51 protein-coding genes and 1 riboswitch (1 of these 52 running past the window's edge) are annotated in these 56393 nt (G+C 69.3%); of the genes, 19 read left to right on the top strand and 32 right to left on the bottom strand.

The features are described from left to right. The 5 genes from nadD to FMQ63_RS18150 form a co-directional block, all read right to left on the bottom strand. A protein-coding gene (gene nadD / locus FMQ63_RS18170) for a nicotinate (nicotinamide) nucleotide adenylyltransferase (protein WP_011554188.1) crosses the window boundary here: on the bottom strand, positions 1-134 show its beginning. Its footprint begins 439 nt before the window's first position; the window shows 134 of its 573 coding nt (coding positions 1-134); it begins with the start codon at positions 132-134; the stop codon falls past the left edge of the window. Position 135: 1 nt separating this feature from the next. After that, the gene (locus tag FMQ63_RS18165; RefSeq protein WP_011554189.1) at positions 136-807 is read right to left on the bottom strand and encodes a hypothetical protein; all 672 of its coding nucleotides are present in this window, start codon (positions 805-807) and stop codon (positions 136-138) included. 3 nt (positions 808-810) lie between these two features. Then, the gene (locus FMQ63_RS18160; RefSeq protein ID WP_011554190.1) at positions 811-2031 is read right to left on the bottom strand and encodes an exo-beta-N-acetylmuramidase NamZ domain-containing protein; all 1221 of its coding nucleotides are present in this window, start codon (positions 2029-2031) and stop codon (positions 811-813) included. Next, the gene (locus FMQ63_RS18155; RefSeq protein ID WP_026113895.1) at positions 2031-3347 is read right to left on the bottom strand and encodes an adenylate/guanylate cyclase domain-containing protein; all 1317 of its coding nucleotides are present in this window, start codon (positions 3345-3347) and stop codon (positions 2031-2033) included. The genes FMQ63_RS18160 and FMQ63_RS18155 overlap by 1 nt, the downstream gene beginning before the upstream one ends. Positions 3348-3415: 68 nt before the next feature. Further along, positions 3416-4144 carry a tetratricopeptide repeat protein gene (locus FMQ63_RS18150; protein WP_011554192.1) on the bottom strand — a complete coding sequence of 243 codons (729 nt, stop codon included), beginning with the start codon at positions 4142-4144 and terminating at the stop codon, positions 3416-3418. Positions 4145-4219: 75 nt separating this feature from the next. On the opposite strand from FMQ63_RS18150, the gene FMQ63_RS18145 reads away from it, so the two are divergent. Next, on the top strand, positions 4220-6625 hold the full coding sequence (locus FMQ63_RS18145) for an endonuclease MutS2 (RefSeq protein WP_011554193.1): 2406 nt from the start codon (positions 4220-4222) through the stop codon (positions 6623-6625). Positions 6626-6813: 188 nt separating this feature from the next. Here FMQ63_RS18145 and FMQ63_RS18140 read toward each other — a convergent pair whose 3' ends face one another. Further along, positions 6814-7614 (bottom strand): 4'-phosphopantetheinyl transferase superfamily protein, encoded by an 801-nt coding sequence (locus FMQ63_RS18140; RefSeq protein ID WP_011554195.1) that lies wholly within the window; start codon positions 7612-7614, stop codon positions 6814-6816. A 158-nt stretch (positions 7615-7772) separates the two neighbouring features. Here FMQ63_RS18140 and FMQ63_RS18135 point away from each other — a divergent pair, with 158 nt between their 5' ends. After that, the gene (locus tag FMQ63_RS18135; RefSeq protein WP_225909313.1) at positions 7773-8540 is read left to right on the top strand and encodes an ATP-grasp domain-containing protein; all 768 of its coding nucleotides are present in this window, start codon (positions 7773-7775) and stop codon (positions 8538-8540) included. 34 nt (positions 8541-8574) lie between these two features. Here the strand turns inward: FMQ63_RS18135 and FMQ63_RS18130 are convergent, their stop codons facing one another. After that, positions 8575-9111 (bottom strand): M48 family metallopeptidase, encoded by a 537-nt coding sequence (locus FMQ63_RS18130; protein ID WP_011554197.1) that lies wholly within the window; start codon positions 9109-9111, stop codon positions 8575-8577. Positions 9112-9143: 32 nt separating this feature from the next. Here FMQ63_RS18130 and FMQ63_RS18125 point away from each other — a divergent pair, with 32 nt between their 5' ends. Further along, positions 9144-9737 (top strand): hypothetical protein, encoded by a 594-nt coding sequence (locus FMQ63_RS18125; protein ID WP_011554198.1) that lies wholly within the window; start codon positions 9144-9146, stop codon positions 9735-9737. Between the two features lie 61 nt (positions 9738-9798). Here the strand turns inward: FMQ63_RS18125 and FMQ63_RS18120 are convergent, their stop codons facing one another. Both FMQ63_RS18120 and FMQ63_RS18115 read right to left on the bottom strand, forming a co-directional pair. After that, positions 9799-11151, bottom strand: coding sequence for a sigma-54 dependent transcriptional regulator (locus FMQ63_RS18120; RefSeq protein ID WP_011554199.1), 1353 nt, complete (start codon positions 11149-11151; stop codon positions 9799-9801). Between the two features lie 3 nt (positions 11152-11154). Then, the gene (locus FMQ63_RS18115; RefSeq protein ID WP_011554200.1) at positions 11155-12444 is read right to left on the bottom strand and encodes a sensor histidine kinase KdpD; all 1290 of its coding nucleotides are present in this window, start codon (positions 12442-12444) and stop codon (positions 11155-11157) included. Positions 12445-12934: 490 nt separating this feature from the next. Between FMQ63_RS18115 and FMQ63_RS18110 the strand changes: the two genes are divergently transcribed. The 4 genes from FMQ63_RS18110 to FMQ63_RS18095 are packed head-to-tail and all read left to right on the top strand — an operon-like array spanning position 12935 to position 17699. Further along, positions 12935-14230: a TolC family protein gene (locus tag FMQ63_RS18110; protein WP_011554201.1), complete on the top strand. Its 1296-nt coding sequence runs from the start codon at positions 12935-12937 to the stop codon at positions 14228-14230. Next, complete coding sequence (locus FMQ63_RS18105; RefSeq protein ID WP_020478849.1) at positions 14227-14973, top strand: ABC transporter ATP-binding protein; 747 nt, start codon at positions 14227-14229, stop codon at positions 14971-14973. Before FMQ63_RS18110 ends, FMQ63_RS18105 begins: the two co-directional genes overlap by 4 nt. 45 nt (positions 14974-15018) lie before the next feature. Beyond that, positions 15019-16467, top strand: a complete 1449-nt coding sequence (locus FMQ63_RS18100; RefSeq protein WP_011554203.1) for an efflux RND transporter periplasmic adaptor subunit — start codon at positions 15019-15021, stop codon at positions 16465-16467. A gap of 26 nt (positions 16468-16493) precedes the next feature. After that, complete coding sequence (locus FMQ63_RS18095) at positions 16494-17699, top strand: ABC transporter permease (protein ID WP_011554204.1); 1206 nt, start codon at positions 16494-16496, stop codon at positions 17697-17699. 103 nt (positions 17700-17802) lie between these two features. Here FMQ63_RS18095 and FMQ63_RS18090 read toward each other — a convergent pair whose 3' ends face one another. Beyond that, the gene (locus tag FMQ63_RS18090) at positions 17803-18357 is read right to left on the bottom strand and encodes a response regulator (protein ID WP_225909315.1); all 555 of its coding nucleotides are present in this window, start codon (positions 18355-18357) and stop codon (positions 17803-17805) included. Positions 18358-18376: 19 nt separating this feature from the next. On the opposite strand from FMQ63_RS18090, the gene FMQ63_RS18085 reads away from it, so the two are divergent. Further along, entirely contained in the window at positions 18377-19711 is a 1335-nt protein-coding gene (locus FMQ63_RS18085) for a sensor histidine kinase KdpD (protein WP_011554206.1), read from the top strand. Here FMQ63_RS18085 and FMQ63_RS18080 read toward each other — a convergent pair. Beyond that, on the bottom strand, positions 19689-20996 hold the full coding sequence (locus FMQ63_RS18080; protein ID WP_011554207.1) for a DUF4105 domain-containing protein: 1308 nt from the start codon (positions 20994-20996) through the stop codon (positions 19689-19691). The genes FMQ63_RS18085 and FMQ63_RS18080 overlap by 23 nt on opposite strands. A 161-nt stretch (positions 20997-21157) precedes the next feature. On the opposite strand from FMQ63_RS18080, the gene FMQ63_RS18075 reads away from it, so the two are divergent. Further along, complete coding sequence (locus FMQ63_RS18075; RefSeq protein ID WP_216608821.1) at positions 21158-21679, top strand: hypothetical protein; 522 nt, start codon at positions 21158-21160, stop codon at positions 21677-21679. 27 nt (positions 21680-21706) lie between these two features. On the opposite strand, the gene FMQ63_RS18070 is transcribed toward FMQ63_RS18075, so the two are convergent. Further along, positions 21707-22468 carry an SDR family oxidoreductase gene (locus FMQ63_RS18070; RefSeq protein ID WP_011554209.1) on the bottom strand — a complete coding sequence of 254 codons (762 nt, stop codon included), beginning with the start codon at positions 22466-22468 and terminating at the stop codon, positions 21707-21709. A gap of 154 nt (positions 22469-22622) precedes the next feature. Between FMQ63_RS18070 and FMQ63_RS18065 the strand changes: the two genes are divergently transcribed. Beyond that, positions 22623-23822 carry a metallophosphoesterase gene (locus FMQ63_RS18065; RefSeq protein WP_011554210.1) on the top strand — a complete coding sequence of 400 codons (1200 nt, stop codon included), beginning with the start codon at positions 22623-22625 and terminating at the stop codon, positions 23820-23822. A 147-nt stretch (positions 23823-23969) separates the two neighbouring features. Next, positions 23970-24755 carry a tetratricopeptide repeat protein gene (locus FMQ63_RS18060; protein WP_011554211.1) on the top strand — a complete coding sequence of 262 codons (786 nt, stop codon included), beginning with the start codon at positions 23970-23972 and terminating at the stop codon, positions 24753-24755. 106 nt (positions 24756-24861) lie between these two features. Here the strand turns inward: FMQ63_RS18060 and FMQ63_RS18055 are convergent, their stop codons facing one another. The 3 genes from FMQ63_RS18055 to FMQ63_RS18045 all read right to left on the bottom strand — a co-directional run bounded on the left by FMQ63_RS18055 (position 24862) and on the right by FMQ63_RS18045 (position 30168). Continuing rightward, the gene (locus FMQ63_RS18055; RefSeq protein ID WP_020478851.1) at positions 24862-25080 is read right to left on the bottom strand and encodes a DUF3185 family protein; all 219 of its coding nucleotides are present in this window, start codon (positions 25078-25080) and stop codon (positions 24862-24864) included. 52 nt (positions 25081-25132) lie between these two features. Further along, positions 25133-28681, bottom strand: coding sequence for a ribonuclease R (gene rnr, locus FMQ63_RS18050; protein ID WP_011554213.1), 3549 nt, complete (start codon positions 28679-28681; stop codon positions 25133-25135). Between the two features lie 107 nt (positions 28682-28788). Beyond that, positions 28789-30168, bottom strand: a complete 1380-nt coding sequence (locus FMQ63_RS18045; protein ID WP_011554214.1) for a protease inhibitor I42 family protein — start codon at positions 30166-30168, stop codon at positions 28789-28791. Between the two features lie 195 nt (positions 30169-30363). Here FMQ63_RS18045 and glp point away from each other — a divergent pair, with 195 nt between their 5' ends. The 3 genes from glp (at position 30364) to FMQ63_RS18030 (ending at position 33270) form a co-directional block, all read left to right on the top strand. Beyond that, positions 30364-31596 (top strand): gephyrin-like molybdotransferase Glp, encoded by a 1233-nt coding sequence (gene glp, locus FMQ63_RS18040; RefSeq protein WP_011554215.1) that lies wholly within the window; start codon positions 30364-30366, stop codon positions 31594-31596. A 116-nt stretch (positions 31597-31712) separates the two neighbouring features. Next, entirely contained in the window at positions 31713-32387 is a 675-nt protein-coding gene (gene ribA / locus FMQ63_RS18035; protein ID WP_011554216.1) for a GTP cyclohydrolase II, read from the top strand. 49 nt (positions 32388-32436) lie between these two features. Next, positions 32437-33270 (top strand): MBL fold metallo-hydrolase, encoded by an 834-nt coding sequence (locus FMQ63_RS18030; protein ID WP_011554217.1) that lies wholly within the window; start codon positions 32437-32439, stop codon positions 33268-33270. Here the strand turns inward: FMQ63_RS18030 and lipB are convergent. The 5 genes from lipB to lpdA form a co-directional block, all read right to left on the bottom strand. After that, complete coding sequence (gene lipB, locus FMQ63_RS18025; RefSeq protein WP_011554218.1) at positions 33260-34333, bottom strand: lipoyl(octanoyl) transferase LipB; 1074 nt, start codon at positions 34331-34333, stop codon at positions 33260-33262. The two genes, FMQ63_RS18030 and lipB, sit on opposite strands and share 11 nt — an antisense overlap. Next, positions 34330-35922 (bottom strand): ClpX C4-type zinc finger protein, encoded by a 1593-nt coding sequence (locus FMQ63_RS18020; protein WP_225909316.1) that lies wholly within the window; start codon positions 35920-35922, stop codon positions 34330-34332. The genes lipB and FMQ63_RS18020 overlap by 4 nt, the downstream gene beginning before the upstream one ends. A gap of 137 nt (positions 35923-36059) precedes the next feature. Then, entirely contained in the window at positions 36060-37310 is a 1251-nt protein-coding gene (locus FMQ63_RS18015) for a dihydrolipoamide acetyltransferase family protein (protein ID WP_011554220.1), read from the bottom strand. Between the two features lie 60 nt (positions 37311-37370). Continuing rightward, positions 37371-38300: a lipoyl synthase gene (lipA, locus tag FMQ63_RS18010; RefSeq protein WP_011554221.1), complete on the bottom strand. Its 930-nt coding sequence runs from the start codon at positions 38298-38300 to the stop codon at positions 37371-37373. A 257-nt stretch (positions 38301-38557) separates the two neighbouring features. Beyond that, positions 38558-39955 (bottom strand): dihydrolipoyl dehydrogenase, encoded by a 1398-nt coding sequence (lpdA, locus tag FMQ63_RS18005; protein WP_011554222.1) that lies wholly within the window; start codon positions 39953-39955, stop codon positions 38558-38560. 113 nt (positions 39956-40068) lie between these two features. Between lpdA and FMQ63_RS18000 the strand changes: the two genes are divergently transcribed. Further along, complete coding sequence (locus FMQ63_RS18000) at positions 40069-41172, top strand: hypothetical protein (RefSeq protein WP_043612029.1); 1104 nt, start codon at positions 40069-40071, stop codon at positions 41170-41172. 18 nt (positions 41173-41190) lie between these two features. Here FMQ63_RS18000 and FMQ63_RS17995 read toward each other — a convergent pair whose 3' ends face one another. From FMQ63_RS17995 to hisG, 10 genes are all read right to left on the bottom strand, one after another. Next, positions 41191-41640, bottom strand: coding sequence for a hypothetical protein (locus tag FMQ63_RS17995; protein ID WP_011554224.1), 450 nt, complete (start codon positions 41638-41640; stop codon positions 41191-41193). Between the two features lie 267 nt (positions 41641-41907). Continuing rightward, positions 41908-42516, bottom strand: coding sequence for a bifunctional phosphoribosyl-AMP cyclohydrolase/phosphoribosyl-ATP diphosphatase HisIE (gene hisIE, locus FMQ63_RS17990; protein ID WP_011554225.1), 609 nt, complete (start codon positions 42514-42516; stop codon positions 41908-41910). Beyond that, positions 42516-43295 (bottom strand): histidinol-phosphatase, encoded by a 780-nt coding sequence (hisN, locus tag FMQ63_RS17985; RefSeq protein WP_011554226.1) that lies wholly within the window; start codon positions 43293-43295, stop codon positions 42516-42518. The genes hisIE and hisN overlap by 1 nt, the downstream gene beginning before the upstream one ends. Then, the gene (gene hisF / locus FMQ63_RS17980) at positions 43292-44056 is read right to left on the bottom strand and encodes an imidazole glycerol phosphate synthase subunit HisF (protein WP_198512985.1); all 765 of its coding nucleotides are present in this window, start codon (positions 44054-44056) and stop codon (positions 43292-43294) included. The genes hisN and hisF overlap by 4 nt, the downstream gene beginning before the upstream one ends. Continuing rightward, complete coding sequence (locus FMQ63_RS17975) at positions 44053-44589, bottom strand: imidazoleglycerol-phosphate dehydratase (protein WP_011554228.1); 537 nt, start codon at positions 44587-44589, stop codon at positions 44053-44055. The genes hisF and FMQ63_RS17975 overlap by 4 nt, the downstream gene beginning before the upstream one ends. After that, on the bottom strand, positions 44586-45302 hold the full coding sequence (locus FMQ63_RS17970) for a HisA/HisF-related TIM barrel protein (protein ID WP_011554229.1): 717 nt from the start codon (positions 45300-45302) through the stop codon (positions 44586-44588). The genes FMQ63_RS17975 and FMQ63_RS17970 overlap by 4 nt, the downstream gene beginning before the upstream one ends. Further along, positions 45299-45892: an imidazole glycerol phosphate synthase subunit HisH gene (hisH, locus tag FMQ63_RS17965; protein WP_011554230.1), complete on the bottom strand. Its 594-nt coding sequence runs from the start codon at positions 45890-45892 to the stop codon at positions 45299-45301. Before hisH ends, FMQ63_RS17970 begins: the two co-directional genes overlap by 4 nt. Next, positions 45889-46926: a histidinol-phosphate transaminase gene (locus tag FMQ63_RS17960; RefSeq protein WP_011554231.1), complete on the bottom strand. Its 1038-nt coding sequence runs from the start codon at positions 46924-46926 to the stop codon at positions 45889-45891. Before FMQ63_RS17960 ends, hisH begins: the two co-directional genes overlap by 4 nt. After that, complete coding sequence (hisD, locus tag FMQ63_RS17955) at positions 46923-48236, bottom strand: histidinol dehydrogenase (protein WP_011554232.1); 1314 nt, start codon at positions 48234-48236, stop codon at positions 46923-46925. The genes FMQ63_RS17960 and hisD overlap by 4 nt, the downstream gene beginning before the upstream one ends. After that, positions 48233-49093, bottom strand: a complete 861-nt coding sequence (gene hisG, locus FMQ63_RS17950) for an ATP phosphoribosyltransferase (protein WP_011554233.1) — start codon at positions 49091-49093, stop codon at positions 48233-48235. The genes hisD and hisG overlap by 4 nt, the downstream gene beginning before the upstream one ends. A gap of 298 nt (positions 49094-49391) precedes the next feature. On the opposite strand from hisG, the gene thiO reads away from it, so the two are divergent. The 3 genes from thiO to moaA all read left to right on the top strand — a co-directional run bounded on the left by thiO (position 49392) and on the right by moaA (position 53053). Next, entirely contained in the window at positions 49392-50510 is a 1119-nt protein-coding gene (gene thiO, locus FMQ63_RS17945; RefSeq protein WP_011554234.1) for a glycine oxidase ThiO, read from the top strand. Positions 50511-50756: 246 nt separating this feature from the next. Then, on the top strand, positions 50757-51992 hold the full coding sequence (locus tag FMQ63_RS17940) for an HD-GYP domain-containing protein (protein ID WP_011554235.1): 1236 nt from the start codon (positions 50757-50759) through the stop codon (positions 51990-51992). A gap of 56 nt (positions 51993-52048) precedes the next feature. Next, the gene (gene moaA / locus FMQ63_RS17935; RefSeq protein WP_011554236.1) at positions 52049-53053 is read left to right on the top strand and encodes a GTP 3',8-cyclase MoaA; all 1005 of its coding nucleotides are present in this window, start codon (positions 52049-52051) and stop codon (positions 53051-53053) included. 82 nt (positions 53054-53135) lie between these two features. Here the strand turns inward: moaA and FMQ63_RS17930 are convergent, their stop codons facing one another. Further along, entirely contained in the window at positions 53136-53525 is a 390-nt protein-coding gene (locus tag FMQ63_RS17930) for a DUF4870 domain-containing protein (protein WP_020478852.1), read from the bottom strand. 116 nt (positions 53526-53641) lie between these two features. Continuing rightward, entirely contained in the window at positions 53642-55516 is a 1875-nt protein-coding gene (gene thiC / locus FMQ63_RS17925; protein ID WP_011554238.1) for a phosphomethylpyrimidine synthase ThiC, read from the bottom strand. A 49-nt stretch (positions 55517-55565) separates the two neighbouring features. Then, positions 55566-55673, bottom strand: a riboswitch (TPP riboswitch). 210 nt (positions 55674-55883) lie between these two features. On the opposite strand from thiC, the gene FMQ63_RS17920 reads away from it, so the two are divergent. Continuing rightward, positions 55884-56315 carry a CBS domain-containing protein gene (locus FMQ63_RS17920; protein ID WP_011554239.1) on the top strand — a complete coding sequence of 144 codons (432 nt, stop codon included), beginning with the start codon at positions 55884-55886 and terminating at the stop codon, positions 56313-56315. Positions 56316-56393: the final 78 nt, after the last annotated feature.

Raw genomic sequence — 56393 nt, 5'->3', positions numbered from 1 at the left:
TGCTGCCAGGACGGCATCAGCCACACCTCGTCCACGTCCTGGGTAGCATGGACGTACGTGGCGGCCATGAGGTGCCCCACATGGGGCGGGTTGAACGAGCCTCCGAGGAGCGCGACCTGCACGGCGGGCCTCACGTCACTTGAGGGACAACTTCGGGGACTTCTTCTCCAGGACGATGACCTGGGGCTCCACTATCGAGTGCCCATCCAGGCGGAACGCGGAGAAGCGCAGGTTCCGGTCCACCTTCTCCAGGAGCGCGCACGTCTGTTCGGCGGCGCCCACCAGTCGCCCCGGCGTCAGGAAGTAGCGCGGGCCAATCTGAACCACCTTGGGCTCCGGCTCCTTGCCGTGGACGAAGAGCAGCGCGTTGAGCAGGTCATCCCGCGTCAAATCGTTCTTGTCGTGCACCACGCAGCACAGCGTGTCCCCCATCAGGTCCATGACCTTGTTGTTGATGGAGGGGTCTCTGTACTGGAGCGATTCGCGCTCGGGCACGCGGATGAAGCGCTCCATGACGAGCCGGCGGTCGTCCTCCGACGCCACGTCCGCCGGAGCCTCCGCGCGTGACGGCGTGCGAGGCAGCGCGTCCTGGCTGCCCAGCCAGTTCGTCACGTCCGCCAGGAAGTCCGCGTCCGAGTACTCACGCCCGCCCCGGCTCTTCTGCCGCCGCCACAGCACCCATTCATCCAGGTCCGTGTAGCGCGCGCCCACGAAGAGAAAACGCCGCGCCCCCTTGGAGCGCAGCAGCTCGTAGGCCGCGTCGAAGGCTTCGAGGTCCCCATGGCTGTCGGAGAAGACGCCGATCACGCCTCAAGCGTATAGCAGGTAGGACGTCCTGTGACGTGCGAACGTTTCCGTCTGAGCGGAGAACCCCTCCAGCAACCGCTCCAGCGGCCACCCCGCTTCGATGCCTCGGCGCACCTGGTCCGTCCCGCAGAGCAGGTCGAAGGCCGGCACGTCCTCGACGAACTCGTAGGCATCCGCGCGCCAATCGAACGAGCCCGGGCCAATGTCATGCAGCGTCTGGAAGATGGCGACGCCGGTGCGCAGGGGCTGGAAGGCCTCCCGGTCCGTCACGTGGATGAAGGCGCCGTTGCAGGACTGCCCCGTGTACTTGTCGAACGTCGGCGTGAAGCCCACGGCCCGGAAGGCGACCCCGGGCAGCTCCTCCTTCGCCAGCCGCGCCAGCAACTGGTCCGTGTCCACCCACGGCGCCCCGAACTGCTCGAAGGGGCGGCAGGTGCCACGGCCCTCCGAGACGTTGGTGCCCTCGCCCAGACACATGCCCGGGTACACCAGCGCGGTGTCGGCGGTGGGCATGTTGGGCGACGGCGAGATGAAGGGCAGCCCCGTCTCCGACCAGAACTGGCCGCGGCGCCAGCCTTCGCACGGCACCACCGTCAGCTCGCAGCCGAAGCCCTCCTGGACGTTGAAGAGGCGGGCCAATTCCCCCGCCGTCATGCCGTGGCGGTTGGGCAGCGCGTACAGGCCCACGAAGGAGCGGAAGCCCTCCCCCACCAGGTTGCCTTCCATCGCCACGCCGTTGAGCGGGTTCGGCCGGTCCAGCACGTAGAAGGGCACACGGGCCTTCGCCGCGGCCTTCATGGCCAGCGCCATGGTGTAGACGTAGGTGTAGTAGCGGCTGCCCACGTCCTGGATGTCGAAGACGAGCGCGTCCAGCCCCTGGAGTGACTCCTGCCGGGGCGACAGCGATTCGAAGGTGGAGCCGTAGAGGCTGTACACCGGCACGCCGGTGCGGCGGTCCTTCGCCTCGTCCACGGCGACCATGTACTGCGCCTCACCCCGGATGCCGTGCTCCGGACCGAAGAGCGCAGCCAGCGTGACGCCGTCCGCGCCCGACAGCAGGTCCGCCAGGTGGCGGAAGCGAGCATCCACGCTGGTGGGATTCACGATGGCGCCCACGCGCTTGCCCTTCAACGCGGAGAAGCCCTGCTCCACCCACACGTCCAGTCCCGTCTTCACCTTCGTCACGGCGTTCCCTTCCTCAGCCAGCCTCGAGGGCCGGCACATCAACGCTCCTTGAAGCCCTTGAGCGCGCTTTCCGCGGCCACCTTCGAGTCGCACTTGGAAATGCCGAACAGGCCCGTCCGCACCCCGTCATCGGGCCCACCGTCGGACTTCAGGTCCTCCAGGGCGCTCACCGCCCGCTTCAACTGGAGCCGGCCTACCGTGGACGCGGCATCCGAGCGCACGTCGCATCGCGCATGCGACAGCATCTCGATGAGGCGGTCCTCCGCGGCGCGGCTGCCGGCCTTCACGGCCGTGGCGTAGACCTTCAGCGCGTCATCGGGCTTGCCCGTCGCTTCCGTCAGACGGCCCAGCAGGAAGTTGCGCCGCCCGGAGTCCTCCTCCTTCATGATGAGGGTCCGGACGTCCTTGGCCAGCGCGGTCCGCTCCTCCTCCGGCGCCCGCTCCACCGCCTTGATGGCGCGCACCGTCTCGTCGCCACTGAACGCCAGCATCGCGACGCCCGCGAGCACGACGGCCGCGCCCACGCCCACCAGCGCGCGGTGCTTCTGGACCTGCGGCGGAAGCGTCGCCATGCCGCGCGAAAAGAGCGAACCGCCCACCGTGCGCGCCTGCCGCCCGAGCTCCGCGGCCTGCTGGCCCAGCACCGTGGCACCCGCGGCCGCGCGTTGGCTGATGACCGCGGCGCCCGCAGCGGCCCGCTGCCCCAGCACGGACAGGTCCACCTGCGCCCCCGGTGACGAAGCCTCCGACACGCGGGACAGGGCCAGGTTCCCGAAGGGCGGCATCGATTCGGAGCCCGGCGTCTCGGCGATGGCGCTGGGCGCGGGAGCCTCCACGCGGTACGGCGCCCGGGGCACGTGGAAGACGCGAATCTTCCCCGGGATGCCCTTCAGCTCGTAGGCGCCCACTTCCTTGGAAGGCACCTCGGCCTTGTTCATCGCCAGGTAGACGGCCTCGGTGAAGTACACCTCGCCCGCCTCGGCGATGCCCTCCACCCGGGCGGCGATGTTGACGGGCTCGCCGAAGATGTCGTTCCCGTCCAGCCGCACCTCGCCTACGTTGATGGCCACGCGGACGTGAATCTGCTCCGACACCTCCACCGTCCGGTTGTGGTGCCACAGCCGATCCTGGATGGCGATGCCGCTGAGCACCGCCTGGGTGGGCGATTCGAAGGTGACGAGGTACGCGTCACCGATGGACTTGACGATGCGCCCGCCAAACGCCTTGAACAGCGGCGCCAGCAGGGCCTCGTGGACCTGGAGCAGGCGCTGGTTCTCCTCCAGCGTCTGCCGGCTGGTCCGCTCGGTGAAGCCCTTGATGTCGGTGAAGACGATGGCGAGGTTGGCGGTCTTCAAAGCCCGCGCAGTGTATGCGCCACCGTCGATGGTGCAATCGCAACTGCGTACCAAATGACCGCTCGCTGTCAGCGACGTGATGGTTTGAGGTCACGCATTCGCCGCTTCGGAGGGGCTTCCAGCGCCGCGCGGACCCGCTCCGCGAGCTGGGGCCGCCCCGTGCGCGTGTAGAAGTCGGCGAGCCGCCGGAGGACCAGCGGACTGGCCGGCTGGAAGCCTCGCGCCGCCAGCAGCTCCTTCTCCGCGTCCAGCAGGCGCTCCTGCTTCTCCAGCACCTCCGCCAGCTGGAGGCGCACCTGCACCCACTCCGGCTTCAGCCGCGCCAGGTAACGCAGGTGCAACTCCGACTTGAGCAGGTCCCCCATGTCCAGCCAGAGCGTCCCGAGCCGGAAGCGGGCCTCCTCGTAGGAGGCGCGCAGTTGCACGGCCTGCTCGTACGCCTGGACGGCCTGCCGGCGGTCATCCCGCTCCTCCCACAACAAACCCCGCAGGTACCAGGCGCGGGGATTATTGGGAGCCTGCTGGAGCGCGGCGTTCAGGTGGGACTCCGCCTGCTCCAGCGCGCCTCCCGTCTTCAGCAGCAGCCGGGCCATCTCCAACCGGGGCAGCTCCCACGCGGGTTGAGCCCGGACCAGGGCCTCCAGCGCGGCCAGGGCGCCCACATCATTCCCATCCGCTTCCAGGGCCAGGGCCTCCGGGAGCGAAACCACCGTCCGTGACGAGGCCGGAGTCAGGGCAGAAGGCTCCGCTGCGTCAGTCGCGCCCGCCAGCAAAGCCACCAGGATGACCCACCTCATGTGCGGCTGATAGCAGAGCCGACCCGGGCGCCTCAATAGATCCTCTTGACGGCCGAACGGCCGCGCATGAAACCCATGACCGTGCAGATATCGCAAAGAACGCTGGAAGACCTGGGCTTCGCGGATGTGCTCCGCGCGTTGGCGCAACGCTGCCGGACGGAGCCCGGCAGGGAGCGGGTGCTCGCCCGGCCGTTCCTGGCCACCCCCGAGGCCGTGGCGGAGGCCCTCGCGCTCGTCGCCGAGACCCGCTCGTTGTCCCAGGAGCAGTTCTCCCTCCCCTTGGGTGGCGTGACGGACCTGCGTACGCCCATCGGCCATGCGGCCAAGGGCGGCATGCTGGAGCCCCGCCAGCTCATCGACTCGGCGCAGCTCCTGTTCGCCTTCGTCCGCACCCGCGAGGCACTGGACGAACGCCGGGCCCGCGTCCCCCGGCTGGTGGAGATTGCCCGCCGGATGCCATCGCTGGAGCCGCTGGCTCGCCGCATCGACCAGTGTTTCGAACCGGACGGTGAGATCTCCGACCGTGCCAGCCCGGAGCTGCGCGAAGCCCGGGACCGCGCACGTGGGCTCCATCGCCGCATCAAGTCGCGGCTCGAGGAGATGCTCCACGATGAGACCTTCCTCCCCAAGCTGCGGGAGAACTACTACACGATCCGCAACGGGCGTTACGTGGTGCCGGTGGTGGCCAACTACCGCTCGGAAGTGGACGGCATCGTCCACAACGCCAGCCAGACGGGCCAGACGCTCTTCATGGAGCCTCAGGCCATGGTGGGCCTGGGCAACGACCTCGCCATCGCCCAGTCGGAGGTGACCGAGGAGGAGCGCAAGGTGCTCCAGGCCCTGAGCGACCAGCTCGGCCGGGAGTCGGAGCGCATCCTGGAGGGCCTGGACGCCGTGGCGGAGCTGGACGAGGCCGAATCCGTGGCCATCCTCTCCGCGGACCTGGGCGCCAGCATGCCGGCCTTCGAGAACGTCACGGAAATGCAGCTGCGGCAGCTGCGCCACCCGCGCCTGGTGCTCAAGGGCGCCGAGGTGGTGGCCAACGACGTGACGCTCACGGGCGATGCGAAGGCCCTGGTCGTCTCAGGCCCCAACGCGGGCGGCAAGACGGTGACGCTGACGGGCGTGGGCCTCTGCGCGCTGATGCTCCGCGCCGGCCTGCCGATTCCGGTGGCCGAAGGCTCTCGGATGCCGCTGTACCGCTCCGTCCACTCCACCGTGGGTGACGCGCAGGACCTGGAGCAGGGCCTGTCCACGTTCAGCGCGCACGTGGTGATGCTGCGAGACATCATCGGCGCCGTGGGCGAGGGCTCATTGGTCCTCATCGACGAAATCGCCGCGGACACCGACCCGCGCGAGGGCGCGGCAATCGCCATCGCCGTGCTGGAGGAGCTGATGTCCAAGGGCGTGGTGGTACTCGTCACCACGCACCTGGAGGAGCTGAAGGCGCTGGCGCACATGGACCCGCGCTTCCTCAACGCGCGCGTGGGCTTCGACTCGAAGCGCATGGCCCCCACCTACCGGCTCCAGATTGGCGCCGCGGGCCAGTCGTCGGCCATCGAGATGGCGGCGCGCGTGGGCCTGCCCCAGAACGTGTGCGAGCGCGCCCGGGAGCTGTCCGTCAGTGCCGGCGGTCCGCTCACCAAGGCGCTGGCGGCGGCCGAGGAGGAACGGCGCAAGCTCTACGAGGAGCTGGAACGCGCCCGCGTGGCGGCCCAGGAGGCCGAGGCGCTCCGGGCCGACCTGGAGAAGCAGAAGCAGTCCTTCGAGCGCGAGCGCCGCGCCCGGATGATGCAGTTCAACGACGACGTACACGCGGCGAGCGAGCACGCGGCGGCGGAAGTTCAGAAGCTGCTGACGAAGCTTCGAGCCGAGCAGAACGAGAAGGCCCTCGCCGAGGCCCGGCAGCAACTCCAGCAGCGCGCGGATGAGGCGCTGAAGCGCGCCCAGGCCGCCAAGGCGGAGCTGTTCCAGGTGGAAGCACCTGGCCCGGCCAACCTGAAGGTGGGCGCCTGGGTGCACCACTCGGGGCTGAACCGCGATGTGGAAATCCTGGAGCTGGCGGACAACCACGCGGTGGTGTCCGCGGGTGGCGCGCTGAAGATGCGCGTGCCCATCACGGAGCTGTCGGGCGCGCGCACGCGCAAGCCGCAGCAGGCGAAGTTCCCAGAGCGGCAGAAGCAGGATGCGGCGCTCAAGCGCGCGGCCTCCGCGGCCCCCTCCGAGGTGGAGGCCACCCATTTCCGCTGCGACGTGCGCGGCATGCGCGCGGACGACGCGCTGGCGGAGCTGGAGTCGTTCCTGGACCGCGGCATGCGCAGCGGAGAAGACGCCGCGCTCGTCATCCATGGCCATGGCACGGGGGCGCTCAAGCAGGCCATCCGTGACTACCTGGCCGCGTCTCCGTACATCCGCATGTACCGGCCGGGTGAAGGCCACGAAGGCGGCGACGGGGTGACCGTGGTCGCCCTGCGCGCCTGACCGCACCCGCGATACGGACTGAAGCATCCAGGGCCGGAGGTGGCTGGAAACGGCTGCCTCCGGCCCTTCGTCTGTCAGGCCAGCCCGCGCGACTGCCAGCGGAGCCGCGGTGTCCACGAGTTGGAGCTTGAAGCATTGGAGCTGCATCGGCGCCAGCGCATGTCAGGCGCGGCGACGGAACTGGTGGCCTAGCTTCGAGACACGTCGCGACCAAACACCTGGCGGATGCGCTCCAGATCCGCCGGTGTGACATGGAGCAGCGAGTGCTTGGGCGACACCACCGCGAGCACGTATCCGCCGAGCACCCAGGCACGGGCGCGATACTGGGCGAAGTTGCGGAAGAGGCAGCCGTAGCCTCCCGCGACATGCCCCTCGAAGGCGTCGACCTCCAAGACCTCGAACGGAGCGGTGAGCCCGCAGCGCAGGGCCTTGGAGAGCGCTTCCTTCATGGTCCAGATGACGTTCGCCGCCAGCTCGCCGCCGCCGGGCGCGTGACGGACCATGGCCAGTTCGCGCTGCGGCATCACGGATTCGAAGACGTCCGTCCGTTCAGGAGAGAGCTGCTCGACGTCGACGCCAACGATGTGCTCCGGCCCACACGCAACCGCTGCCGCCACCGAGCGCGCGTGGCTGAGAGAGACCACGGGCGAATCCCCTCCCGCGCCCTTGACCACCGGATGTTCGAAGACGCCGGGCGCGATTTCGACCGCGTGCATCGGTACCTGGATGCCGAGCCCGCCGAGGGCGCGTTTGGCTGCGTAGCGCCCCAAGAAGAACCCGAGCCGCCGCGAGTCCGCGCGAAAGCCCTCCAGTCGAACCCGCTCATTCGGATGGAGCAGTGCCAGTTGCGCATCGTTGATGGCCGCAGCGGACTCCTGATGGACACAGGCGAGCACCGCCGGCACCGGCACACCGTGGCGCACCATGCCGAGCGACACCGTCGCGGAGGACTCCAGTCCGAGCGGGTCGTGATGGTCAGAGCCGGTCATGGCGCTGGATTCTGTGTCAACCCGCCCAGGACCTCAATCACAGCCGAGCCCCTGGCGCAGGGTGAAATCACGGCAGTGTCGTCAGATACCCGGCTCACGCGGAAAGCCGTCAGTTGGCGCACACCGCGAACGTCCCGACGCCTTTCTCCGAGGCCACCATGCATTGGGTCGTCCAGCACAACCTGTTCAACGAGCCGGGCTTCCACACGCTGATGGGCGTGCTGCGGCGCGGCGAGATTCCGCACACCGTCGTGAAGGTCATCCCGTTCGATGGCGGTGTCGAGCCGACTGTCGACGTCGACGGGCCCGTCATCGTGATGGGCTCCCTCAGCCTGACACGTTACGCGAAGCGGAGAGGCTGGACGCCGGGCGCGTTCCTCAACGACAACTTCGACTTCCGGATCTGGCGCGAGAAACTGGGCCACCACCTGCTCAACGCCGATGCCCAGGTCCACCGCTTCGGGGACGTTCCACCGAGGGAGGGCCCCTTCTTCATCCGCCCCTGCCTGGACGACAAGTCCTTCTCCGGCATGGTGACCACGTGGGACGACTTCAACGCGTGGCGGGCGAGCGCCCTCGCATTGGGCGAAGGCGCCACGGTCGATGCCGACACCTGGGTGGCCGTCAGCCCGCTGAAACACATCCAGCGTGAGTACCGCATGGTCGTCGTCGACGGACGTGTCGTCACTGGCAGCCGGTACAAGCTCGGGGACCGCGTTGCGTCGTCTCCCGAGGTCGAGCCCGACGTGCGCGACTTCGCCCAGGCCATGGCCGACACCTGGACGCCAGACCGGGCCTACGTCCTGGACGTCTTCATGCACGACGGCGGCCTGTACGTCGGGGAGCTCAACAATCTCAACGCGGCGGGATTCTACGCCTACGACGTCGCGAAGATGGTGGACGCCATCGAAGCAATGCCCTGGTAGCTCGGTCCGGGCATCGCTCCGCGCGTGTCGCGGCTCAGGACACGCGCTGGTGCTCCGCGAGCACGTCGTCCAGAGCCTGGGCCTGCAGCTTCACGTCGGGATCCGAGTCCGACAGGGCCTTCGCGGTGTGAACGCGAGCACGCGCGGCGTCCGACTTCGCCAGGGCCATGGCCATGAAGAGGTGCGCCCGCGTGTCCTCGGGGTGAGCCTCCAACACAGGCGTGAGGACCTGTACCGCCCGTACGTCCTCTTCCCGCTCCAGCAGTGCCATGGCCAGGTCGTGCGCCGGGCCCGGCTCCGACGGTGCCCGAGCATGGGCGTGCTCCAGCAGTTCCACGGAGCGTACGCGCTCACCCGCCAGATCCAACACGCGAGACAATCCGTGCATCACCGCCACGTCTCCGGGGGACTTGCGCAGCGCCTCTTCCAGCAGACGGCGGGCTTCGCCCACATCCCCTGCGTCCAACCGGGCCATTCCGTCGCGATAAAGGTCCGTTCCCACTGAGCTCTCCTGGCACCACGCGGTGCGTCGGTCATTTCCACGCAACTTCAAGTCTACAAACTGCGACAAACTGAGAGGAAGCTTTCCCCCCGGACTTCATCATGCTCGTTCGCAACGCCCCCGTCTCGGCCCGCCGCCCGGCGAACTCCCCCTCGGAGTCGCCCGCCGCGGAGAAGCCCAACGCCGCCGCGGCTCCCGCGGCCATCCACCAGAAGGACTCGTTCAGCAACACGACGACGGCGCTCCAGCGCACGGCGAAGGTGGGTGCGGCGCCCGCGGGCGACCACGGCAAGCTGATGATGGAGTACCTGACCGGCGCCCGCCCTCCTCCGGCGGACTTCGAGAAGGTCATCGGCTACAAGCCCTACGCCATCCAGACGCCGCACGGTCAGCGGATGCAGGACCCGCTGGGCTACGCCTCCGTCCCGCTGAAGATCGGCCCGGACAAGGAGTTCGACCCCGCGGCCAAGACGCACGACTACGGCTACGACCTGCTGCGCTACTTCGACAAGAAGGGCACGCCGCTCGGCCCGGATGCACGCAAGGCCGCCGACGCCCTCTTCCGCAAGGACATGTTCGACTACGCGAACGACCAGAAGGGCGCGCTGAACCGCTTCAAGTACCGCTCCTGGGCGCAGATCTACGCCACCGCGGTGGAGCTGAACTCGAAGCGGCAGGGCAACGGCCCTCCGTGAACCCCGTGTAGGTTGCCGGGGCGTGCGGCGCGGAGTCGCTTCTCCGCGCCGCTCGATGCGCTCAGGGCGACTCGTAGCGCCGCAGCTTGTCGTACAGCGTCCGCAAACCAATCCCCAGCCGCTGCGCGGCACGCTTGCGGTTCCCCGCCTCGTCCGCGATGGCCTGCTCAATGGCCCGTCGCTCCAGCTCCTCCAGCGTCAGGCTGGGAAGCCGGCCCCCCTCCGAGACGGGCGCATCCACCACGGGCCCCGCCGCGCCCGTTGGATCCAGCCACAGGTGCCGAGGCTCCACCACCGGCCCATCCGCGAGGATGGCGGCCCGCTCGAGCGCATTGCGCAGCTCGCGGACGTTGCCCGGCCAGGTGAACGCCTCCAGCCGCGCCACGGCCTCCGGTGACACGCGCAAGCCTGGACGACCCAGCTCGTCTCCGATGCGGCGCAGCAGCAGCTCCGACAACGGCCGCAGGTCCTCGCGCCGCTCGCGCAGGGACGGCAGCCGGATGGGGAACACGGCCAGCCGGTGGTAGAGGTCCTCGCGGAACTCACCGCGCGCCATCATCGCCTTGAGATCGCGGTTGGTGGCCGCCACCCAGCGCACGTCGGCTTCCAGGGTCCGCGTACCGCCCACGCGTTCGAAGCGGCGTTCTTGGAGGACGCGCAGCAGCTTGGCCTGGAGCTCGGCCTTCAGCTCGCCGACCTCGTCCAAGAAGAAGGTGCCTCCCTGCGCCAGCTCGATGCGGCCGCGCCGCTGGGCCACCGCGCCGGTGAACGCGCCCTTCTCGTGTCCGAAGAGCTCGCTCTCCAGGAGCGTCTCCGTCAGCGCCGCGCAGTTAACGGCCACGAAAGGCCCGTCCGCGCGCTCACTCCACTGGTGCAGGGCCCGCGCGGTCACCTCCTTGCCGGTCCCGCTCTCCCCCACCAGCAGCACCGTGGCCTGCGTGGGCGACACCTTCCGCAGCGCTTCCACCACCGGGTGCATGGCGGGAGCACCCCAGCTCAGCTCCACCTCGCCCGCCGACTGCCGCGCCTCGGTCTTCCAGTTGAGCAGCGCGCGCCGCTCCAGGGCCCGCGCCACCGTCAGGCGCAGTTCGGCGGGGCTGCCCACCGGTTTGAGCAGGAAGTCGAAGGCGCCCGCCTTCATCGCCGCCACGGCGCTCTCCACCGTGCCCACGGCGGTGAGCACCACCACCTCCACGTCGGGCTGCTCCTCGCGCACCTTGCGCAGCAAGGTCAGCCCGTCCATCCCGGGCATCCGCAGGTCCGTGAGCAACAGGTCCACGCCCTGCCTCGCCATCAGCCGCGCGGCCTCCTCACCGTCGGCGGCCGTGGTCACCGAGTGACCTTCGTACTCCAGCGCCTCGGCGAGGAACGAGCGCACGCCCTCTTCGTCATCCGCCACCAGGATTCGCGCCATGGCTCAGGCTCCTCTCGCGGGAACGGTGAGACGGAACTCCGCGCCGCCGCCCGCATGGCTCCGCGCGCTCACCGTGCCGCCGTGCAGTTCGACGATGCGGCGGGTGATGGCCAGCCCCAGGCCCACGCCGCGCATGCGGCCCGTGATGAAGGGCTCGAAGATGCGCTCCTCCTCCCCCGCGGCGATACCGGGCCCGTGGTCCTTGACCGTGAACACCAGGGACGAGTCCTGCCGCTCCACGGTCGCCTCCACGCGCTGGCCTTCGGGGCTGGCCTGGACGGCATTGCGCAGCACGTTTTCCAGCGCCTGCTGCAACCGGCCCGCGTCCAGAGGCCAGGGCGTGCGGTCCGGCAGATAGCGAGCCTCCACACGCGCCGCGCCCGTGCTCTCCACCGCCGCGCGGAGCACGTCGTTGGGGTCCGCCTCCACGCGGCGAAGCTCACCGCTGGCCACGAAGCCCAGCAGGTCATTCATCAACTGCTCCAGCCGGACGGCCTCCGACACCACCCGGTCCGCCTTGGGCGCCAGGACGGCGTCACGCTCCACGCGCTCGGCGAGCAGTTGCGCATGCCCCTTGAGCGAGGCCAGGGGATTGCGAAGCTCATGCGCCAGCACCGCGGACATGGTGCCCAGGGCCGCAAGCCGCCGGCCGCGCTCCAGTTCCTCCGACAGCGCCTCCCGCTGCGCCAACGAGCGCGAGAAGGCGAAGGCCAACACCAGGATGCCCACGCACGAGGCCACCGCCACGCCCAGCAGACGCTGCGAGCGCGACTCCAACGCCAGGGCGGTGAGCGGCTCGAACTCGTAGACAATGCGCAGGTGCTTGCGCGGCTCCAGGGAATCGCCCTGCGCCGACATGGCGCGGACCTCCTCCTGTGTCAGGGGACCGAAGGCGGGACGGGGCCGGCGGAGGCGGCTGACCAGGCGCGCGCGCGCGCCTTCGACCACCAGCGGCGATCCCTCATGCAAGAGAAGCCGCCCCAGCTTCACCTCCCCGGCTGACGCCAGCACCTGGTCGTCATCCACGACGGCCACGTAGCGCAGGCCGCCCTCCCGGTGGGCTGCCAGGAAGGCGTTCAGCGCGGACGGGTCCGGGAGCCCCTCCGTGTCGCGGAAGGCCTCGAAGCCGGCGACCATGATGACGTTGGCCATGCCCCGGGTGACCAGGGCGGACGACTCCAGCGCGGTGTTCCGGATGAACAGCGCCGCGGATATCAGCACCGCGCACATGAGCACCGCCGCCACCCAGGGCGCTCGAGGCCCAAGCGGCCGCCACCAGGGAGCGCCGCTCACCGCCGACCTCCGCCGTGGGGACTCCAACTCCATCGCACACCTCCACAGGCTGCGAACTCTGCATGCGGAGTGCGGAATCCGCACTCTCTTCTGTCGGTGCCGCGCGCCTCGGGAGCCGTCGGTCGTCCGAGCATGAGAGGGTGCATGGGGCGTTCTCCTGGGGGTGGAGGGCGGCCATGTGGCCGCTGGCAGGGCGAAGGAGCAGGCGCGAAACCTCGGCGCGCCCACAGGTCGCCCTGCCCAGTGCAATCACGGGGCCCAGGCCCGCTGTTCAGGCTCGAAGCGCGCGGGCCCTGGGGAGGCCCCGAGGCGTGCATGCGAAGATGGCCGGCATCGCATGCGGAATCCGCACTCGCACTGCGGTTCCCGCAGGCCCGGCGCCACTTTCCCTCCACATTTCCACGGGTTGGGCCGTGGCAAGGCAAATGCAGTGGCCCGGCTTGCGATGAAAAACGCACAGACACCGTGGTGGAAGCGGCAACCCTACCGGATGACGGCCCTGGCCCTGGGCTTCCTCGGGCTGGTGACGGCGCCCGGCGTGGGTCTGGCCCAGGCAACGACGACGATGACGACGGTCTCCCTGGAGGAAGCCATCGCCCGGGCGCTGAAGACGAGCCCCCAGGTGGCGCAAGCCGCCGGCACCGTCACCACGACGGGGGCCGCCGAGCGCAGCGCGTTTGGAGCCTACCTCCCCAACCTGTCCGCGAGCGCGAACACCTCGCTGGCCAGCAGCCAGCGCCTGGACCCCACCACGGGGGCGGTGTTCAACGCCCCCAGCGACACGTACAGCGCCGGCTTGTCGGCCTCGTGGAACGTCTTCACCGGTGGCCAGCGCGGCGCCACCAGCAAGCAGGCCCAGGCGCGCTCTAGCGCCGCGCGGGCCGGACTGATCGCGCAGCGCGCGTCCGCGGTGCTCGACGTGGAGCGTTCCTATTACGAAGTCCTCCGCGCCGGGGGCCTGGAAGAGGTCGCCGTGTCCCGCATCGAGCGCGCGAAGCAGAACGCGGAGGCCGCGGATCGGCGACTGGCGGTGGGCTCGGCGACGCGCTCCGACGTGCTGCGGGCGAAGTACGACCTCACCGCCGCGCAGGAGGCCCTGCTCTCCGCGCAGACCCAGCACGCCGCCGCGGCCCTCTCGCTGGGCCGGCTCATCGGCGAGGACGGACCGGTGGACGCACAGCCGTTGGAGCTCCAGGACGTGTCCACCTTCGCGCTCACCGACGAGGCGCTGACGGACGAAATCACCGCCCAGGCGCCGTCCATCCAGGCCGCGGAGGCGGACCTTCGGGCGGCCGAAGCCAGCGTGAAGGTGGCCAGGTCGTCCTACCTGCCCACGGTGCGTCTGTCCGGCGGTTATGACTGGTTCAATGACGAGCCCGCGCTCAACGGAGGCCGCACGAGCTGGTCGGTCCGGATGGGCCTGTCCTACCCCATCTTCGACGGCTTCGTTCGCGAGGAGCGCGTGGTGAGTGCGCGGACGCAGGCGTCGGTGGCCCAGGCCACGCTGTCGGATACCCGGCGCGCGCTGCGCTCGAGCGTGGGAACGTCCCTGAACCAGCTCAAGCTGGCGTCGAACCGCATCGCCCTGGCCACGGAGTCCGTCGCGGTGGCCCAGGAGGACCTGAAAGTGCAGCAGGAGCGCTACAAGCTGGGAGCCACGACCATCATCGAGCTGCTGACGTCCCAGGAGAACCTGGTGACGGCGGAGATCAACCTGGTGGCCTCCCGCTTCGACTACCGGATTGCGCGCGCGGAGCTGGAAGCGCTCGCGGGGAGGCCGCTGTGAGCACGTCCACCCATCCCCAGCAGCAGGCGGGCACGGGCCCCGCGCGGGACATCTCCGACGTGGTCATCCGCGTGGAGGGCCTGCGCAAGGACTACACGATGGGCTCCGAGGTGGTGCGCGCGCTGCGCGGCGTGGACCTCACCATCCGCCGCAACGAATACGTGGCCGTCATGGGCCCGTCCGGCTCCGGCAAGTCTACCTTCATGAACCTCATCGGCTGCCTGGACGTCCCCAGTGAAGGCCAGTACTGGCTCAATGGCCAGCCGGTGGCGGGCATGTCGGAGAACGCGCTGGCCCGCATCCGCAACCGGGAACTGGGCTTCGTGTTCCAGAGCTTCAACCTGCTGCCCCGCGCCTCCGCGCTGGACAACGTCGCCCTGCCCCTCATCTACGCGCGCATCCCCAAGAAGGAGCGGCGCGAGCGCGCGGCGGCGATGCTGGACAAGGTGGGCCTGGGCGCGCGGATGGACCACCGGCCCAATGAGCTGTCCGGCGGTCAGCGCCAGCGCGTGGCCATTGCCCGCGCGCTCGTGACGCAGCCCGCCCTGCTGCTGGCGGACGAGCCCACGGGCGCGTTGGACAGCCGCACGGGTGAGGAGATCATGGCCCTCTTCGGCGAGCTGCATGGCCAGGGCCAGACGCTGATGCTCGTCACCCACGAATCGGACATCGCGGCGCATGCGCAGCGGGTGCTGTTCCTGAAGGACGGCGTCATCGAGCGGGACGAGCGGAATCGGGACTGAATATTCGCCACGCTCGCTGCGTGGGCCAGGGAACGGGAGGTCGTCGTGAGCAAGACGAAAAAGTGGATCATCTCAGGCAGCGCGGCGCTCCTTCTCGGCGCGGGCGTGTACGTCACCCAGCGCGGCGAGGAGCCCAAGACGAACGAGCGCTCGGCGGCGGTGGCCGTGGTGGAGCGCCGGGACATGGAAGTGGTGGCCGAATCCGCGGGCCTGGTGGAGCCGCTGCGCGTCGTGGAGGTGAAGTCCCAGGCCTCCGGTGAAGTGCTGAAGGTCCACTACGACACGGGCGACACCGTTGCCGAGGGCACGCTGCTGGCGGAAATCGAGCCGCGCGACGTGCAGAACGCGCTGGCGCAGGCCCAGGCCGACCTGGAGTCCGCGCGGGTGCGGCTGAACACGACGGAGGCCCAGCGCCAGCGCATGGAGGCGCTGCGCAAGGACGGCTACGTCACGCAGCAGGAATACGAGACGGCCGTGGACGCGTCCGCGACGGCACGGGCCACCAAGGTGCGGGCGGAGACGAACCTCCAGTTGGCGCGTGAGCGCAGCCGGGACGTCACCATCCTCGCACGCAGCCCCGGCACCATCCTGGAGCGGACCATCCAGCCGGGCGTCATCATCGCCTCCGCCACCAACAACGTGTCCGGTGGCACCGCGCTGTTCAAGATGGCGGACCTGTCGGTGATGCAGGTGCGCGCCAAGGTGGACGAGACGGACGTCGGGCAGATCAAGCCCGGCCAGAAGGCGCGCGTCACCATGGAGGCCTACCCGGGCCGCACCTTCATCGGCGAGGTGGTGAAGATTGAACCGCAGGCCCTGGTGGAGCAGAACGTCACCCTCTTCCCGGTGCTGGTGCGGATGGACAACCCGGACGGCCTGCTGCGGCCGGGCATGAACGCGGAAGTGGCCATTGAAATCTCCCGCCGCCGCAATGCCCTCACCGTGCCCAACACCGCGGTGGTGGGCGTGCGGGATGCCCGGAGCGCCGCCGCCGCGGTGGGTGTTTCCGAGGAAGCGCTGCGCGCGGTGATGCGGCCGCCGGGAGCCCCGAACCGCCCGGGCGCGCCGTCCGGACCGACGACGGTGTCGGCCGTGGGAGAAGCCGGCGTGGGCGCCACCGCCGCGGTGGCCAATGGCGCCGGGCCGGGCGCGGTGCCCGCGAGGGGCCAGGGCGGCATGGGTGAAGGCCAGGGCGGCGGAGGCCAGGGCCGCGCGGGCCGCCGGGCGCGCGAGGATGTCCAGGGCGCGACGGATACGCGGCAGGGCGTCGTCTTCGTGCAGAGCCCCACCGGTCCGCAGCCCCGGCGCGTCACCCTGGGCCTGAGTGACTGGGAGAGCACGGAAGTGGTGAGTGGCCTGGAGGATGGCGAAAAGGTGGTGCTCATCACGGTGGCGAAGCTCCAGAAGCAGCAGCAGCAGAACACCGAGCGGATGCGCCAGATGTCAGGCGGCGTGATTCCCGGCGCGGGTGGTGGCCCGCGCGGGCCGCGCTAACCCCAGCCCCATCAGGAGGACACGTCATGGGTGAAATCATCCGGGTCGCATTCGATGCGGTCCTCGCCAACAAGCTGCGGTCGCTGCTGACCATGTTGGGCATCGTCATCGGCATCGCGGCCGTCATCACCATGGTCGCGCTGGGCGAAGGGGCGCAGCGCTCGGTGGCCCAGCGGCTCCAGGGACTGGGCACCAACGTCCTCACGGTACGCCCGGGTCAGGCGTTCACGGGCGGCATGATTCGCGCCCAGGCGTCGATGACCATCGACGACGCGGAGGCGCTGCGGGAGAACGCGCGCCACATCCAGGCCGTGGCGCCGGAAATCGAGTCGCGCTTCCAGGTGGAGTACGGCGCGAAGAACGCGAACCTGTCCGTCGTGGGCACCTGGCCGGACTACTTCCACGTCAACCAGGGGCAGATCACGAACGGCCGGCTCTTCACGGACGCGGAGGACAAGGGCCGCCGCCGGGTGGTGGTGCTGGGCGCCCTGGCCGGTGCGCAGCTGGGCCTGACGGACACCGCATCCCTGGTGGGCGAGTCCATCCGCATCCGGGGCATTCCGTTCGAGGTCATCGGGGTGCTGGCCGAAAAGGGCGCGCAGGGCTTCAACAACCCGGATGAGAGCCTCTACATCCCGCTGTCCACCGCGCAGTTCCGCGTCATGGGCAGCGACCGCATCCGCTCCATCGCGGTGCAGGCCGTGAGCGACACGGCCATGGACGACGCGATGGCGGAGATCGACCAGAAGCTCCGGCGTGAGCACCGGCTGCGCCCGGAGCAGCCCGCGGACTTCAACATCCGCGACCAGGCCTCGCTGCTCAACACCATGCAGGAGACGACGCAGACGTTCTCCCTGCTGCTGGCCGGCATCGCCGCCATCTCCCTGCTGGTGGGAGGCATTGGCATCATGAACATCATGCTGGTGTCGGTGACGGAGCGCACGCGCGAGATTGGTCTGCGCAAGGCGCTGGGCGCCACCGGCACGGACATCATGCTCCAGTTCCTCGTGGAGTCCCTGGTGCTGTGCCTCGCCGGAGGAACGCTGGGCCTGCTGCTGGGCATGGGCGGCGCGGCGATGCTCCAACGCATGGCGGGCTGGACGGTGGTGGTGGCACCCGAGGCCATCATCGTGGCCATCGCCTTCTCGGCGACCGTGGGCGTGTTCTTCGGCATCTGGCCGGCGCGGCGCGCGGCGAGCCTCGCGCCCATCGAGTCGCTCCGTTACGAGTAGCCGGTGTCCGTCTGCGGGCCTGACTCGAGGAGGGACGACATGGCGGATGACAAGCGAATCGCGTGCATCGTGGGGAGCGGGAAGCCCGCACCTGACATGGCGTCTACTTCCGGCCGCCGAGAATGTGCTGGAGGAGCTGGCGCGAGATGCGGAGCAGCTTCGCGGCCCCGCGCACGCTCCCTTCGGATTTCGCCAGGGCCTCGTCCACCAACGTGTCGCGGACGAGGCTCTCGAAGCCGTGCAGAGGCACCCGTCCCGCGCTCGCCCGCAGCGCGGTGACCAGATCGGGGGGACGCGCCAGCGTCTCCAGCCAAACGGACTCCAGCCGCGCGAGGTCCAGCGGCTTGGGAAGGAAGGCACGCACGCCCTCCTGCGCGAGTTGGAAGGCCTGCTCCGCCGTCGCCGTCCCGCTGATGGCGATGACATGCGGCAGCGGCTCCAGCTCACACAGCGGCGCCAGCAGCTCGATGCTGTCCCCATCTGGAAGGCTGACATCCAGGATGACGGCGTCGGGCGCATCACATTGGAGGACCTGACGCGCCGCGGCGAGCGAAGCCGCATGGGTGCACCGCTCGACGCGAGAGCGCAACGCCTCCTCGATCGCACGCGCAAGACGCGTGGCGTCCTCGACGACCAGGAGATGTCGGACCCGCCCCACCCATGGCAACTTACCATGAATGCCTGAGAGTCCTCGACCGCTGGCGCTGGAGCAGATGGCGCAGCGGGTGCTGTCCGACGCTTCGAACGAGGGCGAAGCGCTGGTCAGCGGGGGCCGGATTGTCTTCTGTGCCCTCATCCTGACGCGCTTCCTGGCGCTGGGTGGCGCCCACGCCGAGGGCGGTGCCGCGGCGGCATGGCTCCAGCTTCCCCTGCTGCTGGGCAGCATCGCGGCGTCAGTGATGGCGCTGTGGGCGGCTCGGCGGCGGATGTTCGGCGCGAAGCTGCTCGTGGCCTCCACGGTGCTGGACGCCGTCTTCGCCCATGCGTCCCTCCTCTCCACGGTGCTCTGGCATGGCCCTCACTACACCGGCCTGCTGCGAATGCCAGACCCCGCGGCGGCCATCGCGGTGGCCTTCATCACCGCGCTGCGGCTGTCGCCCTCGGCCGCTTGGATTGGGACGGCGGCCAACCTCCTGTTGATGGCGGGTCTGACGGCGGTCGACCTCCACGTCAATGCAGGGCAGTCCACCTACGGGGCGAAGGAGCTGATGCTCCTGTTCATCTTCATCGGCAGCGCGGGCGTCTTCGCCTCGGTGATTTGTGGCATTGCACGGCGGCTGGTCCTGGAGGCCGGAACCGCGAGTGTCCACATGGAGCGTGCACGCACGAACCTGCGCGCGCTGCTGCGCGAGCACCATGACGTGCGCACGTTGCTGTCCGCGGCGAGGCTGCGCGCCGACCTCCTCCTCCGCGAGCCCCTGAGCGCCAGCGCGCCCGGCCATGCGAGCGCCCTGGTCGAGGACCTGGGAGAGCTGAGCAGCTTCATCGAGAGCGTGAAGGCCCGGACCCTGAGCGAGCTGACTGTGATTGAAGATGCGACGGCGGTGAACGTGGGCGCCACGCTGCGCCGTGCCATGGAGGTCGTCCAGGCGAGGTTCGCCCGGGTCCGGTTCGAGTTGGAAGGAACAGCGGGCCTGGCGCGTGCCGCCGCCAACGACGTCAGCGTCCGGATTGTCGGTGGAGAGCGAGGGCTCACGCACGTGGTCACCAACCTGTTCGTGAACGCCTGTGAGGGTGATGGCCGGCAAGGCGCGCGCACGGTTCGAATCAGCGTGGAGCCGAACCCGGCGCTGCACCGCGTCCTGCTCAGCGTGAGCGATGATGGACCGGGCTTCCGACCGGGGCTGCTGGAGGGGGAACGCCCCCGGGCCGGTACGACCAAGCCAGAGGGCGCTGGGCTGGGCATGCTCCTGGTGAGCGGGCTCGTCGAGGCAAGCGGCGGCACCTTGCGCGCCTGCAACCCGCCCGAGGGAGGCGCGCGGGTCGAAGTCACACTGCCCACCAGCGGGTAGAGCCGCGGGCCCCTTCCCTCGCCCCGGCGGCAGGAGCAGGCGCCGTGGATGGCCGGCGCAACCGCCAGGCGTGAGCGAGCCCCAGTCCGAGGTTCGCCACCAGCCACAAGGCCATGGGCCTGCGGTTGTCCTGGTCGAATGAGGGCAAGAGCTTGAGCACCACCGCGAGCAACGAACCCGCCGCGAGCAGCCAGACGCATCGGCGTGCCCAGCGCTCCGCGCGCTCACTGCCGGACATCATGAGGATGCCCAGCGGAAGCAGTCCGAAGGCAAGCGGATTGGCCAGCAACAGGTTCTCATTGCCCTGCATGACATCGAGCCTGGAGAACAGCATCAAACCACCCAGCGCCACGCCCGCCGCGCCGAGCGTGAGCCCGAACACGGCGTGATAGAGGCCGAAGAGAATCTGGAACATCCGGTGCGTGCCACGCCCACGCAGGAACGCGAGGATGATGGCCAGGGCCGCGCCTCCTGCGCCAAGCCCCCAGGCGGAGGTTCCTTCCCAGCCGGCGTCGACAGGAGCGGACGCGTCCATGGACGGGGATGAGGCCCCCTCGCGATTTACCAACGGGATGCGCCTGCCGGAGCCATCCACGTAGGACACTCCCATGAGCAGCCTGGCGAGCTCCCGAGGCAGGAAGGCCTCCTCCCATTGAGTCGCGGGCGCGTCCACGGCGTCGTTCAGCCATAACATCAAGAGCAGCTCCGACACCGGATGCGTCTGGATGTATCGCCGGAGGAGCTCTCGTTGGGTGGCACGTGCCGGCTCCGTGAGCGCTTCCCGAAGCGCGCCACCCAATGCCTCATCAAGGACGTCCCGCACACGCGTCGCGCAGTTGTCCTTGAGCGGGTGATAGGCATATTCACGCGAAGCGGGCTGGACGTCTCGCTCCAGCCGAGCCAGGAGCCGTTGACGCTGCTCCACCGTGAGCATGAGGTCCTGCACGTCAATGGACCGCGCCAGTGCGCGGTACAGCAGGAAAGTCCGCTCCACGGACAGGCGCGCCGCCCAGAACGTCGGCCGGCCCAGGAGGAAGCGGACCGGTCCCCCATTCGCGATGGACGTCGTGCCATAGCTGTAGAGAAGGCCTTTCTTCAGGCGCGTGTCCTCGACCCACAGCGCGCTGTGACCGAAGCGCTGGTGCATGTCCGCGCCGGGGCCAATCGTCACCAGCCGGATGCGCAGGGACTCCGGATGTCCGCCAAAGCCCTCGGGCGGGGGCGCGGCGAACGCCGCCGCGCGGAACAGGGCCACGACCAGGATGAGCACCGCGTGTCTCGCCATCCCAGGGCAATGCCCCACGCCCGCGTGGTCAGGGCAGTGCAAAAAGATTGGCAGTGTTCACGTGAAACGCGCCAAGGCAGGGTCCCTATCGGCTCGCGGGCGGCGTGCAGCGAGCCAATGACACACACGCCCACTCCCGAATTAGCAAGGAGAAGTCTCACATGAACACGACCCACACTCCGACCACGTATTCCAGGCGCTTCGTGGCTGCCGTCACAGCCACCCTGGCCGTGGCCATGCTCCTCATGACCCCTGGCAAGGCACACGCCGTGGATGGTGACCGGCAGGTGACGCACCTTCGTGTCCGCATCGTCACCGGAAGCGACGACCTGCGCAAAGCGAGCAACGCCTTCGCCGAGTTCAGCTACACGGCGATCAATGGCAGCCACATCTCCATCAGCCAGAACCTGAACAACGGCGCGAACTGGCCCAACGGGTCAACGCGCACCGTGGATGTCGAACTCCCCGACGGCGTCCTCTACAGCAACATGCGCGAGTTCGCGATCCGGTTTCAATCCGGGCAGTCCAACCCCTTCGAGACCGGTGACAACTGGAACCTGAACGACATCCGAGTCACCGCTATCCTGGACGACGGGTCGGAGACCATCATCGTGCAGGACTCCGGCAACCCCTACCACCGCTTCAAGAGCGACGTGAACACCCGGCGCGCCTGGGTGCTCTGACGTCGCCGCGGGGACGGCTCAGATGCGTCAGGTGCCTCCCCGCTCGAAGGCCTCCACATCCTGGTAGTACCGCTCCACCTGTGCCTGGGTCGCCGCCTGGGTGTAGACCTCGGCACGCGGACGTTCGATGGAATCGAGGATGACTGTCGCGGCATCCTCGACGCGCTGAGCCCCTGGCAGCCCCCGCGAATCGGGCCCTCCGCCAAGCGCGTTGTCCCCGAATGCCGTTGCGACCACGCCGGGCATCACCACCGTCACGGTGATGCCCGGGTACGTCTCACGCAGCTCCTGGCGCAGGCAGGCGCTGAGCGCGTTGAGCGCATGCTTCGCCGCGCTGTACGCCGAACGGTGGGGAACGATGGGCAGCCGCCCCAGGGTGCTGGAGACATTCACCAACTGCCCGGCGTCGCGCGACTGGAAGTGCGGCAACACCGCCTGCATCCCGTACAAGGCGCTGTTCACGTTGTCGCGCCACATGGTCTCCAGGTCCTCGTCCGTGAGCTCCGCCACGGAGCGCGTGATGCCTCGCCCCGCGTTGTTCACCCACACGTCGATGCGGCCAAATCGGGCGAGCGCGGCGTCACGGAGCCGCTCCATGTCCGCGCGCCGGGTCGCGTCCGTGACCACGGCGAGTGCCTCGTGCCCACACTGGCCGGCCACCACTTTCAGCTCCGCCTTGCGGCGCGCGGCCAGCACCAGCCGGGCGCCCTTCGCGGCCGCTTGCCGCGCCAGCTCCGCGCCAATGCCGCTGCTTGCTCCAGTGATGACGATGACCTTGTCCATGTCCATGGTCCTCCCAGGCTGACGCGTGTGCCTCTATCAGGCGCCCTGACGCCCCGCGAGCCCGGCAGCCCCCCGGTGGAGGGCGCTTCGCATCCCCGGCGCCAGGCTCATCGCGGGCCGTGCCGTGGTACCGTGAGGCCCCTCCCGCGCCCCTTCCGTCATGCCGCTGCGACTCTTCTCCTTTTCGATGCTCATCGGGCTCGGCGCGGTGCTGGGCCACCTGTATGTGTACCGTCGGCTGGTGCGCCCCCTGGTGCAGGGCCGCATGCCTCGGCTGCTGGCCATCGGCGTGCTCGTGCTGATGACGGGCGTGCTGGGGAACCGGCGCACCGTGCTGGACCTGCTTCCGGAGAGCGCCGAAGGGCTGCTCACCATGGCGGTGTACACGTGGATGGGCGTGGCGCTCTGCCTCGTCATCGCCCTGCTCCTGACGGACGCCGGCCGGGGGCTCACGGCCCTGGCAAGACGGCTGCGGCCACACGCCCCTCCCGCGCCTCCCGCGCCAGCATCCAGCCCCACCGTGGACGAGGACCGGCGGCGATTCCTGGGCCAGGCCGTGGCCGGTACCGCCTTCGTCGCGGGAGGCGGGCTGGCCGCCTACGGAAGCTGGCGCGCTTTCTCGCCGCCGCTCATCACGGAAGTGGCGGTGAGGATTCCCAAGCTGCCCAAGGCCCTGGACGGACTGAGCATCGTGCAGCTCACCGACATCCACGTAGGCCACTTCATCCAGCGCCGCTACATGGACGCGCTCGTCCAGCAGGCCAACTCGCTGCGCCCCGACCTGTTCGCCATCACGGGAGACCTCGTGGATGGCGACGTGGCCTCGCTGGGCGGCCACGTGTCCGCGCTCGCCGCGCTGAAGTCCCGCTACGGCAGCTACTTCGTCACCGGGAACCACGACTACTACTCGGGTGACGAGGAGTGGTCGGCCTTCCTGGAGTCACTCGGCATCTCGGTGCTGCGCAACCGGCACGTCCCCATCGGTGACAAGGGCGCATCCTTCGACCTGGTGGGCGTGGATGACTGGAGCGGAGGTCGGCGGCGCAACAAGAAGGGTTACGACCTGGAGCTGGCGCTCGCGGGGCGGGATTCCGACCGCGCCGCGGTGCTGCTGGCGCACCAACCCGCGAACTTCAAGGTGGCGGCGGAGTGCGGCGTGGACCTGCAGATTTCGGGGCACACCCACGGTGGACAGCTCATGCCCATGACGATGCTGATTGGTCTGGCGTGGGAGCACTCCGCCGGGCTGTACGCGCACGGTGACTCCAACATCTTCGTCAGCCGTGGCTGCGGCTTCTGGGGACCGCCCATGCGCGTCGGCAGCCCGCCAGAGCTGGTCAAGCTCGTGCTGACAGCATGACGCGCTGGGACATCCGGTGCGCGGCCTGCCTGCTCACCAGGGAGCAGGCCATCGGGCGAAGGGCCGCGGCGGCTCGACTTCGGGTATGCTCCCCGGCAAATCAGGACCCGTGAGGGTGGGTCCTCAAGAATCTTGAGAGGCACAGATATGAAGCGCCTGGGAAAAGTCGGTCTGCTGGTCGGAGCGCTCACGCTGGGCGGCGCAGTCGTCGGGTGTAAGGCTGAGGACGACACCGCGAAGAAGCAACGCATCGTCGGCAGCGACCACCTGAGCAAGAAGGAGTTCAAGGAAGCCGCCGCGGCCTACGCGCTGTCGCTCCAGGCGGACCCCAAGCAGGAGAAGGTCTGGGAGAAGAAGGCCTTCGCCCACATGCAGATGGGGCAGATGAACGAGGCCGCCGAGGCCGTCCTGAAGATGGGCGAGCTCAAGACGACGCCCGCGGAGAAGGCGGAGATCTACCGGACGCTGGCCAGCATGTACATGACCGGCGGCACCACCGAGGACGCCGAGAAGTACTTCAACGAGGCCCTCAAGCTGGAGCCGAAGGACGAGGCGTCGCTCGGGTGGATCGCGGAGATCTACGCGCAGCGCGGCGGCGCCCGCTCCATGGGCGCGCCCATCATCAAGGAGTCCCTGGAGAAGTCGCTCAGCTATTACGACCAGGTCATCGCCATCAACCCCAACTCCGCCAACACCTACCTCAACAAGCGCGTGGTGATGGGCCGGCTGATGGAGTTCGAGCGGCAGCAGAAGGAGATGGCGCTGTCCGAGGCGGCCGAGAACGCGAAGAACAAGGAAGTCGTCGCCGAAGCGACGGCTCGCGCCGACGAGCACCAGAAGCGCATGGACGAGTACCAGGTGCAGTTCGCGGAGATGACGAAGAAGTTCGGTGAGGCACAGAAGGCCGCGAAGGCGGCGGCGCCCGCGCAGTAACCCACCGCAGCCTGCCGGACCGTACACAAGGGCCTGGAACCGCGAGCCGGTTCCGGGCCCTTCGTGTTTCAGCCGATGGCGGCCATCTGGATTTCGGGCCCACGACTCAGCGGCGCCGTCTGCCTCCGCCTGCGAGCACCATCAGGATTCCGCCCACCAACGCCGCGCCGCCTCCCGCCAGATACAGCGTGGTGCGGTCGGTGTTCCGGCCGGTGATCAACTCCGTGGCCCGCTCCGCGAGCGAGTCCCGGGCCTTCAGCCCGGACCACAGCAACACGGCGCCCGCGATGGCGAGCATGACACCCAGCAGCCGGACGAAGCTCACGTTGCCTCCTGAAGTCACGGGCCTCCCTTGAAGTAGGAGGCCCGCATCGGTCTCAGCGCTTCTTTCGCCCCGAAGGCGCCTTCTTCTTCGCGGCTCCCGAAGCCTTCGCTGGCTTCGCGGCACGCGCCACGGCGGGCTTCGCGGCCTTCTTCGACGGCGCCTTCGCCTTGGACTTCGTCGCGGCCACCTTGGTGGCCTTCGCGGCGGCCCGAGCAGGCGCAGCCTTCTTCGCCTTGGCGGTGGGCTTCTTGGCCTTCGTGGCGGCCGCCTGCCTGGCGCTGCCAGCCGCGACGGTCTTCTTCCGCGCCGGGGTGCGCGTTGCCTTCGCCACGGCCTTCTTCCGCGCCGCCTTCCGCTTGGGCGCAGCCGCCTCTGCCTCGGGTGCGGGAGTCACGGGCGGCTCGACGCTCACGGGCTCGGCTCGCACGGGCTCGGCTCGCACGGGCTCCGGGGCCACGGGAATCGGGGTTTCCGTCACGGCCCGGCTGGGAACAGGTGGGGGCGCTTCAACGGGCGCCTCGGGCGGCGGGCGCGGGGGCTCCATCGAGAATGCCCTGTCGTCCTCGGACTCGCGCCCGGGCTTGGGCGCGGGGAACCGGGGCCCTGGGCCGCCCTGCGGCTTCGGCTTCTGGAACGACCGGCCGTGAGAAGGACCGCGGGGTTCAGGCCCACGCTGACGCTGGGACGCCAACGCGCGAATCCGGTCGAAACCCGGGTGTGGAGACCGGGAGGCGTCTTCGCCCGCCGGCAATTCCCATGGAGCGGGCGCGGACGGCGCTTCGGGCGGAAGCGGCTCGGCCGTTTCAGCGGACACGGGCGCCGGTGCCTGCCGCTCCGGGCGGATGAACGTCCTGCGCTTGGGCCACGCGGGCGACTCGGCACGAGGAGGTTCCTGTCCTTCTGGCGCCCTGGGCGGGAACCGAGGCTCCTTCCGGTGCGGCGCGGACTCCTCACGACGGCCCTCGCGGGAGAAGCGTCCGCGCGGGCGGCCCGGCCCCGTCTCCTCGTATTGCCCGGAGGGCGCGCCCCGGCTCGCGGCGGCGGCTTCCCGTTCGCGGCGGCCCGGACGCCCTGCCCGCTCCCGCCGGCCATCCCGCTCGCGGTGCGACGGCGCCTCGGCCGTCCATGCCTGACGCCGCTGCGGCTGCTCGCCCCGCGTCGCGACACGGCTCAGCGGCGCCTCGCCGTCGAACTGGAGCGCCTCGAAGTCGATCTTCTTCGCCGTCACGTTCACGGACGTCAGCCGCACCCGCAGCTTCTGTCCCACGCGCACCCGGCGGCCATTCGCGTACACCAGGGAGTGCGTCAGCTTGTCCAGCTTCGCCCCGGGCCCCAGCGTCTCGGCCTTCACCAGGCCTTCGACGTGCACCTCGTCCAGTTCGACGAAGAAGCCGAAGTCGGTGATGGCCGCCACGGTGGCGGCGAACTCCTCGCCCACGCGGTCCTTCATCAGCAGGCACGCGTAGAAGGACACCACCTCCCGCTCGACCTGCATCGCCGCGCGCTCACGTTCGGAGCACTGAGCGGCCATGTCCTCGAGCTGGTCCTCCTCGCGCTCCAGCATCGACTGCGAAGGCTTGCGCCCCTTCCGGGCCCAGTGCGCCTTGAGCAGCCGGTGCACCAGCAGGTCCGGGTAGCGGCGGATGGGTGACGTGAAGTGCAGGTAGTGCTCGGCGGCCAGGCCGTAGTGGCCCACGCGGGACGACGTGTACACGGCCTGCATCATGGAGCGCAGCAGGAGCTGGTTCAGCGCCCGCTGCTCCGGGTGGCCTTGGAGCTGGCTGACGAAGGCATCCAGTTCCTTCGACGACACGCCGTCCTCGACGCGCATCTTGAAGCCGTAGGCCTCCGCCAGCGCGGCGAACGTGGCCAGCTTCTCCGGGTCCGGCTCGCCGTGGAACCGGTACACCGTGGGCAGGCCCTCGTTCTGGAAGAAGGTCGCCACCGCCTCGTTGGCGGCGAGCATGCACTCCTCGATGAGGCGGTGGCTGTCCTTGCGCTCGCGCTTGTCCATGCGCGCGGGCAGGCCGTCCTCGTCCAGCACCACCTTGTGCTCGGGCAGGTCGAAGTCGATGGCGCCGCGCTCCTTGCGCATCTTCATCAGCGCGCGGGCCAGCGACATCAGCCGCTCGAAGTGGGGCTTGTGTGCGTTGCGGTGCGGCACGTCCTTGCCGTCGAGGACGTCCTGCACCTCGTTGTACGTGCACCGCGCCACGCTGCGCATCACCGCCGGATACAAGTCGTAGGAGCGACGGTGGCCCCGGCGGTCGAACGTCATGTCCGCCACCATGCACAGCCGGTCCTCGTCCGGGCGTAGAGAGCAGATGCCGTTGCTCAGCCGCTCCGGCAGCATGGGCAGCACCCGGTCCGGCAGGTACACGGACGTGGCGCGACGCAGCGCCTCCGCGTTGAGCGCACTGCCTTCCCACACGTAGTGCGTCACGTCCGCGATGGCCACCACCAACCGCCACCCATCCGCCCGGTCCTCCACGCAGACAGCGTCGTCGAAGTCGCGCGCGTCCTCACCATCGATGGTGATGAGGGGAATGGCGCGCAGATCGCGCCGGTGCTCGCCGCGGACCTCTTCCTCGGTCACCGTCACCGCGTAGCGGTCCGCCTCGGCCATGACCTCCGGCGGGAACTCGTCGGAGAACCCCTGCGAGTAGGCAACGCCCAATACCTCGGCGCTCGGAGTGCCGGGCTTGCCCAGGGAGCCGGCGACCTCGCCGTGCAGCCCCCGGTCCGGGTCCAGCATCTGGGCACCAATGCCCAGTTGGACCTTCACCAGGTCCCCTTCGCGCGCCATCTGCGTCAGCGGCACACGGATGGGGCCGGGCAAGCTCGAATCCGTGGGGTACACCACGGCGTAGCGGCCCTTCACGACGTAGGTGCCCACCGCCAGCTCGCGACGGCGCTGCACCACCCGGACGATCCGGCCCTCCAGGCGAGGAGGCCGCCCCGAGACGGCCACCACCACCCGGTCATTGTCGAGCGCGCGCTGGGCCTCGTGCGGCGGCAGGAAGACGTTGTCCCCTTCCCCCGACAGCGGATGCACGAAGCCGAAGCCATCCCGGTGGACGTGGAGGATGCCTTCTAGCAGGCCATCCTCTTCGACCTCGCTGAAACGGCCCCGGCGGCCGGGCCACTCCGCCCGCTCCTGCCGGAAGCCCCCTCCATGCTTCGAAGCGCCCCGGCGCTCACGCCCTGGGCCCCGCTCCTGCCAGCCCGCGCTCTTGCCGCGCGCCCCCGGCTCATGCCGGCGGGCCGCGAAGCCACCAGGGCCCGCCGCGCGCTGCCCGGCATGCCGAGGTCCGCGGTCCGGCCCGCCCTCGCGGGGCCCGGCGGCGTCGCGCTGACGCCACGCCATGGGAGCGCCCTGCTCCCTTGCACGCACGTCGGCCTCGCGCCGCGATGGCTGCCGGGGCACGAAGCGCTTGCCGTCCTTGAGGATGTCGCCCTGACGGACGAGCTCGCGCAGGGCGCGCTTGAGCTCCGTCTGTTGTCCGGGGTGCAGGCCCGCGAGCCGGAGAAGCTCCTTGATGCCCAGCGGGTGGTCTGCTTCAGCGAGGATCTGCTTGAGAAGGTCTTGAGAAAGGCTCACGGTGGGGTCGCGGCTCGGCCGCTACGGGAACGGGTAAGCCCGAAGCGGCCGGACGGGAACCCCCCGGCGACCGGCCGCCCCCCGGAACCTGCTCCGGGCGACGACCCTCAGGGCTTGACCGTGACGTTGATTTTGAAGGAGCGGTCCACCAGGCCGGGCGACAGCGCCTTGGCCAGGAAGAACTCCACATCGAAGGCGCCCGGGTTGCGCGGGGTGAAGAAGAACTCGCGGGTACCAGGACCGTCCTCGGGCGCGGGCTCGAAGTTGGCTTCGCGCAGGCCCACGCGCTTGGCCACCGTGGGCTCGATGGCCCAGGTGAAGCCGGGGTGCTCGGGCAGGCGCACGGTGAGGCCGTGGTTGAGGCGCACGTCCACGGACGTGGGGACCTCTCCCTCGATGTGCACCAGCTCCATCTCGTCGCGAGACACGGCGCGCGCTTCGGACGGACGCAGCTCCACGTTCTCCGCCATGATGCGGCCGCCCCAGCCGGACGTCTTGTCGACGACGCCCTGCACCTGGAGCGTGTACCCGACGTGCTTGCGCAGGGCCTTGCCAGCGGCCTTGCCCTCGATGATGAACGATACCTGCTGGCGCGTGCCGCCATTGGACACGACGAGCACGAACTCCTCGCCCGTCATCTCCAGGTTGCCACGCACGCCCGCGAAGCCCTTGATGCCCGCGCCCATGCCGGCCGCCGTCACCATGGAGACCTCACCGGGCGACAGGTAGCGCAGCCGCGCCTCCGTCTCCGCCGGGGCGGCCTCCACCACCTCGGCATCCGGCTTCTTGGCCGAGTACTTGCGAACGTCCACCACGCCAGCGTGGTTGGTCGTCTTACGGATGAGCCCGCTGACGGAGACCTTGTGGTCCACGTAGGCCGGGAGGACTTCCTGATCCGGGCCCTGGAGGAGGAAGGTCAGCTCGCGCTTGTCGCGGCCGACGACCACCAGGTGCGGCATGTCATTGGTGACCACCAGGCGGCCCTTGAGGCTGCCCTCGCCCGTGACGCCGCGGCCTTCGCCGGCCGTCAGCAACTGCTCCATTTCACGCTTGGTGAGCGGCTCGCCCGGAGGCGGCAACTTGGTGGCGCGAGGACGGGGCTTCTCCACCGGAGGGGCGGCGGGTACCGCGCTCGCCTTCGCCGCCTTGGCGCTCGCGGCGGACTTCGCCGCGGGAGGCGCCTTCGCCGGAGGTGCCTTCGGGGTCTTCGCTGCCGGGGGGGCGGCCTTCGCTGCCGAGGCCGTCTTCCCAGCGGGCGCGGCCTTCTTCGCGGTGGCCTTCTCCTGCACGGCCTTCTTCACCGCGCTCTTGGCCCCCTTCGTTACGTCCGATGCCGCTTTCGCCAATTTCGTCGCCGCCTTCGCCGCCCGCTTGGAGGCGTTCTTGATCAGATCCAGCCGGGCAGCGGAGTCCTTCTTCGCAGCGGGCTTTGCGCCAGCCTTGCCAGCGGGAGTCGTCTTCTTGGCCCCGGACTTGGGCTTGGCCATCGACGCAGTCTCCTTTAGAGTTCCCGTGTCCTTTCAACGGGTTGGCGAACCTGCCCAGAGGGCAGGCAAGCCTCGCGATCACCGTTGCTTGTAACGATGATCAGGTAGGCTGTCAAACTAACACTTGATTATCTCACGGACTTTGTTCGTGAACGGGTTCAAGCCACAAAGCCACGGCATGGCTATAAGCCGGGCATGAACGACTCCGCCACATTGCTGCCGGAAGAAGAAGCCCGGTCGCAGATCCTGGCCCTGTGCGCGCCCCTTCCCTCCGAGTGGCTGCCCCTGGATGACGCACTGGGACGCGTGCTCGCCGAGGATGTGACGGCGCAGCGGACACTCCCTCCCTGGGACAACTCGGCCATGGACGGCTACGCGGTGCGCAGCGCGGATCTGGCGGGTCCCCTACCCGTCCGGCTCATCGTCGGAGAGACCATCTACGCCGGCGCGGTGGGCCACCAGGCGCTGGCCTCCGGGGTATGCGCCCGCATCATGACGGGCGCTCCCCTCCCCGCGGGTGCGGATGCGGTGGTGATGCGAGAGCGGACACGGCCCGTGGTCCAGAGCGGCGCGGATCAGGTCGACATGCTCGAAGCGGTGGCCCCGGGCCAGTTCGTGCGGCCCCGGGGCGAGGACGCTCGGGAGGGACAGGTGTTGCTGGCACGCTGCACGCCGCTGGGCATCCCCGAACTGGGCCTCCTCTGGGCCCAGGGCCGACAAGCCGTGCCAGTGTCGCGCGCACCACGAGTGGCCATCCTCTCCACGGGCGACGAGTTGTGCCACGCGGACGAGCCACCCAACGGCCGCATCGTGGACACCAATGCTCCGTCCCTGGCGCTGGCGGTCCGCCGCGCGGGCGGCATTCCCACGCAATTGGGCATCGCTCGGGATACGCGCGACGCCGTACTGGCCGCGCTTTCCCGGCTGGACGGGTTCGACGTGGTGCTCACCAGCGCGGGGGTGTCCGTGGGCGAGCGCGACTACGTGAAGGAAGTGCTGGCCGAGTTGGGCGTGGAGCAACACTTCTGGCGCGTCGCCATCAAGCCGGGAAAGCCGCTGGTGGTGGGCCGTCGTGGCGCCACGCTGTTCTTTGGACTTCCGGGTAACCCCACCTCCTCCCTGGTGACGTTCGAGCTCTTCGTGCGCCCAGCCCTCCGCAAGCTGCTGGGGCATGCGCAGGTGGGGCCTGGGCGCGTAGCCGGACGCCTGGAAGGCAAGCTTTCCAAGCCCTCCGGCCTGGCGCATTTCGTCCGCGTCACGGCTGCTTGGAGAGAAGGCAACCTGTGGGCCCGTCCGCTGGCGACACAAACGTCTGGTGCCCTGCGTTCTGCGGCGGCGGCCACCCACCTGCTGCATTTCCCTCGGGAAGCCAGCAGTTTGACGGAGGGGGACGCGGTAGAACTGCTTCCGCTCTCATGGGTGGCCTGAGGAACGAAGGACGCCGTGGAGCATCCTCTTGGGGGCTCGTGCTCGAAAGCACGAGCCGCCTTGACTTGAGAACCTGAGGACTCCAAACAGGGGCCCGCATCTGGAGAGGACTCAACATGTCGGACACACGCTCACCTCAGGTCCTTCCGACCCGTAAGCACACGCAACACCTGGAACGGTTCTCGGAGGCGGACATCCCGACCGAGCGCGGCTCGCTGCGGACCATCGTGTTCCGGGACAAGCGCAACGGGCGGGAGCATGTCGCGCTCGTGGTGGGACAGGTTTCAGGACACGAGGGTGTGCCGGTGCGCATCCACTCCGAGTGCCTCACGAGCGAGGTCTTCGGCAGCCTGAAGTGCGACTGCCGCGAGCAACTGGACCGCTCGCTCGACTTCATCACCCAGGCGGGACAGGGCGTCGTGCTTTACCTGCGGCAGGAGGGGCGCGGCATCGGCCTGGGGAACAAGATCAAGGCCTACGCCCTGCAGTCCAAGGGCCTGGACACCTACGAAGCCAACCGGCAGCTGGGTTTCGCGGACGACCTGCGCACCTACGACATCGCGGCGGAGATGCTGCGGAGCCTGGATGTGCGCTCGGTGGACCTGATGACCAACAACCCGCTGAAGATCGCGGGCATGGTCGAAGAAGGCATTCCCGTCCGGCGTCGAATCCCTTCCCGGACCGAGCACAATCCGCATAACGTCGACTACCTGAGGACGAAGCGCGAGCGTACGGGGCACCTGATTGAGCTCTTCGCCGAGGACGACGACACGGAAGCCAAGACAGGCTGAGAAGCCCCTCACGAGGCGACGGAACACCGTCGCGCGCAACCAGGTCCGCGTGCCCTTCGAGGTGCGCTTCTGGGGTGTGCGCGGCTCCATTCCTTCACCGGGCGCGCACACGAAGCGCTACGGCGGAAACACGCCCTGCGTGGAGGTCCGCTGCGGGGACGAGCTGCTCATCTTCGACCTGGGCACCGGCGCGCGCGCGCTGGGGCATGCGCTGGTGGCGAAGAAGAAGCCGGTGAAGGGCTCCATCTTCATCTCGCACTACCACTACGACCATCTGCAGGGCCTGCCCTTCTTCGGGCCCATGTACCTGCCCACGAGCGACCTGACTGTCTACGGCCCGGCGCGGCACGGGCAGTCGGTGAAGCAGCTCCTCAGCGGGCAGATGGTGCCGCCGTACTTCCCGGTGACGGCGGACGGCGTGTTCCGGGCGCAGCTCACGTACACGGACCTGGCCGCCACGCAGACGCTGAAGCTGGGCCCGGCGACGGTTCACACCATTGAGCTGAACCACCCGGGCGGCAACATGGGCTACCGCGTCGAGTGCCAGGGCCGCTCGGTGGTGTACGCCACCGACCTGGAGCATGGCAGCGACATGGACGCGGCCTTCTACGCGTTCGCCCAGGACGCGGACGTCCTCATCTACGACGCCATGTACACCGAGGACGAGTACCACGGCCGCACCGGGCCGGCTCGCACCGGCTGGGGCCACTCCACCTGGCAGGCCGCCGTACACGCGGCGGACGAGGCTGGGGTGAAGAAGCTGGTGCTCTTCCACCACGACCCGTCACGAGATGACGCGGGAATGGACCGGCTGCTGCGTCAGGTGCGCAAGCACCGCCCCGACGCCATCGCCGCTCGCGAGTCCCTGGTCATCAAGCTGTAGCGCGCTTCACCGTCTCCCGCAGGCCCTGGAAGGGCAGCCGCTCCAGGGCCGTGGGGACGTCCACCCACTCGAAGGCGTCGTGCTCCGCGCCCAGGCGCACGTCCGCGTCCGGCGGCACGTGGACGGCGAAGCCGTTCTCCTCCACGAGTTGCGGTGGCAGCGCCTCTCCCAGGGCGAAGGCGTGGCGGTAGTCCAGGTCCACCAGCGGCACGCGGAGGCCTGTCTCCTCCTCCAGTTCCCGCGCCGCGGCCTGCGCTGGCGACTCACCCGCTTCGAGCCTCCCGGTGAGGACCTGCCAGAAACCGCCCCGCTCCGGGCGACGGCGCACGAGCAGCACCCGTGCTTCGGGACCACGGCCCTTCACCACCGCGATGCTCACCGTCCGCATCGGCGGCGGCGCATCCACGCGCTCGCTGTCGAACACGGTGCAGAAGCTGTTGGCGATGGCCTCTTCCACCTCCGCCATGGGGAGCGCGCGGCCCAACTCCCGCTGCATGGACGTGACACCTGCTTCTCGGATGCCACACGGGACGATGAGCTGGAAGTGGTCCAGGTTCGTGTTCACGTTGAGCGCGAAGCCGTGCGTGGTGAGCCAACGCGACAGGTGCACGCCAATGGCGGCGATCTTCCGCGCGTCCGGAGCACCTTCCGCGCCAATCCAGACGCCGGGCCACTTGGGGATGGGGCCCGCGGTGATGCCCCACTGGGCCAGCACCTGCATGACGGAGCGCTCCACGTCGCGCACGTAACGGCGCACGTCGCGTCGGTCCTCCGGCAGCAGGAAGATGGGGTAGCCCACCAGTTGGCCGGGGCCATGGTAGGTGACGTCGCCGCCACGGTTGGTCTCGAAGACCTCCGCGCCCTCCTTCGCCAACTGCGCGTCGCTGGCGACGATGTTCTCACGCTTCGCGGCACGGCCCAGGGTGAGGATGGGCGGGTGCTCCAAGAGGAGCAGCACATCGCCGGAGAGCCCCTGGCGGCGCGACTCGCTGAAGAGGTGCATCAGCGCGAGCCCGTCCTCGTACTCCACTCGGCCCAGGCGGTAGACGGTGATGGTGTTCATGACGTTCGCTTCTTTCGAGCCTTCCGCGTGGGCGAGGGCTTCACGGTGGGCGCCAGGCTCCACGTTCCCGTGGGTACCCGGTTGAGGAGGGCATGCAGCTCATGGCCGGCGCGCGGCGAGCGGCTGGCCTCCTGGGCCAGCGCCATGAGCACTTCTTCGGAGACGGAGACCGCGGGCTCTCGCGAGGCCAGGCGCTGGCGGGCAATCTCCACGAATTCAGACGGTGTGGGCACCTGGAGCGACAGGAGCACCTGCACGTGCTCCAGAATGTCCGTGGGCACGGTTCCGCGCACGGCCTGAGTCAGCGCGGCGGTGGTGGACACGGAAACACTGTATGCGTCTCCGCGCAGGCTCAGGCCCCGAGCCTCCGTGCGCATGCCCCTCGCGCTCAGCAGGACGACGGGGCGGCTGTCCCGGGCCAGGAAGGCCTGCAGGGCCGCGTGTGACGTCGCGTCCAGGCGGTCCACATCCTCCACCAGCAGCGTGCGCGAGGAAGCCGTCAGGTCCAGGTCCGCGACGGGGGTGATGACGCCCACGGCCTCTCGCTGGAGCTGCTGGAACCAGACGCTCTTGCCACTGCCTTCGGGCCCGATGACCAAGAGGGTCCGCGCGTGGGCCTCGAGCGACTGCGTCAGCAGCGCCTGCGTCACGCCCTGCCCCACGAGCCCCAAGGCAGGTGTCACGGGCCGTTCCGGCCGCGACACCGTGGGCGGAGGCACCAAAGTGACGTCGCCCAGCAGCGATTGCGACTCGAACAGGCAGTTCTTGCAGATGAACGCGCCCGCAGGCCCCGCGACCAGGCCCCCCGTGTCCGTACGCGGACGGCAACAGAAGGAGCACCATGCGTCGAGCGCGGCATCCGCACGCGTAGGGCCGCGCTCGACGAGCCGAGCCTCTCTGCGACGCCGAGGCTGGGCATCCGTGAGGATGTCCTCTCCTGCGGGTGCTTCCTCTGCCTCACCCGCCATTCGAGATGACGCAAGCTGCGTCGTGGGCTCCTCGACGCCCAGAAGTTCCTGCTCGCCCACGCCATCACCCGGTATGGACGCAACGCCGCCCCGCACGTCCACAGTCGCATCCGGTGGCGACGAGGAATCTTCCGCCCCTGCGACCACCCCCGCGATGCGCGCAATCTGCGCTTCGAGCCGCTGCAGATCTTCCGCGACCTCCGTCTCGATGACCCAGGCCTGGGCGGCGTCGCGCGGCGCGTCGTCACCGGCGTGCAGGGCCGCCTCGCGCAGCGCATCCTCGATGAGCCGCTGCCGGTGGACGACGTCCGGCAACACCTCCGACTCCAGGGAATGCACCACCCCGGACGCAGGCAATGCCTCTTCGTCGTCAGCGTCTGCCCCAGACCGCGTGAGCGAAGGCTCCGGCATCCACTCCAGCCGGTTCACCGCATCCGCGATGTCCGCGCGGCTGCCGTCCAACCGCTGCGCATGGCGAAGCAACTGCAACGCGCGGGACGGATTACCTGCCTGTCGGCACAGCTCCGCCGCTTTCTGCAGGCACTCCACCGCACGGGCCACGTCTCCCTGTGTCTCGGCGGACTGCGCGGCGCGGATCAGCTCGCGAGGGTTCTCGGCCATACGGGGAGAGCCTAACCGGCTCGGGGCACCCGCGCGCGGCCCTCGAACGCGGGCCCCAGCATCAGGCGCTTCCCGGCCCGGCTCCAGGGCCACCACGCCCCTCACGTCAGGGGCGTGGACCTGCCACGGCGCTCACCTCACGCCATGGCCAGGAACAGCAGGTCCGGCTTCTCCAGGTACTTGATGATTTCGTACGTGAAATCCGCCGCCACCGAGCCGTCGATGACGCGGTGGTCGCACGACAGCGACAGGTTCATCATGTCGCGCACGACGACCTGGTCCCCCACCACCGCCGGGCGCTTCTTCAGGCGGTGCACGCCCAGGATGCCCACTTCAGGGTGGTTGATGATGGGCGTGGCGAACAGGCCGCCGCTCTGCCCCAGCGAGCTGATGGTGAAGGTGCCGCCCGTCAGCTCCTCCATCTTCAGCTTGCGGTCACGCGCGGCGGCGCCCAGGCGGGCCGTCTCACGCGCCAGCTCGGCCAGCGTCAGCCGGTCCGCGCTCTTCACCACCGCCACGGTGAGGCCGTCCGGCGTCGCCGCCGCCATGCCGATGTTGAACTCGCCGCGGACCACCAGCTCCTGCGACGCCTCGTCGAAGTTCGCGTTCAGGTGCGGGAACTTCTTCAGCGCCGCCACCGTCGCCTTGATGATGAACGGCAGGTAGTTGAGCTTGATGTTCTCACCGGCCGCCGCCAACTGCGCGTTCAGCCGCGCGCGCAGGGCCACCAGCTCCGTGGCGTCCACTTCCTCGACAAAGGCGAAGTGCGGCGCCGTGAACTTCGACCGCACCATCTTCTCCGCGATCTTCTTGCGCAGGCCCCGAAGCGGAACGCGCTCGTCCGCCGCGCCCGAGCTGACGGCAGGAGCCGCGGGACGCGCCTTCTGCTCGGCCGGAGCCGCGACGACGTTCTTCTCGCCACCCTCCAGCGCCGCCACCACATCCGCCTTCGTCACGCGGCCCTGTGGCCCCGTGCCGGCAATCGACGCCAGGTCCAGCCCGTGCTCGCGCGCCATCCGCCGCGTCACCGGCGTGGCCAGCACCTTGGACGCCGAGGCAGGCGCACCACCGACATGGCCACCCGCCACGGGCGCCGCCGCTGGCGCGCTGGCCTCGGAATGACCACCGGCCTGCGCCGGCGCAGCGCCCTCCACCTCCAGGGTGACGAGGAGCTGGTGCACCTTCGCCATGTCGCCTTCATTGCCATGCGTCTTCACGACACGGCCCGCCTTGGGAGCGGGAACGGTGACGGTGGCCTTGTCCGTCATCACCTCGGCGAGCACCTGGTCTTCCTTGACGGAATCCCCTGCCTTCACGTGCCACTTCACCAGCTCACCCTCCATCACGCCTTCACCAAGGTCGGGGAGCTTGAATTCGAAGATCGCCATGGGGTCGTCTTTCCGGGAAGCAGGGGTGTTGGGTCAAGCCATGAATCGGAGCGTCAAAGCTCAGCCGAGCCGCTCGAGCCGCTCGCGCTCCATCAGGCCCTTCATGAAGAACTCAGCGGCCCGGTAGCTGGACCGCACCAGCGGACCGGAGGCCACGTAGAGGAAGCCGTAGGACTCGGCCAGCGTCTTGTACGCCTCGAACTGCGCGGGCGTCACGAAGCGCTCCACGCGCAGGTGGTACTGCGACGGCTGCAGGTACTGGCCCAGCGTCAGCACGTCCACGCCCACGTCGCGCAGGTCCTTGAACGTCTGCTCCAGCTCCGCGTCCGTCTCCCCCAGGCCCACCATGACGGACGTCTTGGTGTACAGGCCCTCGGGGCGGTTCTTGAGGTACTCCAGCACGCGCAGGGACTGGTGGTACTTCGCGCGCCGGTCACGGACCGTCGGCGTGAGGCGCTCCACCGTCTCCACGTTGTGCGCCACCACGTGGGGCTTGGCCTCCGCCACGGTGGTCAGGTCCTTCTCCACGCCCTTGAAGTCCGGGATGAGCACTTCGACGATGGTGCGCGGGCTCTCCCGGCGCAGCTCGCGGATGGCGGAAGCGAAGTGGCTGGCGCCGCCGTCCGGCCGGTCATCCCGGTTCACGGACGTGACGACGATGTACTCCAGGTCCATCTCCTTCACCGCCTGGGCCAGATGGATGGGCTCCATCGGATCCAGCGGAGGAGGCGCGCCGACCTTCACGTGGCAGAAGCGGCACGCGCGCGTGCACACCTCGCCCATCAGCATCACCGTGGCGGTGCCACCGCCCCAGCACTCGGCGATGTTCGGGCAGCGGGCCTCTTCGCACACCGTGGCCAGCTTGGTGCGCTTCACGATGGCTTTGACCCGCTCGTAACCTTCTCCGTGCGGGAGCCGCACCTTCAGCCACTCCGGCTTGCGGGTGGTCTCAGTCACCTGGGGCAGAGGGAACCGGTCGGGAGTCGCCATGGATCGCGGGCCTTCTATGGGTTGGACGGAGGACGTTCAAGCGGAAGCCACTGACGCGAGGCGTCAGCATCCACCAGTCGTCCGCCAGTTGTCGCCTCTCTACTAATGCCCCCGGTTCCTGGGGACAGGCCCGGAGCATCTGCGAGGGCGGCTAGGCAGGGGACCGTCACCTCGCGCGGCCGCGGGGGCCGGAAATACGAGGGGCCGTCCACGGCACACCGGGACGGCCCCTGGGACTGCGAGCGAGGCGCCGCCGCCTAGAAGTGGCGCGGGTGGCCCAGCGTGGCCTCGGCACCCTCGTGCACGATTTCCGAGAGCGTCGGGTGCGCGTGGATGGTGTTGGCCAGCTCCTCGGTGGTGATCTCCAGCTTCAGCGCGACACACGCCTCGGCCAGCAGCTCCGTCGCGTGCGGCCCGATGAGGTGCACGCCGAGGACCTCGTCGTACTTCCGGTCCGACACGATCTTGATCATGCCGGTGGCCTCGTTGGAGATGGAGGCCTTCGTCACGGCGCCCATCGGAGCGATGCCCACCTTCACATCGTAGCCGCGCTCCTTGGCCTTCTTCTCCGTCAGGCCCACCGAGGCGACCTCGGGGTAGCAGTACGTGGCAGACGGCGTCAGGTCGTAGTTGATGGGCTGCGGGTTCTTCCCGGCGATGTGCTCCACCGCCACCACGCACTCCGCGCTGGCCATGTGCGCGAGCATCGGCGTGGGGATGATGTCGCCCACGGCGTAGACGTTCGGCTCGGAGGTGCGCAGCATCGAGTCGACCTTGATGTAGCCGCGCTCGGCCTGGATGTTCGTCTTGTCCAGACCCACGTCCTCGGTGACGGGCGAGCGGCCCACCGCCGACAGGAGGATTTCCGCCTCCAGCGTCTTGGTCTCGTTGCCCACCTTCATGGTGACGCGCACGCCGTCCGCCGTGTGCTCCACCTTCTCCACCGCGGAGCCGGTGTGCACGTCGATGCCGCGACGCTTGAAGATCTTCTCCAGCTCCTTGGAGATGTCCGCGTCCTCGATGGGGAGCAGCGCGGGCATGTACTCCACGATGGAGGTCTTGCTGCCCACGTGGTTGAACACGGAGGCGAACTCACAGCCCACCGCGCCGGCGCCCAGCACGATGATGCTCTTGGGGACGCGGTCGATCTGCAGGATGGAGTCGCTGTTCAGCACCCGCTTGTGGTCCACGGGGACGTTGGGCAGGGACTTGGGCACCGAGCCCGTGGCGAGGATGATGTTCTTCGCCTCCAGGACCTGCTTGGAGCCGTCCGCGGCGGTGACCTCCACCTTGCCCTTGCCGGCGATGCGGCCGTGGCCCTTCACCACCGTCACCTTGTTCTTCTTCATCAAGAAGTCGATGCCGTTGGCACCCTTGGTGACAATCTTGTCCTTGTGCTTCATCGCGTTGGGCCAGTTGATGGCCGGGCTGCTCACGTCAACGCCGAAGTCAGCCGCTTCGCGGACATGGTGGAACAGCTCCGCGGTCCACAGCAGGGACTTGGTCGGGATGCAGCCGCGGTGGAGGCAGGTGCCGCCCAGCCGCTTGTCCTTCTCGATGATGGCCGTCTTCAGGCCCAGCTGACCCGCGCGAATGGCGCCCACGTAGCCGCCGGGGCCCGAACCGATGATCACCACGTCGAACGTCTCAGCCACGCACGCCTCCGTAATTATTGCGGATGGAACCCGGGTGGGCTGATAACCCCCGGTCCCGGTTGGAATCAAGGAGTTTGCTCGTGCGCCGTTTCCCGCTCCGAACCCTCCTCTTGATGTTCGTAGCACTCATCGCCTTCGGGCGCCTGTGGTGTGTGACGCACCAGGAGGAAGCGCCCAGTCCACGGCCCGGGCGCATGGCCCAGGCGGGTAACGCCCCGGCCGGGGCCCCCGACCCCTCCTCCGCCCCCGAGTGCCGGACGCTGGAACGGGCCCTCGAAAGCGCCCTCCGCACGCCCCAGGACACCCGGGTCCTGGACGAAGCGCGCCAGCAGCTCGACGCATGCCGTCAGCCGCCCGTTCGCGCCTGCGCGCTGGGCGTGGCCCTGGACGCCCGGTCGCCCTTATCCGAGGGAGAAGCCACACCGCTGCGTGGCCTGCTGGCCAGCCTGTGTGAGCACTGCCCGCCGGCCGCCAATTCGTGCGCCCGGGCCGTGGGGCAGGCCCTGCTGAATGCCGCGGTGGGGCCGAATGCCGATGTCGCGAGCGCGAAATGGAACCTGGAGCATGCGGGGCCAGGCCTGGGTGGGGCTTGTGCCTCGCTCGTCCAGTTGGGGCTCGCACCCGCAGCCCAGTCAGACCTCACCGTACGACCCCCGGTGCTCGCACTCGCCGGGGAGCTGGCGCCTCACTGCTCGCAGGCAGGCTTCCTAGATGACGCGCTGCTGCGCGCCGCCGCTGTGAACCTCGTGGCGCCCACGCCCGCGCTCGTCGCCCTGGCCGCGGTGCCCATTCCTCCCGAGACGAGCGCCATGAAGCCGGACCGGATTGAAGGCACCGAGCCCAGCTTCCAGGCGTTCGACCGGGACGAGGACACCGGGGTTCCGGTCGGCAAGGCGCTCAAGACCAAGCGATGGGAGGCGGACGGCGCGCTGCGCGCGAGCTACGCGCCCACGCTGAAGCAGCTCGTATCGGTGAGGATCCGCGCCACGGGCCCGGGAACGGTGCGCGCCATCGTCCGGACGCAGCAGGGCGTGGGCTTGAAGGACCCGGAGAAGGACTTCGCCTTCGTCAACCCCACCGTGTGCCGTTTCACCGGCACGGGTCAGTGGGAGCAGTGCCCGCTCCAGGTGCCGCTGCGCGACGTGGACGCCGTGAGCGTCTTCCCCGAGCGCGCGGACACCGAACTGAAGGAGCTGGAGGTCCACGGCGCCCGCTGAAGGCGCCGCCGACCGACGTCAGGCGACGAGGCCGCGCTCCTTGGCCAGTGTGAAGAGTGGCGCGGCGTCCTTCTTCAGCACCGCGCTCACGTCCTTGACGATGGAGTCACCCGACTTCGCGACCGACAGGAAGTTGTCGAAGGTGCGCGTGAGGATGAGCACGCCGGAGATGATGACGCGCTGAAGGTTGTGCTGCAGGTCCGTGCCTTCATAGATGAGCCACGCCTGCTCCACGCAGGTGCGGCGGGCATCCATGAGGAACTGGTTGAGGACGGTGCGCTCGTTCGCGTCGGGCACCTTCGACTTCGAGCTCACCGACCCCACGTAGATGAGGTTCGTGTTGAGCCGCGCCGCAGCTTCCTGCATCTGCGCCAGCACCAGCGTCACGTCCTCCTTGGTCGGAGGATTCTCCCAGCGGGAGAAGATGACTCGGTCGATGATCTCCGCTTTGTAGGTAGGGCCGTTCACGATGCCTCCGGTGAGGCGAGCGCCTGACCGGCACCCGCCCGGCTTGCCACGCTGCCGTGCGGTCGGATCTGTAGCAGGAACACTCCATTCGTTGAAGTGCACGACACCTGAACCGGCATTCATTTGGCCCGGCAACACAGTCCTGTCCTGCAGCGGAAACGGACAAATCCACTTGGACCGACACGGACACTCAGGGAAAACACGTATACGCCCGCGTCATCTCCAGGATTCACCGGTTCCTGTCGTACAGCGGACATGCGCGGCGGATCAGCGCGAAGCGCGCCTGGCGAGGACTGCCTTCACGTCGTCGAGCGAGAGGCCCAGGGGCCGGACCGCGACGAGCACGTGGTAGAGCACGTCCGCCGCTTCCTCCGCGGCGCGTGACGGGTCCACGTCCGCGCACGCCGTCACCAACTCCGCGGCCTCCTCGCCCAGCTTCTTCAAGCGCAGGTTGCGGTCCTCCAGCAGGCGGCGTGTGTAGCTGGGAGGCGCATCATCGGGCCGCTCCGCTGGTGCGGCGCGCCGAGCGAGCGTGTCATCCAGCGCGCTCAGTGCATCCCAACGGCCCGGGCCGAAGCAGGTCTTCGTCCCCAGGTGACACGCAGGGCCCGCCTTCGCCACGCGCGCGAGCACCGCGTCACCGTCACAGTCGGCGCGGAGCGCCACCACGCGCTGGACGTTTCCACTGGTGGCGCCCTTGTGCCACGGGCCGCGCGTGCGCGACCGGTAGTGCATCTCCCCCGTGGCCAGCGTGCGCTCCAGGGCTTCCCGGTCGGCATGCGCCACCATCAACACGTCACCGGTGCTCGCGTCCTGCGTGACGACCGTCACCAGTCCGTTGCCCTTCGCGAAGTCGAGCGCGTCCAGGTCGAGCATCAGCGTGTCTCCACGGCGCCGAGCCGCTCCCGCACCACGCGCGCCATGGCCGCGTTGGTGGCGATTCCATTTCCGCCGAACGCGGTCCGCCGCCCCGTCCAGTCGGTGAACACACCGCCGGCCTCCTCGATGATGGGCTGCAAGGCCGCTCCATCCCAGGGGGACAGCAGCTCATCCACCATGACCTCCGCGCGCCCGGTGGCGACCAACAGGTAGCCGTAGCAATCCCCCCAGGTGCGGTCCACGGCCGCATCCCGCGCGAGCGAGCGCCAGGCGGCCCCGCGCTCCGGGTACACCGGGAAGCGCTCATCCGTGGACAGCACCACGGCCTGGGACAGCTCCGCCTGCGTGGACACCGCCGCGCGCTGGTCGTTCCAGAAGCAGCCCCGCCCCGGCGCGGCCACCAGCAACTCACTCACCGCGGGGAAGTACGCGGCCCCCACGAGGATGCGCTCGCCCTCCGCCAGCGCCACCAACGTGCCCCACAGTGGGACACCGCGGATGAACGTCTTCGTCCCGTCAATGGGATCCAGAATCCACCGGCGCTTCGCGCCCGGACGTGTCTCGCCGAACTCCTCGCCCAGGATGCCGTCCTGGGGGAAGCGCGCTTCCAGCCACTCGCGCGCACGGGACTCCGCCGTGCGGTCCGCCACCGTCACCGGAGAGCCGTCCGACTTCGTGTCCACCGCGATGCCACCGCGGAAGAACCCCAACGCCGCGTCACCCGCTATCCGCGCCACCTCGGCGGCGGCCTGCATCAGATTACCCGAGTCCGTCATGTCAGGCTCCGAATGTGAAGGCCGCTCTCGCGGAGCAGCGCCTTGATGGCGCCCACGGTAGTGACGCCGTCGTGAAGGATGCCCGCGACCAATGCCGCATCAGCGCCTCCCTCCTGGAATGCAGCCCGGACGTGCGCCGCGCTGCCCGCGCCGCCCGAGGCGATGACGGGCACGTCGACCGCTTCCGACACGGCCCGCGTCAACGCCAGGTCATAGCCCGTCCGCGCGCCATCCCGGTCGATGCTGGTGAGGAGCACTTCCCCTGCCCCGCGAGCCACACACTCACGCGCCCAGGCCACCGCGTCCAGGTCCGTGGGCTTCCTGCCGCCATGGGTGTAGACGCGCCAGCGGTCGCCGTCTCTCTTCGCGTCGATGCTGGCCACCACGCACTGCGCACCGAAGCGCTCCGCGCACGCGGTGAGCAGCGCCGGGTTGGCCACCGCCGCGGAGTTGATGCTCACCTTGTCCGCGCCCGCACGCAGCGCCCGGCCCACGTCATCGACCGTGCGCACCCCGCCGCCGACAGCCAGGGGAATGAAGAGCTGCTCGGCGGTGCGCCGCACCAGCTCCCACAAGGTGTCCCGCTCCTCGGCGCTGGCGGAGATGTCGAGGAACGTCAGCTCATCCGCCCCCTCCGCTTCGTAGCGCCGGGCCAATTCCACCGGGTCACCCACGTCGCGAAGTCCCTCGAACTGGACGCCCTTCACCACGCGTCCGCCCTTCACGTCCAGACAGACGACGAGCCGCCGCGTGAGCATCACTTCACCTCCAGGGACACGGAGCCCTTCATGCTGAACACCGAGCCGGAGTCCACCATGGCATCCCGCAGCGCCAGCCCCAGCGCCTTGAAGGACGCCTCTGTCGCGTGGTGGCTGTCCTTTCCGCGCAGCACCCGCAGGTGCAACGTCACCCGGGCGTGCTCGCTGAACGAGCGCATCCAGTGCTCGTAGAGCCGGTTCTTCAACGGGCCCTGGTAATAAAAGCGCCCCCCTGCATCCAGACAGGCCTGCACCAGCGCGTCGTCCATGGGAATGGTGCGCTCGGCGAAACGCGCGGCCGTGGCTGGAATCACCTGCTGCACCGCCGTGCCCAGCGTGATGGCCACGTCCTCCATCACATGGTGCGTGAGGTCCCCCCGCGCATGCAGCGAGAGGTCCAGCCCCGCGTAGCGCGCGAAGGTGGCCAGCATGTGGTCGAAGAACTTCAACCCCGTGTCCACGTTCGTGACGCCCTTGCCCGGCGCCAGCTCCACCCGGACCTGCGTCTCCTTCGTCTCCCGAATGACAGTGGTCATCCCGCGAACTCCCGAGCGACTGCGCTCGCATCCAGCCTTCCGGTGTACAGCGCCATGCCAATGACGGCCCCGTATGCGCCCGCCGCCGCGAGGGCCCGCAGGTCCTCCATCGTCGTCACGCCACCCGACGCGTACAGACGGTGCCGGCTGGTGCTCGCCACCTCCCGCATCAACGGCAGGTCCACTCCCGACAACTGGCCCTCCTTGTGGACCGCCGTCACGAGCAGGCCCCCCAGCGGCAAGGGCTCGAAGGCCGCCAGCACCTCCCGGATGTCCCGATGGCTTCCCGCCGTCCAGCCTCGCGTCACCACCTCTCGCCCCTTCACGTCCGCGGCCACCACCACCCGGCCGGGGAAGCGGTTGGCGATGTCCGCCAGCCAGCCGGCGTCTTCGATGGCGCGAGTTCCCACCACCACGAACTCGGCTCCGCCTGACAGGACGGTCTCCACCCGGTCGGAATCGCGCACGCCGCCGCCCACGGAGAAGGTGAGCCCTCGCTCGTAGGCGGTCAGTTGGAAGATGGCGTCCGCGTTGGAGCCCTTGCCCAGCGCCGCGTCCAGGTCCACGACATGGAACGCGCGGAAGCCGTGACGGCGCCACTGCTTCAATGCCTCCAGCGGTTCCTCCACCCGGACCTTCTCCGCCGCGTACGAGCCGCCCACGAGTTGGACACACGCGCCCTCGCGCAGATCGATGGCTGGAATCGCAATCACGGCGCCACCTCCCGCAGGAAGGCCTGCACGAAGCGCACGCCCGCCGTGGAGGACTTCTCCGGGTGGAACTGCACACCCACCACCCTTCCCCTGCGCACCGCCGCCGGGAAGCGGTCCGCCTCGTGCGTCGTCCACCCCGTCACCACCGAAGCATCCGCGGCGCGGCAGACGAAGCTGTGCGCGTAGTACACGGTGTCCAGCCGCGCACCCGCCAGCGTGCGTTCGTCCTCAACCTGGTTCCAGCCAATCTCGGGCACTCGCTTCGCCGCCAGCCGTTTCACCCGGCCCGCGAAGTAACCGAGGCCGGCGCCCTCGCCTTCGTCACTGCCTTCGAAGAGCAACTGCATGCCCAGGCAGATGCCCAGGCACGGCAGGCCCTGCTCCAGTGCCGCGCGCATGGCTTCGCGCCCCGGCTCGAGCCGCGCCACCGCCGCACCGAATGCGCCCACCCCCGGCAGCACCAGCACGTCGGTGTCCAGCGCACGCAAGGGGTCCTCCTGGACGCGCACCTCAGCGCCCGGCACCGTGGCCAGCGCCTTGGCCAGCGAGTGGAGGTTTCCCGCGCCGTAGTCGAACAAGGTGACTCTCATCGCAGCGCCTCCCGCAGCGCCGCCAGCGCCGCCTCCATCAAGGGCCAGGGCCCCACACCGATTCGGAGCGCGTCGCCCACGCCCGTCAGCGCCTGGAACGCCCGCACATTCACGTCCCGCTCTCGCATCCGCTCCGCGACCGCCAACGCGCCCGGCAGCGGCACCATCAGGAAGTTGGCTTCCGATGGCAGAGGCGTCAGACCCAACGACACCAACTCGCCGCGCAGCCGCTCGCGACAGGCGACGGCTTCCTCCGCACGGGCTCGCACCCAGTCCGCGTCACCCTTCAGCACCGAGACGGCCACGGCCTCCGCGACACTGGTGAGCTTGTAGGGTCCGCGAGCCTTCTCGAGCTCCGCCACCAGTTCGGGCGCTCCGACGCCCCACCCGACTCTCAGCCCCGCCAGCCCGAAGGCCTTGGAGAAGGTGCGCGTCACCAGGACATTCGACCGCCGTCGCGCCAGGTCGAGGAAGTCCTTCCCCGGCGCGAAGTCCGCATAGGCCTCATCGATGATGACGATGCCAGGTGCGTCCTCGACAACACGCTCCACCGCCGCCCGCGACAGCGCGGTGCCTGTGGGGTTGTTGGGCGAGCACAGGAAGATGACCTTCGCCCCCGTGCCGAGCAGTGCGTCCGCATCCACATCGAAGTCCGGCTTCAACGGCACCGGCACGCCCTCGAGTCCGTTCACCTTGGCGAACAACGGCACCATGACGAAGGTCGGGTCCTGATAGGCCAGCGTGTCCCCGGGCTCCAAGAAGGCGCGCAGCGCCGAGTCGATGACATCATCCGAGCCACAGCCCGTCGTTATCTCGTCGGGCGCCGCTCCAATGGACGCAGCCAGCGCCCGGCGCAGGTCCGGGGCATAACCCCGCGGATAACGCGGTACGCGGGACACGGTGGTGGCAAGAACCCGCTCCACGGAGGGCGGAACGCCAAAGAGGTTGGTGTTGTCACTCAGGTCCACCCGGCACGGCCGCGTCGAAGGCGCGTACAGCGGAATGTCCCGATACGAAGCCCGCCTGGGAATCATGGCCGCCCCCAGGCGCGCGCGGCGTCCGCGTGCGCGAAGAGACCTTCACTGTCGGCCAGCCGCCCCACGTCCTCCGCAAGAGACGCCGCCGCCGTGGGCGCGACGCGCTGGTAGGTGGTCCACCGGTAGAAGTCGAGCAGGTTGAGTCCCGAGTACGCCCGCGCCAACCCCGCCGTGGGCAACACGTGGTTGGAGCCGGTCATGTAATCGCCGTAGGCCACCGACGAGCGCTCACCCAGGAAGACGGTGCCCGCGTTGCGCACCTGCCCCAGGTCCTCCCGCGGCGACGCGGTGGCGATGAGCAGATGCTCCGGAGCAAAGTCCGCCACGAAGGGCCAGGCTTCCTCCAGGGACGCCACCGTCAGCACCGCGCCGCGAGAGCCCAGGGCCGACGTGACGATCTCCCACCGCTTCGCGCGCTCGGCCTGCCGCTCCACCTCCGCGGCGATGGCGTCCGCCAGCGCGTCCCCCAGCGCCAGCGTGACACAAGCCGCCTCTGGGTCATGCTCCGCCTGAGCCAGCATCTCCCGCGCCACCGCGGCAGGGTTCGCCGTGTCGTCGGCCACGACCAGGATTTCACTGGGGCCCGCGGGTGCTTCAATCGCCACCGCGCCCACCACCTGCAGCTTGGCCTCGGCCACATAGGCATTGCCCGGCCCCACGATGCGGTCCACGCGCGGCACGCTTTCCGTGCCATGGGCCATGGCCGCCACCGCGCCAGCGCCGCCCAGCGAGAAGACTCGGTCCGCGCCCGCCAGAGATGCCGCCGCCAGCACGCTGGGGTGTGGCAATCCATCGGGCCCCGGCGGCGAGCACACGATGACCTCGCCCACGCCCGCTACCTTCGCGGGCACCACCCCCATCAGTACGCTGCTGGGGTACACCGCGCGGCCTCCCGGTGCATACACCCCCACGCGGCCCAGCGGATCCGGCCGCCGGCCCACGAGCACACCGGGCTCGGTTTCGACCTCCACCCATTGCGGCTTCTGCGGCGCGTGCGCCAGGGCGATGTTGCGGGCCGCTCGGGCCAGCGCGTCCCTGACCGATGGCTCCAATCCGGCGAGCGCCGCGGCACAGACCTCTCGCGGAACCTCCAGCGCCGTCAGCTCCACGCGGTCGAACTGCCGCGCGAGTTCGAAGAGCGCCTGGTCCCCTTCCGCTCGCACGCGGGCGATGATCTCCCGCACGCGCAGCGCGACGCGGGCATCGGATCCAGTCGCGCGGTCCAGCAGACGCCGGACGTCCTCCCGAGCAAGAGCGGACAGAGGACCGCGGTACCTCAGGGTCGACGAAGCAAGGAAGGCCGTCATGCCATCAACCTTTCAATGCGGGTGACGAGGATGCCCTCGCAGCCCAGTGCCTTCAGCGCGTTGATGGTGCGGTAGATGGTCTTCGCCGGCACCACCGCGTGCACGGCCACGAAGTCACCACCGTCCAGCACGTCCACCACGGTGGGACCATTGAGGCCCGGGAGGACTTCGCGCACCCGGATGAGCGAATCCTTCGGCACGTTGGCCATCAGGTAGCGCTTGTCGCGCGCCGCCAACACCGAGCCCAGCGCCTGCTTCAGCTCGTCCAGCTTCTGCTGGGTGTCCACCGGATTGCCCTTGCACGCCACCAGCCGCGCGCTGGACTCCAGCACCGTGCCGACCTCGCGCAGGCCATTCATCTTCAGCGTGGAGCCGGTGGACGTCAGGTCCACGACGATGTCCGCGATGCCCAGATGGGGCGCAATCTCCGCCGCGCCCGATACTGGTACCACCGCCACCCGCTGCCCGCGCCTGGCGAAGAACTCCTGCGTCAGCCGGGGGAAGCAGGACGCGACCCGCATGCCCTCCTTCACGTCTTCCGGCGAGGCGAAGCCGCCCTCCTCCCGCGCCGCCACCACCAGGCGACACCTGCCGAACTCCAGGTCCATCAGCAGGTCCAGCTCACGTCCGGACTCACACACCAGGTCCCAACCGGTGACACCCGCATGCGCGGCGCCGTCCGCCACGAACTCCGGGATGTCCTGGGCGCGGACGAAGATGGCCTCGAACTCTCCGCCCAATGACGCGGTGAGCGCGCGCTCACCCCGGGCCCGCACCTCCAGGCCCGCGTCATTGAACAACTCCCGTACTTCGTCCGAGAGGCGGCCTTTGTTGGGCAGAGCAATCTTCAGCAGCATGGGGGACCTTCGAGACTGCGAGGAGACAACGGCCCGAAAACGAAAAAAGGCCCGTCCTGGGGGGACGGGCCTTCGGTCGCTGCGGCAGGTGCCGAGGTGGGTGCGTCTAGCGTCTCACCCAGGCATGCGCATGGCGAACGGTCCCGTCGGGGCCGAGCCGATGATGCGCATGGTGATGGTGAAGGGACGCGGAGAGCATCGCAGCATGAGTAACGACAAAGCGCCCCGCCGTCAACCGGGCCCGGGGAGCGCCCGCGCAACGCTTGCAAACACCCGCGCGTGCGAGCAGGAAGCGCCCATGCAAGTCGCGGACGTCATCATCGTGGGTGGGGGCATCATGGGCTGCGGCATCGCGCTGCGGCTGCGGCAGGCCGGAGTGCGCGTCGTCGTGCTGGAGCGCTCCATTCCAGGTGCGGAGGCCTCCAGCGCGGCGGCGGGAATGCTCGCGCCCCAGATGGAGTCCGACGGTCCGGGCGCCTTCCTGGAATTGTGCCTGCGCAGCCGCGGCCTCTATCCCGCCTTCGCCGCCGAGCTGCGCGAGCTTTCCGGCGTGGACGTGGCCTACCGGCCCTGCGGCATCCTCAAGGTCGCCTTCAACGAGGCCAGCCTGCACCACCTGGACGCCACGGTGGCGTGGCAGCGTGGCATGGGCCTCCGGGCCGAATTGCTCGACGGCGCCGCGGCCCGCGCCCTGGAGCCTCGCCTTTCCGCGAAGGCCGTGGGCGCCGCGCACTTCCCGGATGACCATCAGTTGGACAACCGGCTCCTGGTGCGAGCCCTGACGATGGCCGCCGCCCGGCTGGGCGCGGAGTTCCGCAGCGGCTACGTGCGCGGCGTGGTGCAGGAGGGTGGCCGCGCGGTGGGCGTGGACCTGGACGGCGAGCTGCTGCGCGCCGACGCGGTGGTGCTGGCCGCGGGCTCCTGGTCCGCCCTGGTCCACGGCGCCGGCGTGGAGGCACGGGCGGTGCGGCCCGCGCGCGGGCAGATGGTTCAATTCCAGACACGCCTGCCCCTGCTGGACCGCATCGTCACGTCCGAGAAGGGCTACCTGGTCCCGCGCGCGGACGGCCGCGTCATCGCTGGCAGCACCATGGAGCTGGTGGGCTTCGACAAGCAGGTGACCGCGGCGGGGCTGGCGCGCATCCTCGACATGGCCCTGGAGCTGTGCCCGGAGTTGGGCTCGGCGCCCGTCACGGAGACGTGGGCGGGCTTCCGGCCGTGGACCGAGGACAAGCGGCCCTACCTGGGTGAAGGCCCCGTGCCCGGGCTCTTCCTGGCCACGGGCCACTTCCGAAACGGCATCCTCCTGGCCCCCATCACCGCGAAGCTCGTCGCGCAGGCCGTACTGGGTGAGCGTCCCGCCGTGGACCTGGCCCCCTTCCGGTACGATCGCTCGCCCGCCCAACCCCGCACCTGACGCAACCCGACGTCAAGGGTGGGAGCCGTTCCCCTGCCTCCTCGGACGCGGGGGGCACGAGCGAGCGGGCGGTCCCGCCGCCTGATTCAGAGGGGCGGACAGGACGCGGAGCATGCCTGTCCCACCCACCGCCAGGGGTCGTCCCCTCGCCAGGCCCCTCAATCGATCAGCCGTGAACCCTGATCCGATGGTAAATTCCCGTACGCGTTGGCCAATGAATCCCGGAAACCTCTAGAATCGCTCGCTGTGGAAGCCATCCCCCCTGCCCCACCCCGAATCCTCATCGTCGATGATGACGACTCCGTACGAGACGTCATCTCTGTCCTGCTACGTGAGGAAGGCTACAACTGTGTCGTCGCCAACGGGGCCGAGATGGCCCTGGACCTGGCGGGCGAGGAGGAGACGCCGCTCGTCATCAGTGACATGAAGATGCCGGGCAAGGACGGCCTCTGGCTCCTGGAGAACCTCCGCGAGCGGCTCCCCGACACCTCCGTCATCATGCTCACGGGCTACGGTGACACCGAATCGGCAGTGGACTGCCTGCGCCGCGGCGCGGTGGACTACCTGCTCAAGCCACCCAAGCTCACGGACCTCATCCGGGCCATCGAGCGGGCGCTGGCCAAGCGCCGCATCGAGATGGCCCGCAAGCGCTACCAGAAGAAGCTGGAGCGCAAGGTCCGGGACAGGACGGCCGAGCTGCGCAGCGCCCTGCGCGACATCGCCAACACGTACCAGAACACGCTGCTGGCCCTGGTGGCCGCCCTGGACGCGCGCGAGCACGAGACGAGCGACCACTCCCAGCGCGTGGTCAGCTACACGTCCGCCATCGCGCAGCGCATGGGCATCCAGGGCAAGGAGCTGGAGGAGATCGGACGCGGCGCGCTGCTGCACGACATCGGGAAGATTGGCGTGCCGGACGCGGTGCTGCTCAAGCCGGGCAAGCTCACCCCGGACGAGTGGCTGGAGATGCGCAAGCACCCGGACATCGGCTTCCAGATGATCCAGGCCATTCCGTTCCTGGACACGCCTGCCTCCATCGTCCTTTCGCACCAGGAGCGCTGGGACGGCGCCGGCTATCCGCGCAACCTCCAGCGGCACGAAATCCACATCGGCGCGCGCATCTTCGCCGTGGCGGACACGCTGGACGCGATGACGAGCGACCGGCCCTACCGCAAGGGCACGACGTTCACCAACGCCATCCAGGAGATCAAACGCTGCGCCAACACGCAGTTCGATCCGGAGGTCGTGCGGGCGTTCCTCGACATTGGCGAGGAGGGGCTGATCCGCATCAAGCAGGAGATGGCGACGAAGAAGCTCCAGCTCCCGCAGGCCGAGCAGGACGCCCATGACGCCGAGGCGGAGCTGGCCCGGCTCACGGATCTGGACGACGACGTGGACGCCGCCGTGCCTGGGCACTCCGCCAGTGACGAGGACGAGCCCAAGTCCGCCGTCGTTCGTTCGGTGGCTGGCAACAAGGGGTGAGCCTGGCTGGAAGAGATGACCGCACGGGGGGCGGCTGTTATGAGGACAGGTCCGCCGTGACGACACCTGCCCTCCAGCCCCCGCCTTCCGCGTTGGCTCCGCCCCTGCTGGACGCGCAGGGGCGGCGGATGACGTACCTGAGGCTGAGCATCACCGACCGGTGCAACTTCCGGTGCAGCTACTGCTCGCCCGCTTCGTGGGGTGGCAAGCGGGACCTGCTGGGCCCCGAGGAGTTGGAGCGAATCACCTCCGTCTTCGCCCGCATGGGAATCCGCCGCGTGCGGCTCACCGGCGGCGAGCCGTTGATCCGCCCGGACATCCTCGACATCGCCCGGCGCATCGCCGCGGTGCCCGGCATCCAGCACCTGGCCATCACCAGCAATGCCAGCCACCTGGAGCGGCTCGCCCGCCCCCTGCGCGAGGCGGGCGTCACCCAGCTCAACCTGAGCCTGGACACCCTCCTGGCGGAGACGTTCCGCCGCATCTCCAAACAGGGGGATTTCGACGCGGTGCTGCGAGGCGTGGACGCGGCGGCGGGCGCCGGCTACGCGTCTCTCAAGCTCAACGTCGTCGTCATGCGGGGCGTGAACGACGAGGAAGCCTCCGCCCTGATCGCCTATGCGCACGCGCGCGGCTTCACGCCCCGCTTCATCGAGCTGATGCCCTTCGGTCAGGGCACGCCGGTGCCCACCGCGGAGCTGGTAGAGCGGCTCCAGGCGTCAGGACTGCCGCTGGAACCCGAGCCTGATGACACGGGCGACGCCGCCGGACCGGCGCGCTACTGGCGTGCGCCCGGAGGCCGCGTGGGCTTCATCTCCCCGCTCACACAGAACTTCTGCGGCACCTGCAACCGCGTGCGCGTGGCGTCCAATGGCGACTTGCGCAGCTGCCTCGGCGGCCGGGCGCAGGCGCCGCTGCACCAGCTCATCCGCGGCGGCGCCAGCGACGTGGAGCTGGCCGTGGCCATCCGCCGGGCGCTGGGCGACAAGCCAGAAGGGCACCGCTTCACCGAGCCCGGCAACGGCGCCACGTTGCTGTCCATGATGGGCATCGGCGGTTGAAAACACGACGGGCGGGCCCGCGCCTTCGCGCCTGGCCCGCCCGAGTGTTCCAGGACCGTTTCCGCCGGCCCCGCGTGGCGCGCTACTTCACCAGTCGAATGTTGACCGGGTACTTGTAGAGCTGACCCTCGTTCGCCTTCAGGCCCGCGATGATGGCGAAGACGATGGCGACGATGCCGACGATGGGCAGCAGGACGGCGCCAATGCCGATGCAAACCGTGATGGCGCTGACGAAGGCCGCGATGAACACCGTGATCTGGAAGTTCAGCGACTCCACGGCGTGGGCGCGGACGAAGGAGGACTCCTTGCCCTTCGTCAGCATCAGCACCAGCGGCACGGCGAAGCCCAGGCCCACGAAGTTGGCCAGGATGGTGCCCATGTGAGCGAGCAGCCCCATCGTCTTCTCATCCTGGGTCGGCATCGGCGTGCCACTGATGAACGAACCCATTTGCTCCTGCGGCGGAGTCTCCATTGAAAATCCCCTCCAAAGATGTCTCGGGCGCGTGCACCGCACCCAGCGGGGTCCACCATGACACGCACCCGCTCTGATTGTCACGTCCAGGACAGGTGATCTGAAGGGGCACCCGCCTAGCGGTACAACTGGCTCCCAGCCTTCTTGAATTCCGCGCTCTTCTCATCGAGCGCGGACTGAAGCGCGGTGTCGTCGCTCACGCCCTGCTTCGCCGCGAAGTCACGCACCTCTTGCGTGATCTTCATGGAGCAGAACTGCGGACCGCACATGGAGCAGAAGTGCGCCACCTTCGCGCCTTCCGCCGGAAGCGTCTCGTCGTGGAAGGCGCGGGCGCGCTCGGGGTCCAGCGACAGGTTGAACTGGTCCTCCCAACGGAACTCGAAGCGGGCCTTGGACAGCGCGTTGTCCCGGGCCTGGGCCCCTGGATGCCCCTTGGCCAGGTCCGCGGCGTGGGCGGCAATCTTGTACGTGATGACGCCTTCCTTCACGTCGTCCCGATCCGGCAGGCCCAGGTGCTCCTTGGGCGTCACGTAGCAGAGCATCGCCGTGCCGAACCAGCCGATCATCGCCGCGCCGATGCCGCTGGTGAAGTGGTCGTAGCCCGGCGCGATGTCCGTGGTGAGAGGCCCCAGCGTGTAGAACGGCGCCTCGCCGCACACGGCCAGCTGCTTCGTCATGTTCTCCTGGATGAGGTGCATGGGCACGTGGCCCGGGCCTTCAATCATCACCTGCACGTCGTGCTTCCAGGCAATCTGGGTGAGCTCGCCCAGCGTCTCCAGCTCACCGAACTGCGCCGCGTCGTTGGCATCCGCGATGGAGCCCGGCCGCAGCCCGTCTCCCAGGCTGAAGCTGACGTCGTACGCCTTCATGATTTCGCAGATTTCCTCGAAGTGCGTGTAGAGGAAGTTCTCCCGGTGGTGGGCGAGGCACCACTTGGCCATGATGGAGCCGCCACGGCTGACGATGCCGGTCAGGCGCTTCGCCGTCCACGGCACGTAGCGCAGCAGCACGCCCGCGTGGATGGTGAAGTAATCCACGCCCTGCTCGCACTGCTCGATGAGCGTGTCGCGGTACAGCTCCCAGGTGAGGTCCTCCGCCTTGCCGCCCACCTTCTCCAGCGCCTGGTAGATGGGCACGGTGCCGATGGGCACCGGCGCGTTGCGGAGGATCCACTCGCGCGTCTCGTGGATGTTTCGGCCGGTGGACAGGTCCATCACCGTGTCCGCGCCCCAGCGGATGGACCACACCATCTTCTCCACCTCTTCCTCGATGGAAGACGTGACGGCCGAGTTGCCGATGTTGGCGTTGATCTTCACCAGGAAGTTGCGGCCGATGATCATCGGCTCCAGCTCCGGGTGGTTGATGTTGGCCGGGATGATGGCGCGGCCCCGCGCGATTTCGTCGCGCACGAACTCGGGCGTAATCACCCGCGGAATCGCCGCGCCCCACGACTGGCCCGGGTGCTGGGCCGCGAGCGACGCCTCCACCTGGAGATTCTCCCGCAGCGCCACGTACTCCATCTCCGGGGTGATGATGCCCTTGCGCGCGTAGTGCAACTGCGTGACGTTGGCGCCGGACTTCGCCACGCGCGGCGAGCGGCGGTGGGCGAAGCGCAGGCCCGCCAGACGCGGGTCCGCTTCACGGGCGCGGCCGTATTCGGAGCTCACGCCGGACAGCGCTTCGGTGTCATTGCGGCCCAGGATCCAGGACTCGCGCAGCGCGGGCAGCCCCTGCCGCAGGTCGAGCTCCGCGGCCGGATCCGTATACGGCCCGCTGGAGTCGTAGACGTGCACCGGCGGGTTGGCCGTCTCCTTCGCGTCCGGGCCGTGGCCGAGGCGCGTGGGCGTCTGGCTGATTTCGCGCAGGGGCACGCGCAGGTCCGGGTGCAGCACGCCGGGCACGTACACCTTGCGCGAGGCTGGCAGCGGGCCCCGGCTGATTCCCTCCAGCACCTTCCCGTCGACCTTCAGGCTTCTGGACGCTCCGCTCATCACGCATCTCCTCTTGAGAGGGCGGACGGGCAGGCGGTCGGGGGGCAGCAAGCCTCCCGGGCCGCTTCCCTCCGCCGGTACGAACCGGTTCAGGTTCCAAGGGTTGGCCGGGACCACGGCCGTCTCAGTCCCTTCCGGGACACCCCTAGCGACGGGGTGAGCATGTAGCGCACAGCGCGGCCGGCTTCAACCCGGCCGCGGGCGCAAGCGCTTGTCGACCGCGCAATGCCTGCGGAGCGACGGGCCTCCGCGCAAAGCTTGCGTGCCCCAAGGCAGGGAAACACCGTTCCCTGGGGCAGACCTGTTGGCCCCAGAGATGCAACGATGAAGGGACTATCGTCGTCTTCCAACTGCCAGGAGTACCGCCATGCAGATTGTCGGAGAGCTGATGACCCGTGACGTCGTCACGCTCAAGGAAACGCAGAACCTGGCCAAGGCGGATGAGCTGCTCCGGCTGCACCGCATTCGTCACCTGCCGGTGGTGCGGCAAGAGAAGCTGGTGGGCCTCATCACCCACCGCGACCTGCTGCGCGCCGCCGCAACCCACGCCACGGACCCGGCCGCGCAGCCGCTCTGGGCCGCGGACATCATGACGCGCGACGTGCAGACGGTGCGCCCGGACACGCCGCTGCGCCGGGCGGTGACGCTGATGCTCGAGCACAAGTACGGCTGCCTGCCCGTGGTGGATGAGGGCGGCGTCCTCCAGGGCATCCTCACCGAGGCGGACCTGGTCCGCTACGCCCAGCACCTCATCGGCGAGCAGGACCGCCGGGAGCTCGCCGCCGAGTTCAATGCCTGACCCCGCCGCCAGCGCGTGAGGGGCGGGCCCGTGTCCCCTCTCCGCCTGGCGCGCGCTCCCCCACCCCATGTCCCCCAC

Origin of the sequence: Myxococcus sp. CA005 (assembly GCF_006518205.1) — a bacterium.
GTDB classification, from domain to species: Bacteria; Myxococcota; Myxococcia; order Myxococcales; family Myxococcaceae; genus Myxococcus; species Myxococcus xanthus.
This window is presented reverse-complemented; position numbering and strand designations above follow the sequence as displayed.

Coding starts and splice junctions, on each gene's coding strand:
- FMQ63_RS18160 (WP_011554190.1), bottom strand. CDS start 2,031: ATGTGCCGGCCCTCGAGGCTGGCTGAGGAAGGGAACGCCGTGACGAAG.
- FMQ63_RS18150 (WP_011554192.1), bottom strand. CDS start 4,144: ATGAGGTGGGTCATCCTGGTGGCTTTGCTGGCGGGCGCGACTGACGCA.
- FMQ63_RS18145 (WP_011554193.1), top strand. CDS start 4,220: ATGACCGTGCAGATATCGCAAAGAACGCTGGAAGACCTGGGCTTCGCG.
- FMQ63_RS18140 (WP_011554195.1), bottom strand. CDS start 7,614: ATGACCGGCTCTGACCATCACGACCCGCTCGGACTGGAGTCCTCCGCG.
- FMQ63_RS18135 (WP_225909313.1), top strand. CDS start 7,773: ATGCATTGGGTCGTCCAGCACAACCTGTTCAACGAGCCGGGCTTCCAC.
- FMQ63_RS18125 (WP_011554198.1), top strand. CDS start 9,144: ATGCTCGTTCGCAACGCCCCCGTCTCGGCCCGCCGCCCGGCGAACTCC.
- FMQ63_RS18120 (WP_011554199.1), bottom strand. CDS start 11,151: ATGGCGCGAATCCTGGTGGCGGATGACGAAGAGGGCGTGCGCTCGTTC.
- FMQ63_RS18110 (WP_011554201.1), top strand. CDS start 12,935: ATGACGGCCCTGGCCCTGGGCTTCCTCGGGCTGGTGACGGCGCCCGGC.
- FMQ63_RS18095 (WP_011554204.1), top strand. CDS start 16,494: ATGGGTGAAATCATCCGGGTCGCATTCGATGCGGTCCTCGCCAACAAG.
- FMQ63_RS18085 (WP_011554206.1), top strand. CDS start 18,377: ATGCCTGAGAGTCCTCGACCGCTGGCGCTGGAGCAGATGGCGCAGCGG.
- FMQ63_RS18080 (WP_011554207.1), bottom strand. CDS start 20,996: ATGGCGAGACACGCGGTGCTCATCCTGGTCGTGGCCCTGTTCCGCGCG.
- FMQ63_RS18075 (WP_216608821.1), top strand. CDS start 21,158: ATGAACACGACCCACACTCCGACCACGTATTCCAGGCGCTTCGTGGCT.
- FMQ63_RS18070 (WP_011554209.1), bottom strand. CDS start 22,468: ATGGACATGGACAAGGTCATCGTCATCACTGGAGCAAGCAGCGGCATT.
- FMQ63_RS18065 (WP_011554210.1), top strand. CDS start 22,623: ATGCCGCTGCGACTCTTCTCCTTTTCGATGCTCATCGGGCTCGGCGCG.
- FMQ63_RS18060 (WP_011554211.1), top strand. CDS start 23,970: ATGAAGCGCCTGGGAAAAGTCGGTCTGCTGGTCGGAGCGCTCACGCTG.
- FMQ63_RS18045 (WP_011554214.1), bottom strand. CDS start 30,168: ATGGCCAAGCCCAAGTCCGGGGCCAAGAAGACGACTCCCGCTGGCAAG.
- glp (WP_011554215.1), top strand. CDS start 30,364: ATGAACGACTCCGCCACATTGCTGCCGGAAGAAGAAGCCCGGTCGCAG.
- ribA (WP_011554216.1), top strand. CDS start 31,713: ATGTCGGACACACGCTCACCTCAGGTCCTTCCGACCCGTAAGCACACG.
- lipB (WP_011554218.1), bottom strand. CDS start 34,333: ATGAACACCATCACCGTCTACCGCCTGGGCCGAGTGGAGTACGAGGAC.
- FMQ63_RS18020 (WP_225909316.1), bottom strand. CDS start 35,922: ATGGCCGAGAACCCTCGCGAGCTGATCCGCGCCGCGCAGTCCGCCGAG.
- FMQ63_RS18015 (WP_011554220.1), bottom strand. CDS start 37,310: ATGGCGATCTTCGAATTCAAGCTCCCCGACCTTGGTGAAGGCGTGATG.
- lipA (WP_011554221.1), bottom strand. CDS start 38,300: ATGGCGACTCCCGACCGGTTCCCTCTGCCCCAGGTGACTGAGACCACC.
- FMQ63_RS18000 (WP_043612029.1), top strand. CDS start 40,069: ATGTTCGTAGCACTCATCGCCTTCGGGCGCCTGTGGTGTGTGACGCAC.
- hisIE (WP_011554225.1), bottom strand. CDS start 42,516: ATGCTCGACCTGGACGCGCTCGACTTCGCGAAGGGCAACGGACTGGTG.
- hisN (WP_011554226.1), bottom strand. CDS start 43,295: ATGACGGACTCGGGTAATCTGATGCAGGCCGCCGCCGAGGTGGCGCGG.
- FMQ63_RS17975 (WP_011554228.1), bottom strand. CDS start 44,589: ATGACCACTGTCATTCGGGAGACGAAGGAGACGCAGGTCCGGGTGGAG.
- hisH (WP_011554230.1), bottom strand. CDS start 45,892: ATGAGAGTCACCTTGTTCGACTACGGCGCGGGAAACCTCCACTCGCTG.
- FMQ63_RS17960 (WP_011554231.1), bottom strand. CDS start 46,926: ATGATTCCCAGGCGGGCTTCGTATCGGGACATTCCGCTGTACGCGCCT.
- hisD (WP_011554232.1), bottom strand. CDS start 48,236: ATGACGGCCTTCCTTGCTTCGTCGACCCTGAGGTACCGCGGTCCTCTG.
- hisG (WP_011554233.1), bottom strand. CDS start 49,093: ATGCTGCTGAAGATTGCTCTGCCCAACAAAGGCCGCCTCTCGGACGAA.
- thiO (WP_011554234.1), top strand. CDS start 49,392: ATGCAAGTCGCGGACGTCATCATCGTGGGTGGGGGCATCATGGGCTGC.
- FMQ63_RS17930 (WP_020478852.1), bottom strand. CDS start 53,525: ATGGAGACTCCGCCGCAGGAGCAAATGGGTTCGTTCATCAGTGGCACG.
- thiC (WP_011554238.1), bottom strand. CDS start 55,516: ATGAGCGGAGCGTCCAGAAGCCTGAAGGTCGACGGGAAGGTGCTGGAG.
- FMQ63_RS17920 (WP_011554239.1), top strand. CDS start 55,884: ATGCAGATTGTCGGAGAGCTGATGACCCGTGACGTCGTCACGCTCAAG.